48 protein-coding genes (2 of these 48 cut by a window edge) are annotated in these 57,671 nt (G+C 61.0%); 20 read left to right on the top strand and 28 right to left on the bottom strand.

Annotated elements, in window-relative coordinates:
- A protein-coding gene (locus ACQK2L_RS10165) for a PEP-CTERM sorting domain-containing protein (protein ID WP_425396846.1) crosses the window boundary here: on the top strand, window positions 1-423 show its end. The gene continues 825 nt to the left of window position 1, outside the view; the window shows 423 of its 1,248 coding nt (coding positions 826-1,248); its start codon lies off the left edge, out of view; the stop codon is at window positions 421-423.
- A gap of 102 nt (window positions 424-525) precedes the next feature.
- Here ACQK2L_RS10165 and ACQK2L_RS10160 read toward each other — a convergent pair whose 3' ends face one another.
- Entirely contained in the window at window positions 526-1,137 is a 612-nt protein-coding gene (locus ACQK2L_RS10160; RefSeq protein ID WP_425396845.1) for a tetratricopeptide repeat protein, read from the bottom strand.
- Between the two features lie 220 nt (window positions 1,138-1,357).
- Here ACQK2L_RS10160 and ACQK2L_RS10155 point away from each other — a divergent pair, with 220 nt between their 5' ends.
- Window positions 1,358-1,564 (top strand): hypothetical protein, encoded by a 207-nt coding sequence (locus ACQK2L_RS10155; RefSeq protein ID WP_425396844.1) that lies wholly within the window; start codon window positions 1,358-1,360, stop codon window positions 1,562-1,564.
- A gap of 21 nt (window positions 1,565-1,585) precedes the next feature.
- On the opposite strand, the gene ACQK2L_RS10150 is transcribed toward ACQK2L_RS10155, so the two are convergent.
- The 3 genes from ACQK2L_RS10150 to ACQK2L_RS10140 all read right to left on the bottom strand — a co-directional run bounded on the left by ACQK2L_RS10150 (window position 1,586) and on the right by ACQK2L_RS10140 (window position 3,275).
- Window positions 1,586-2,272 carry an SOS response-associated peptidase gene (locus ACQK2L_RS10150; RefSeq protein WP_425396843.1) on the bottom strand — a complete coding sequence of 229 codons (687 nt, stop codon included), beginning with the start codon at window positions 2,270-2,272 and terminating at the stop codon, window positions 1,586-1,588.
- 6 nt (window positions 2,273-2,278) lie between these two features.
- Window positions 2,279-2,563 (bottom strand): hypothetical protein, encoded by a 285-nt coding sequence (locus ACQK2L_RS10145; protein ID WP_425396842.1) that lies wholly within the window; start codon window positions 2,561-2,563, stop codon window positions 2,279-2,281.
- A 73-nt stretch (window positions 2,564-2,636) separates the two neighbouring features.
- Complete coding sequence (locus tag ACQK2L_RS10140; RefSeq protein WP_425396841.1) at window positions 2,637-3,275, bottom strand: macro domain-containing protein; 639 nt, start codon at window positions 3,273-3,275, stop codon at window positions 2,637-2,639.
- Between the two features lie 106 nt (window positions 3,276-3,381).
- Here ACQK2L_RS10140 and ACQK2L_RS10135 point away from each other — a divergent pair, with 106 nt between their 5' ends.
- Window positions 3,382-4,008, top strand: coding sequence for a hypothetical protein (locus ACQK2L_RS10135; protein ID WP_425396840.1), 627 nt, complete (start codon window positions 3,382-3,384; stop codon window positions 4,006-4,008).
- Window positions 4,009-4,013: 5 nt separating this feature from the next.
- Here the strand turns inward: ACQK2L_RS10135 and larB are convergent, their stop codons facing one another.
- From larB to ACQK2L_RS10115, 4 genes are all read right to left on the bottom strand, one after another.
- Window positions 4,014-4,706 carry a nickel pincer cofactor biosynthesis protein LarB gene (larB, locus tag ACQK2L_RS10130; protein ID WP_425396839.1) on the bottom strand — a complete coding sequence of 231 codons (693 nt, stop codon included), beginning with the start codon at window positions 4,704-4,706 and terminating at the stop codon, window positions 4,014-4,016.
- A 915-nt stretch (window positions 4,707-5,621) separates the two neighbouring features.
- Window positions 5,622-7,952 (bottom strand): VIT domain-containing protein, encoded by a 2,331-nt coding sequence (locus ACQK2L_RS10125; RefSeq protein WP_425396838.1) that lies wholly within the window; start codon window positions 7,950-7,952, stop codon window positions 5,622-5,624.
- A gap of 133 nt (window positions 7,953-8,085) precedes the next feature.
- Entirely contained in the window at window positions 8,086-10,665 is a 2,580-nt protein-coding gene (locus ACQK2L_RS10120) for a PAS domain S-box protein (protein ID WP_425396837.1), read from the bottom strand.
- 29 nt (window positions 10,666-10,694) lie between these two features.
- Window positions 10,695-11,126, bottom strand: a complete 432-nt coding sequence (locus tag ACQK2L_RS10115; RefSeq protein ID WP_425396836.1) for a response regulator — start codon at window positions 11,124-11,126, stop codon at window positions 10,695-10,697.
- Between the two features lie 472 nt (window positions 11,127-11,598).
- On the opposite strand from ACQK2L_RS10115, the gene ACQK2L_RS10110 reads away from it, so the two are divergent.
- Window positions 11,599-12,435 (top strand): hypothetical protein, encoded by an 837-nt coding sequence (locus ACQK2L_RS10110; protein WP_425396835.1) that lies wholly within the window; start codon window positions 11,599-11,601, stop codon window positions 12,433-12,435.
- 13 nt (window positions 12,436-12,448) lie between these two features.
- On the opposite strand, the gene ACQK2L_RS10105 is transcribed toward ACQK2L_RS10110, so the two are convergent.
- A complete protein-coding gene (locus tag ACQK2L_RS10105; protein ID WP_425396834.1) occupies window positions 12,449-13,267 on the bottom strand; it encodes a sensor histidine kinase in 819 nt (272 codons plus the stop codon).
- Between the two features lie 239 nt (window positions 13,268-13,506).
- Here ACQK2L_RS10105 and ACQK2L_RS10100 point away from each other — a divergent pair, with 239 nt between their 5' ends.
- Complete coding sequence (locus ACQK2L_RS10100) at window positions 13,507-13,761, top strand: hypothetical protein (RefSeq protein ID WP_425396833.1); 255 nt, start codon at window positions 13,507-13,509, stop codon at window positions 13,759-13,761.
- 244 nt (window positions 13,762-14,005) lie between these two features.
- Here ACQK2L_RS10100 and nadD read toward each other — a convergent pair whose 3' ends face one another.
- Window positions 14,006-14,614 (bottom strand): nicotinate-nucleotide adenylyltransferase, encoded by a 609-nt coding sequence (nadD, locus tag ACQK2L_RS10095; RefSeq protein WP_425396832.1) that lies wholly within the window; start codon window positions 14,612-14,614, stop codon window positions 14,006-14,008.
- A 111-nt stretch (window positions 14,615-14,725) separates the two neighbouring features.
- Between nadD and priA the strand changes: the two genes are divergently transcribed.
- The 4 genes from priA (at window position 14,726) to recG (ending at window position 22,153) form a co-directional block, all read left to right on the top strand.
- Window positions 14,726-17,017 (top strand): replication restart helicase PriA, encoded by a 2,292-nt coding sequence (priA, locus tag ACQK2L_RS10090; protein WP_425396831.1) that lies wholly within the window; start codon window positions 14,726-14,728, stop codon window positions 17,015-17,017.
- 152 nt (window positions 17,018-17,169) lie between these two features.
- Window positions 17,170-19,083 (top strand): ATP-binding protein, encoded by a 1,914-nt coding sequence (locus ACQK2L_RS10085; protein ID WP_425396830.1) that lies wholly within the window; start codon window positions 17,170-17,172, stop codon window positions 19,081-19,083.
- Between the two features lie 418 nt (window positions 19,084-19,501).
- Window positions 19,502-19,945, top strand: a complete 444-nt coding sequence (gene rnhA / locus ACQK2L_RS10080; RefSeq protein ID WP_425396829.1) for a ribonuclease HI — start codon at window positions 19,502-19,504, stop codon at window positions 19,943-19,945.
- 108 nt (window positions 19,946-20,053) lie between these two features.
- A complete protein-coding gene (gene recG / locus ACQK2L_RS10075; RefSeq protein WP_425396828.1) occupies window positions 20,054-22,153 on the top strand; it encodes an ATP-dependent DNA helicase RecG in 2,100 nt (699 codons plus the stop codon).
- A 134-nt stretch (window positions 22,154-22,287) separates the two neighbouring features.
- Here recG and ACQK2L_RS10070 read toward each other — a convergent pair whose 3' ends face one another.
- On the bottom strand, window positions 22,288-22,698 hold the full coding sequence (locus ACQK2L_RS10070) for a response regulator (RefSeq protein ID WP_425396827.1): 411 nt from the start codon (window positions 22,696-22,698) through the stop codon (window positions 22,288-22,290).
- A 284-nt stretch (window positions 22,699-22,982) separates the two neighbouring features.
- On the opposite strand from ACQK2L_RS10070, the gene ACQK2L_RS10065 reads away from it, so the two are divergent.
- The 3 genes from ACQK2L_RS10065 (at window position 22,983) to ACQK2L_RS10055 (ending at window position 29,957) form a co-directional block, all read left to right on the top strand.
- Window positions 22,983-25,244, top strand: coding sequence for an ATP-binding protein (locus tag ACQK2L_RS10065; protein WP_425396826.1), 2,262 nt, complete (start codon window positions 22,983-22,985; stop codon window positions 25,242-25,244).
- Between the two features lie 1,058 nt (window positions 25,245-26,302).
- Entirely contained in the window at window positions 26,303-28,591 is a 2,289-nt protein-coding gene (locus ACQK2L_RS10060) for a redoxin domain-containing protein (RefSeq protein ID WP_425396825.1), read from the top strand.
- A gap of 52 nt (window positions 28,592-28,643) precedes the next feature.
- On the top strand, window positions 28,644-29,957 hold the full coding sequence (locus ACQK2L_RS10055) for an alpha-amylase family glycosyl hydrolase (RefSeq protein ID WP_425396824.1): 1,314 nt from the start codon (window positions 28,644-28,646) through the stop codon (window positions 29,955-29,957).
- A 41-nt stretch (window positions 29,958-29,998) separates the two neighbouring features.
- Here ACQK2L_RS10055 and ACQK2L_RS10050 read toward each other — a convergent pair whose 3' ends face one another.
- The 6 genes from ACQK2L_RS10050 to ACQK2L_RS10025 all read right to left on the bottom strand — a co-directional run bounded on the left by ACQK2L_RS10050 (window position 29,999) and on the right by ACQK2L_RS10025 (window position 37,692).
- Window positions 29,999-31,126: a hypothetical protein gene (locus ACQK2L_RS10050; protein WP_425396823.1), complete on the bottom strand. Its 1,128-nt coding sequence runs from the start codon at window positions 31,124-31,126 to the stop codon at window positions 29,999-30,001.
- 269 nt (window positions 31,127-31,395) lie between these two features.
- Entirely contained in the window at window positions 31,396-32,085 is a 690-nt protein-coding gene (locus ACQK2L_RS10045) for a Uma2 family endonuclease (protein ID WP_425396822.1), read from the bottom strand.
- Window positions 32,086-32,162: 77 nt separating this feature from the next.
- On the bottom strand, window positions 32,163-33,569 hold the full coding sequence (locus ACQK2L_RS10040) for a carboxypeptidase regulatory-like domain-containing protein (protein WP_425396821.1): 1,407 nt from the start codon (window positions 33,567-33,569) through the stop codon (window positions 32,163-32,165).
- A 150-nt stretch (window positions 33,570-33,719) separates the two neighbouring features.
- Window positions 33,720-33,992, bottom strand: a complete 273-nt coding sequence (locus ACQK2L_RS10035; RefSeq protein ID WP_425396820.1) for a hypothetical protein — start codon at window positions 33,990-33,992, stop codon at window positions 33,720-33,722.
- A gap of 290 nt (window positions 33,993-34,282) precedes the next feature.
- The gene (locus ACQK2L_RS10030) at window positions 34,283-37,078 is read right to left on the bottom strand and encodes a vWA domain-containing protein (protein WP_425396819.1); all 2,796 of its coding nucleotides are present in this window, start codon (window positions 37,076-37,078) and stop codon (window positions 34,283-34,285) included.
- A gap of 86 nt (window positions 37,079-37,164) precedes the next feature.
- On the bottom strand, window positions 37,165-37,692 hold the full coding sequence (locus ACQK2L_RS10025) for an RNA polymerase sigma factor (protein WP_425396818.1): 528 nt from the start codon (window positions 37,690-37,692) through the stop codon (window positions 37,165-37,167).
- 283 nt (window positions 37,693-37,975) lie between these two features.
- Here ACQK2L_RS10025 and ACQK2L_RS10020 point away from each other — a divergent pair, with 283 nt between their 5' ends.
- The 4 genes from ACQK2L_RS10020 to ACQK2L_RS10005 are packed head-to-tail and all read left to right on the top strand — an operon-like array spanning window position 37,976 to window position 40,563.
- The gene (locus tag ACQK2L_RS10020; RefSeq protein ID WP_425396817.1) at window positions 37,976-38,446 is read left to right on the top strand and encodes a hypothetical protein; all 471 of its coding nucleotides are present in this window, start codon (window positions 37,976-37,978) and stop codon (window positions 38,444-38,446) included.
- A 40-nt stretch (window positions 38,447-38,486) separates the two neighbouring features.
- On the top strand, window positions 38,487-38,900 hold the full coding sequence (locus ACQK2L_RS10015; protein ID WP_425396816.1) for a TadE/TadG family type IV pilus assembly protein: 414 nt from the start codon (window positions 38,487-38,489) through the stop codon (window positions 38,898-38,900).
- 40 nt (window positions 38,901-38,940) lie between these two features.
- Window positions 38,941-39,981, top strand: coding sequence for a vWA domain-containing protein (locus ACQK2L_RS10010; RefSeq protein WP_425396815.1), 1,041 nt, complete (start codon window positions 38,941-38,943; stop codon window positions 39,979-39,981).
- A 54-nt stretch (window positions 39,982-40,035) separates the two neighbouring features.
- Window positions 40,036-40,563 carry a TadE/TadG family type IV pilus assembly protein gene (locus ACQK2L_RS10005; RefSeq protein WP_425396814.1) on the top strand — a complete coding sequence of 176 codons (528 nt, stop codon included), beginning with the start codon at window positions 40,036-40,038 and terminating at the stop codon, window positions 40,561-40,563.
- Between the two features lie 48 nt (window positions 40,564-40,611).
- On the opposite strand, the gene mqnE is transcribed toward ACQK2L_RS10005, so the two are convergent.
- The gene (mqnE, locus tag ACQK2L_RS10000; protein WP_425396813.1) at window positions 40,612-41,757 is read right to left on the bottom strand and encodes an aminofutalosine synthase MqnE; all 1,146 of its coding nucleotides are present in this window, start codon (window positions 41,755-41,757) and stop codon (window positions 40,612-40,614) included.
- A 246-nt stretch (window positions 41,758-42,003) separates the two neighbouring features.
- On the opposite strand from mqnE, the gene ACQK2L_RS09995 reads away from it, so the two are divergent.
- Complete coding sequence (locus ACQK2L_RS09995) at window positions 42,004-43,395, top strand: thermonuclease family protein (protein WP_425396812.1); 1,392 nt, start codon at window positions 42,004-42,006, stop codon at window positions 43,393-43,395.
- A gap of 4 nt (window positions 43,396-43,399) precedes the next feature.
- On the opposite strand, the gene ACQK2L_RS09990 is transcribed toward ACQK2L_RS09995, so the two are convergent.
- The 3 genes from ACQK2L_RS09990 to ubiE all read right to left on the bottom strand — a co-directional run bounded on the left by ACQK2L_RS09990 (window position 43,400) and on the right by ubiE (window position 46,113).
- Entirely contained in the window at window positions 43,400-44,434 is a 1,035-nt protein-coding gene (locus tag ACQK2L_RS09990) for a UbiA-like polyprenyltransferase (RefSeq protein WP_425396811.1), read from the bottom strand.
- A gap of 225 nt (window positions 44,435-44,659) precedes the next feature.
- A complete protein-coding gene (locus tag ACQK2L_RS09985; RefSeq protein ID WP_425396810.1) occupies window positions 44,660-45,340 on the bottom strand; it encodes a UbiX family flavin prenyltransferase in 681 nt (226 codons plus the stop codon).
- Window positions 45,337-46,113 (bottom strand): bifunctional demethylmenaquinone methyltransferase/2-methoxy-6-polyprenyl-1,4-benzoquinol methylase UbiE, encoded by a 777-nt coding sequence (gene ubiE / locus ACQK2L_RS09980; protein ID WP_425396809.1) that lies wholly within the window; start codon window positions 46,111-46,113, stop codon window positions 45,337-45,339. Before ubiE ends, ACQK2L_RS09985 begins: the two co-directional genes overlap by 4 nt.
- A gap of 130 nt (window positions 46,114-46,243) precedes the next feature.
- Here ubiE and ACQK2L_RS09975 point away from each other — a divergent pair, with 130 nt between their 5' ends.
- Together ACQK2L_RS09975 and ACQK2L_RS09970 are read left to right on the top strand one after the other, a co-directional pair.
- Window positions 46,244-46,999 carry a 2-phosphosulfolactate phosphatase gene (locus ACQK2L_RS09975; protein ID WP_425396808.1) on the top strand — a complete coding sequence of 252 codons (756 nt, stop codon included), beginning with the start codon at window positions 46,244-46,246 and terminating at the stop codon, window positions 46,997-46,999.
- Window positions 47,000-47,163: 164 nt separating this feature from the next.
- Entirely contained in the window at window positions 47,164-48,786 is a 1,623-nt protein-coding gene (locus ACQK2L_RS09970; protein ID WP_425397432.1) for a glycine--tRNA ligase, read from the top strand.
- Window positions 48,787-48,925: 139 nt separating this feature from the next.
- On the opposite strand, the gene ACQK2L_RS09965 is transcribed toward ACQK2L_RS09970, so the two are convergent.
- Both ACQK2L_RS09965 and ACQK2L_RS09960 read right to left on the bottom strand, forming a co-directional pair.
- Window positions 48,926-50,362: a PQQ-dependent sugar dehydrogenase gene (locus tag ACQK2L_RS09965; RefSeq protein ID WP_425396807.1), complete on the bottom strand. Its 1,437-nt coding sequence runs from the start codon at window positions 50,360-50,362 to the stop codon at window positions 48,926-48,928.
- Between the two features lie 156 nt (window positions 50,363-50,518).
- Window positions 50,519-51,457 (bottom strand): DUF1559 domain-containing protein, encoded by a 939-nt coding sequence (locus tag ACQK2L_RS09960; RefSeq protein WP_425396806.1) that lies wholly within the window; start codon window positions 51,455-51,457, stop codon window positions 50,519-50,521.
- 209 nt (window positions 51,458-51,666) lie between these two features.
- Here ACQK2L_RS09960 and ACQK2L_RS09955 point away from each other — a divergent pair, with 209 nt between their 5' ends.
- Window positions 51,667-52,698, top strand: coding sequence for a tetratricopeptide repeat protein (locus ACQK2L_RS09955; RefSeq protein ID WP_425396805.1), 1,032 nt, complete (start codon window positions 51,667-51,669; stop codon window positions 52,696-52,698).
- A 93-nt stretch (window positions 52,699-52,791) separates the two neighbouring features.
- On the opposite strand, the gene ACQK2L_RS09950 is transcribed toward ACQK2L_RS09955, so the two are convergent.
- From ACQK2L_RS09950 to ACQK2L_RS09930, 5 genes are all read right to left on the bottom strand, one after another.
- Complete coding sequence (locus ACQK2L_RS09950; protein ID WP_425396804.1) at window positions 52,792-53,538, bottom strand: hypothetical protein; 747 nt, start codon at window positions 53,536-53,538, stop codon at window positions 52,792-52,794.
- Window positions 53,539-53,649: 111 nt separating this feature from the next.
- The gene (locus ACQK2L_RS09945) at window positions 53,650-55,617 is read right to left on the bottom strand and encodes a cytochrome b N-terminal domain-containing protein (protein ID WP_425396803.1); all 1,968 of its coding nucleotides are present in this window, start codon (window positions 55,615-55,617) and stop codon (window positions 53,650-53,652) included.
- Window positions 55,618-55,656: 39 nt separating this feature from the next.
- On the bottom strand, window positions 55,657-56,235 hold the full coding sequence (locus tag ACQK2L_RS09940; protein ID WP_425396802.1) for a ubiquinol-cytochrome c reductase iron-sulfur subunit: 579 nt from the start codon (window positions 56,233-56,235) through the stop codon (window positions 55,657-55,659).
- Between the two features lie 66 nt (window positions 56,236-56,301).
- The gene (locus ACQK2L_RS09935; protein ID WP_425396801.1) at window positions 56,302-57,291 is read right to left on the bottom strand and encodes a DHH family phosphoesterase; all 990 of its coding nucleotides are present in this window, start codon (window positions 57,289-57,291) and stop codon (window positions 56,302-56,304) included.
- Window positions 57,291-57,671, bottom strand: the end of a protein-coding gene (locus ACQK2L_RS09930) for a bifunctional riboflavin kinase/FAD synthetase (RefSeq protein ID WP_425396800.1). Its footprint extends 579 nt past the window's final position; only the last 381 of its 960 coding nucleotides appear in the window; the start codon falls outside the window, past its right edge; its stop codon occupies window positions 57,291-57,293. Before ACQK2L_RS09930 ends, ACQK2L_RS09935 begins: the two co-directional genes overlap by 1 nt.

Raw genomic sequence — 57,671 nt, 5'->3', positions numbered from 1 at the left:
CCTGATGGGGAAATCATGGAGCTGGTGAATCTCGACGCACTGATGGTGCAAGACCGGTTTGGCGATCCCGATCGATTCGACGACGGCCCCGACGGCCCTGGCGATGAGATCATCTTCAGCATCCGCCAGATCCCCAACCCGGCCGACCCGGACGGCTTCTACGCAACCGGTAGCGAGCTGTTCGTACTGAACGCCAGCATGCCGCCTTCGTACCTTGCTCATGGTGGTCACTTGTGGGATCACGGTTACTCGCTCGCTGTATTCGGCGGTGACTTTGGCCCCAACCAGCAGCGATTCGCCTACGACATCAACGCCATCGAAGCGGTAGGCGAGTTCGCCGTGCCCGAGCCGGGAACCTTCGTGATGATCGGCTCCGCGCTGGTCGGCCTGGCGCTGGTGCGTCGCAAGAAGTTACTCAACTAGTGAACTAGGCTGGGGGAGAATCGGCCGCCGCGCTCGCCTTGGGTGAGCGCGGCGGTTTCGTTTCGTTAGGTAGTAAAACAACATGGGTCATGGTGTTCTGAGTCATGAGGAACGATCCAAGAGAGCGCGGTATTTGGCTGCGAGCTCGGACTGACCCGATCCTTCGTAACAGGCTGCCAATTCGGCAATGATGCCGTTCGCCGAGGACTCGTTGTCTACAGCCAATTGGAACATGTCCGCTGCCTCAGCAAATCGACCTTCATCACGCAAGATGTAACCGAGGTCTTCGGCGATGAAGGTCTTGCGAGACGCAACTTCAAGGCCACGTTGGAGAATCTCAATTCCCAATTCGGGCATCGTACGTGAGTAGAAGAGGTCATAGACTCCGAAGCAATCGATGGGGACAGCACAAATTATCTCGCCAGAAAACTCGTGATGATAACCTTTCTCGAGACGGCCTTCGCGCACAAAGTAAGCGTGGTCGCTGATGCGTTCGGGAAGGCAAATGTCGATGTAGCAATCGTCAACCTTGCCAGGTAGCACTCGCTTTGCCTTGACGACGAAGAAGTGACTTACCTCCGACTCTTCTAACAGCGGTGCATCGATTGGCTCGAGGTACCAATCGTCTTCGTTGTCTTCCTCCGACTCCAGTCCCTCGAATCGCCCAAAAATTGGAATTCGCGGGTTGCTTAGTAGGACATCGATCAATCGCATTTTATCACTCACAAGTAGATGTAACCGCTATCTACCTGCCGGGTCGCTGACTGCTTCGGGTTCATGTCTTTTCTTGTTAAAGGCGTCAACTCTTCCCGGCACGACGTTTGCTCTTACCGAGTGCGAAAAGTGCGGTGTTTGGCAATCAGGCGACATATCGAGCGTTAACTCCAGTCTCCCGTGCGTAACCGCTCACCCGTTGTTACAAGGAGGCGCAACCATGGCCCAGTTCGATGTAGTGGAGTTGGAGTTGGAACACCTCGCTCGCAAGAAACACTGCATTCTGCATCGCGGGCCAACGGGCACGTGCGGCGACCAGGTCAGCTACTTCGTTTGCGACCAAAACGACCTGCTGCTATACCCCACAACGCTGGAACTACACGGCGCTTCGGCCGACGAAGCGCGCGAGTGGCTGCTGCCCAGGTAAAATGGTGGGATTAGGAAGCGACTACGAATCCTCGTCCATGGGTTCCAGGCACTCTGCGCCCTCGTTGCCCACTTTGTTTACATAGCGACTCACTTTCGTGGTGGTGAATTCCAGATCGCTCGGCCCCAACAGCGACTTGAGGTGCTCGGCGTCTTCAAACTCCGGGTCGAGCCACAGGTCGATCTCTTCGGCATCGCAAGCGGCGATCGAAGGCATGCGGTCGTGAATCTCGGCCAGTTGCTCGTTGGCCGAAGTGGTGATGATCGTGCAAGTTTCCAGCGGCTCGTCGAGCGGCTCGCCCGGCGGACCTTTCCACGACTCCCACAAACCAAAGAACAGCATCGGCTCGCCGCCGGCCAACTGAATGTAGTGCGGCTGCTTGTCGCCCTTGGGCCCGGTCCACTCGTAGTAGCCATCGGCGAACACCATGCACCGCCGACGCTTAAACGCCGCGCGAAAGGCCGGCTTCTCGGCCACCGACTCGCTGCGCGCGTTGATCGTGCTGTACGCGATCTTGGTGTCCTTCGCCCACGAAGGAATCAGCCCCCACCGCACGGCCGCCGCCTCGCGACCATCGCTCCCATGCCGCAAGATGCCCACCGTGCTGGTCGGCGCGACGTTGTAACGAACGCCCAACGTGTCGAGAAACCCGCGCAGGTCCACCCAGTAGTTATCCGTCGCCGGGCCGAGTACGTAACGTCCACACATGGGAAACTAAGCTCCTTCGCCAATCGTATATCTCGTGTAGGTGTCGTCGGTGAACTGCCAAACGATGATGCGGTCGCGAGTCCCTTCCAGCAGATCACTAAACCACGCCACCTCCTCCTCCCAAAGACCTTCGTCCCAGTCAGCAATACTTAACTCGTAGAACCCGCGGAATGGCCGCTCGGTTGGTAAGTTCTCCAAGCGATGAATCGCTTGCTCGCGGCGGTCCTCATCGCGTATCCGAAGCGCGATCATCACCAGGCCGTCGGTTGTTTGTTCTCCGGGAATGCTCATGTTCGCTTGAGTGAGTTGACTATTTTCAAGAATTAAACGGCTGCGTCGCTGCCGCCAGCAGGCGGCAACGATCTCAATCGCCCTGCAGATCGCGCAAATCGTTGGTGTACAGTTTCTGGTGCCGCACTTGTGCGTCGGTCCAGGAGGATGGAAAACTCGTGTCTTCGTGAACAACGTGTTCGATGGCCGCGCGCACCTGATGGGCGCAGGTGTCGAAACTCACGCGGCCAACGCCGGTGCCCAGGCCGGGAAACGCCACAGACTTGATCGCGTCCGACGCCTTCTCGCCCGCCAAACTGCCGGATGGAATGGTTCCGTGCTTGATCAACAGCAGTGCAGCACGAGCCGCCAGGTAAGGGTTCACGGAATCCGAAAGCACCATCGGCACTCGCATTGTCGGTGCAGCAATCACGAATGGGATGTCCGAGTTATCGGTGTCGACCACTTCGGCCGCACCCACCAGCAGTTCGCCACGATGTCTCTCTTGAATCAACTGCTGCAGACGCTTTTGCACATGCCAGCCGAAGTGTGCGCTGTAGAGATAATCGATGCCGCCATCCATGAACCCAAAACTGTTCGCCGGACTCACCACCGCGTCGACCTGCAGGTCAAGGATCGAGGCACGATGAATAGTAACACCTGGCAGCGAGCCACAATGCCGCTGCCAGGCATCCCCGAGGCGAGTCTCCACGGCTGAGAGGATGATGTTCATTGGTGTCCCTATTTTGAACTTCGTAGTCTTACTTTGCTCGCTTCAAGCTAACTATGTAGAATGGACCACTCAGCGACATCGACCACTTCCTTCACAGGACGCGCCTTTGACAGCACAACATTCCGACATTCTCATCAACGACAGTGATGTCGAATTAAGTTTCCTGCGTCCGTACTTTGTTTGTAGCGCAAGCGGCGAGGGCGGCGATGCGTCGGCGTTTCCGGTTAAACCCATCATTCCCGAATCCAATTTTCTCTCCACCAATCTCTGGCGCGGATACGTGGCGACCATGCGGCTTCACCGCGATGGGCGTCTGGAGCTGGTGAAGTACGACTATCCCTATGCAGTCGAAGGAACGCCCCCTCAGCTCTGCAATGCATTGTTTACAGGTGACTTCTCGATCACTTTCCGCCCGTTCTTTTATGGTCCTGATACAACGATTCCCTTTCTCAATGGTTATATAGTTCGAGATCGAGAAAAGTGGCAAGTCGATGATCAGACGCTCTCCGGTGTGGTGGAGTCGGTCTTCTCCGATCGCACAACCAACGAACCGCATGGGCTGCTGGTCGATATCGCAGGCCGATCATTTGTCCCACGATCGCAGATTCCACTAGAGTTTCGAGACCGCTTGGATGATCTCATCGGGCAAACACTAAGGTTCTCGATCTTGGCAATAAAGAAAGGAAACTTCATTCTAAAGGTCGAAGGGTTTGAGGATCACGACACGGGGTGACGCCCTCATTTCGCCCGGCGGGCGATCAATCCCGCCACGTACCCTGCCTTGAAACCCGCGTCGATGTTCACCACGGTCACGTTGGCCGCGCAGCTGTTGAGCATCGACAACAGGGCGCTGAGGCCGCCGAAGTTGGCTCCGTAGCCGACGCTCGTCGGCACGGCGACCACGGGGGCGGCCAGGTAACCGCCTACCACGCTGGGCAGCGCGCCTTCCATGCCGGCTACGACCACCACCGCGTCGGCCGACGCGAACTCCGCCAACCGGCTCGGCAGCCGGTGAGGGCCGGCGACGCCGACGTCGTGCACCATGGTGGTTCGCACGCCCATCCAACCGAGCGTCTCGTTGGCTTCCTCGGCCACCGGCAGGTCGCTGGTGCCTGCGGTGATCACGGCCACCTCGCCCACCAGTTGGCGCTCGCCTGGCTGGTCGATCCGCAGGGTCCGCGCGGTCACGTTGTAGCGCGCGTCCGGCAGCGCGGCGAGCAGCTCCTCGGCTTGCTCTTCGCTCACGCGCGTGGCCAGCACGTGCTCACCACGCGCGAGCAATTCCTTCGCAATGGCCGTCACGGCCGACGCGGTCTTGCCGGCCGAGTAGATCACTTCGGGAAATCCACACCGCGCGCTACGCTCCGTGTCGAGTGAGACCGCGTGGCGTTCGAGAGGGTTCGGTTTCTGGTCGTCAGGTGTTGTAGTCATGCTGCGAGTTTACCGGTCCCGGTGGCCGACAGTAAACTGCCGCCGCGGGTAAGTCTGTTCGGGACGATGCAATGGCCAAGTCCTGGGGTTCTTGCGTGGACCATCACGGACCGCGTGGCGATCCGGCTATTCTGGACGCGGTCCGCGAACGTGTTCCGAGAACTTGGGTTTTGGTCCAACTTCGGTTTTGCCCCGTTCGTTTTGCCCCAACATTCAATCCATTGGCCCAAAACCCCAAGTGCATTGTCCCTACGCTTCATTGCAAACCTCTGTTTTTATCGATTCATTTGGCTCCGCGTGGGGTTTTGGTCCACCGCGTTGTTCCCCGCATGTTTTGCGTTGGCCCAAAACTCCGATGGTGGTCGGTCGCTCCGACGACGCGTAAGTCGTCGGCTACTGGAGAATATAAACGTGCGTACAGTATTCGCCGCAACTCGTTTATACCATGGGGAGTGTAAGAAAAGGAGTCGCACGAGCGGAGAAACCCTGAGTTTTTGGAGGCCCCATTCAGCGTGCCTGGGGACGAACTCCGCGATCACCCAGCCACAACTTCTTAAGAGGAGGCAACAGAGAGTGAAGATACACTGCCCGGTCGGGTGCCACTGGCGTCATATACCAGTCCACGTTCGTGTGCAGCCGCGTAGCGGCGACCGCGCATAGCCTGGGACGTTAGTCCCAGGTGCACAGTCCAACATCGCCTTAGCCGCGGAGCGGCGGCAGCGAAGGACAACGAGCAAACGAAGTCGGGCGCTCCGCTGAGGCAATCCACGCAAGCAATGGTTGGCCGCAAAGTCCTTAGACCTGCCAAGTCCGCTACCGCCGCTCCGCGGCTCACGGCGTTGCGTCCCAACAGTTTCCTGGGACTGACGTCCCAGGCTATGCGCTATCGCCGCTCCGCGGCTGAGGATCTTGTCACTACCACTCGTAAACTTTGCCATCCAGCCTAACCACCACCGGGTCGTCGATGGCCAGGTACTGGTTGACGTGGTTGCCGTGGCGGGCGACCAGGTCGAAGTACTCGCGGCTGAAGCGTTCGACTTTGTTGGTGCTTTGCTGCTCCTTGTCGGTCACCGTCGAATCGACCCAGCGGCTGTTTTGACGGAAGAACGTCTTGCGGCCGCACTGCATGATGTTTGTGGCCACTTCGCAGCGAGCGTTCTGGGCGTCGAACCATACCGCGTTGCCGATGGCGAGTCCCTGTTGCACGCGAGCGGCCTCTTCGACTGGCATTTCGAGCGCTTCGTCCACGGCGTTGCCGCCGCGGGCGCCGCCCAAGCCACTGAGCGAGAAACTATCAGCCTGCGGGGCGTTCTTGAAGTTCGCTTTCGCGGCCCGCTGGCGGAAGGCGTAGCGGCCATCGGTTTGGGCCAGCGCTTCGCCGCTGGCCCTGCTGCTCAAGCGGACGTTGCGGGCCAGGTCGGTCGGTGCAGCCGAGGTTTCGTCGGCCAGGAAGCTGGTGTACTGCGTAAGGATGCCGTGTTTGGTGGCGAGCGTCACGAGTTCTTCGAGCAGCTCGTCGTTCTTGCCGTTCAGGTCGATCTCGTCGATGATCTCACCCACTCGACGGGCGGCCCACAGTTTGGCTATGAACGAGTTTGTGTCGTCCGAACTGCTCTCGGTCAGCTTCGCCGGGAAGTCGAACGTCTGCTCGTGGCCGCCGACCGCGCCGGTGAGCTTCACCTTGGCGTCGCCCGCCTTGTCGTAGCGGCCAACAATCACCGCCTGGTCGCCAGCGAACAAGTCGAACGCTCCTGCGGGATAGGTGCGAGTGACGATCGGGCCATCGGACACCTGCGCACCTTCGACGTCGAATGCCACTTTCACGTCGGTCAGCACCGGCGTGCCGATGCGGCGGTACAGGCGGCTGACCGAGGCTTCGATGTCCTGATCGGGACGCACGTACTCGCTTTGACCGAAGTTGGAACTCACCAGCCGGTCGAGCAAACGGCTATTGACGTCGTAGCCGACGCCAAAGCTGAAGAGCCGCGCCCGCACGTGGTTGGCGTTGGTGGAGGTTTGCACGATCTTGGCTTCGTTGGTCTCGCCAGCGGTGGGGATGCCATCGCTGAGGAACACCACGTACGACGGCCGGCTCGAGTCGGATAGCATGCCGAGCGATCGTTCGAGCGCGCCGGCGATATTGGTGCTGCCGCCGGCGTATAGCGCGGCGACGAAGCCGAGGGCTTCCTCGCGGGTGGTGTTGTTAAACTTCTCGAGTTCGGGGCGGAAAGTCTCCACTTCGCTGTCGTAGGCCACGATGTTAAACGTGTCGCCTTCGCGCAGGTTGTTCAGCACGAACTCCATGGCGCCCTTGGCTTGCTCCATCTTCTCGCCCGACATGCTGCCGGAGCGATCGACCACAAACACCACGGTTTTTGGGGGCGGGTCTTGGTGCTGAGCTTTGATGTCGGGGCTGGCCAATAGCAGGAAGTAGCCCGCGTCGCTGGAGTCGGGTCGGTAGCTCACCACGCTGGCGGCCAAGCCTTCGGCTGTGGCGTCGTAGAACAAGCGGAAGTCGGCCGAGGGGATTTCGTTCTTCGATTCGTACGTGACCACTGCGCGGCGGTCGCCGTTGCGTTTGATGTCGACCGCGTGCGAAGCGGAGTAGATGTTCTTGATCGGCTGACTGCTATCGATCGCCACTGAAACCTTGAGCGAGTCGAGCGTGCCGCTGGTGTAGCGGGCGGTTCGCAGCGGCAGCAGGAAGTCGGTGAGCCCCTGCGACTGCCGGCACACCTGCGTGTAGTGCAAGTTGACCGTGCGTTTCGCGCCCGCGGGGACCGGGAACACGCTGGTCTTCACCATGCCGGTGCCGAGCCACTCCAACAGGGCCGGGTCCTGATTCTTGCGAACGATCGCCTCGTAGATCTTGCGGGCTTCGTCGGCGGGCAGCACTTTGCCTTCGAACTCCTTGCCGTCGACCATCAGCGTCAGTTCGTCGACCGCGCTGTCGTACGGCAGCGGGAATACGAAGCAAACTTCCATCTGCCGGCTGCCAGTGTTCTGGAAGGTCTGGCTGATGCCGACCTGGGCAATCTGGTCCTTGAGGCTCACGTGCACGTCGATCGACTCGACCTTGTAGCTCGTCGGCGGCGCGGGGCGAGGTTGGATGATCGGGCGGGGCAGCGGCACCACGCGGCGACTATCGACGTCGACCAACAAGCCCTGGGCGGCGGTGAGGCCGGCCAGCGAGGCGATGAATAAAGTGGCGAATGCTCGAATGGAGAAGATGGGGAGACTGCGCATGGCGCCATCCTTCTGGATTTGGGCCTACTTAGACGGGGCGGACCGGCAGAACTGGCCGCAACTATTTGCATACCAGATAGACGCGCCGCCGGGGAGGAAAGTTCCCACGCCCGGCAAGAGAATCGCCGCAGATTTAGACTTCCAACCGAGGCTCTACCGCGCCCGGCTGAGGAACCAGCGCGGAAATGTCGCAGGTCTGCTCTTCCTCGTCGTCGTGCTGGCCGGGCAGCCAGACGGTGATGGAGGTTCCCTGTCCGACTTCCGACTCGATATGGATGCGCCCGGCGTGCTTCAGCACCACCACGTCGTAGCAGATAGCGAGCCCCTGCCCAGTGCCCTTGCCGACCTCTTTGGTGGTGAAAAAGGGATCGAAGGCGCGGCGTTTGACTTGTGGGGGCATTCCACAGCCGGTGTCGCGGATGCGGAGCATCACTCCCTCCGACTCCCACCAGGTGGCCACTTCGATGGTGCCGAGTTCGTCGTTCATCTGCTTCTCGATTTGGTCGGTAATCGCATCGGCGGCGTTCACCAGCAGATTGAGCAGCACCTGATTCATGTGGTTGGAGAGCAGCGGTATGCAGGGCAGCGTCTCGTCGAGCCCCATTTCGAGGCTGGCACAGTACTTCCAGCGATTTCTCGAAACCATCACTGCGCTGCGGACCATCTCGTTCAGGTCGACCCAGGTTTTCTCCGACGAACCGGGATGCGCCATGGTCTTCATCGCGCGCACCACCTCGACCACTCGATTGGCCGCTTCAGCCGACTCGACGATGGCTTCGAGCGTATCCTGACGAAGCGTTGGATAGTTGTACTCCACTTCGAGCTGCTCCAACGCCTCTTTGCGCTCTTCCCAGCTCATGGCCGGACGGCATAGCGAGTCGCGGTAACCATCCGTGACCTCGAACAGGTTGACGCACACTTCGCTCAGGTACTCGACGTTGCTCACCACGCATTGCATAGGCGTGTTGATCTCGTGGGCCACGCCGGCGGCGAGTTGGCCAATCGACTCGAGCTTCTGCGCTTGGGCCAGCTGTTGTTCGAGCTTCATGCGATCGGTAAGATCGGCCACGAAGGCGACGTACACATCGCGCCCCTCGAATCGAGAGCGGTGCAGGTTTACGTTCACTTGGTAAATGCTGCCGTCCCTGCGGCGGTGCGTTGTGTCGAACACCAGCTTGTCGAGGCTTCCGTTGTCGAGCGGCTCGCACTTCGCGCGGAACGTCTCTTCCGCCGAGTCGGGCTGGAACTGCCAGATGTGCATGCCAATCAGATTCTCGCGCGAGTAGCCCAACTGCTTGCTACAGCCCGAATTGGCCTGCAGCAGGCAGAGCGTTTCGGTGTCGATCAGGTAGATCTCGTCGGGAGCTTCCTGCAGGATCTCAGCCAGCGCTCGGGCGCGGCGTTCGGCGATCACCCGATCGGTGATGTCGCTCTGGATGGCGATGAAACCATTCAACTGACCGGTGTCGTCATACCGAGGTTGGATCTCCAAATCGACCCAAAACTCTTCGCCATTTTTACGACGGCTGAGCACCTCGCCATGGAATGCTTCCCCGCCAGTCACCGCCTGTTGAATCATCGCGACGGCTTGTGTATTGGTATTGGGACTTCGCAAGAAGTCTCCGGGCACCATCCCCCGCACTTCTTCCAGTTGGTAGCCGCACAAACGACGGAAACCTTCGTTGGCCCAGAGGACACGGTGCTGCTCGTCGGTAATCAGCACTCCGTTGGTGGTTCGCTCGGCCACCATGGCCAGTCGACGGATCTCTTCGGTCATGCCTTCGGACAGCGCCTTGGCTTGCTGTAACGCCAGACTTTGCCCGTGCAACAGGTAGGCGATGAGCAAGGTGACGATGCAGCCGGCGGCAATCAGCGCCCAGGCGAGATCGCGCGAGGCGTGGTCGAAGGAGTCCGTCGCGTTGACGATCACCGTCCACTCGCGCCCTCCCACCTGCAACGGTGCGGTCACGCAGTAGGGTCCGTCGAGGCTGTGCACGGGGGCCGTGCTGCCGAACAACTGATTCTTCACCAGCGGAGGACCGTCGTACAAACGGAAGTTCACATCGTCGCTGATCGATGCAGGAATGTCGGCGAATACCTTGTTGGCAACCAGCACCATGCCGATCCAACCGCGAAGCGAGTCAATATTGTGCGTTGGGGCGTCGTTCTCGCTGGCAGACGAGTAGACAGGAAGCAGCGACAGGAATCCCTTGACGGTCTCGCCGCGCGTGGCGATGTCCATCTGCTCCGACAGCTCTGCCTCGCCGGTCTTCGCAGCCAGCTCGGCTGCCTGCCGCACATGGGGAAGATCGCCGATAGACCGACCTGCCCACGCCCCGTTTCCGTCCGGCGCGTAGAAACTGCGAACGATCATGCGATCCGCGCCACGATCATTGGACAGGTCGCGACGTTCCTGCGGTACTTGCTCGATGAAGCCGATGCCCAGCACGCCTGGAAAGTCCTTGGCCGATGTCCAAAGCTGGGCGGCCGAATCGAACTCGTCGTTCGTCACCACTTCGCTCGATTGGTACAGGCATCGCAAGCTTTGCAGCCCGTACTGATACGTGTGCATACGTTGCACAATTTCGCCACGGACGGTCTCGGTCAATTCCCGAAACCGTACGTGGTCGAGTCGCTCGGCCGTGCGGAACTCGCGCCAGGCACCCAGTCCGGTGGCGACAACCCCCAACGCCAGCACGAACAACGTGAGCATTGAGTATTTCGATCGTATTGCCGACAGTTTCAACACTCGTACTCCGTTGTAGGTTGAACGTCGCCAGCCAATACTTGCTGCGAGGCAGACTCTGTATAGGCAGCGCAAGCCGCTTCGATGGCCGTCCGCAAGACCTGCATGGTGCAGGGCTTCCTCAGGATTTCGCGGACACCACTAAACTGCGCGTCGGTCGGCGGGTCTTCGTCCGACTCTTGATTGCCGGTCAGCACCAGATACTGCGTGTCTGGCCACTTGCGTTGCGCTTGCTCGATGAATTCGGCGCCAGACATTCCGGGCATACGAAGATCCGATAGCACGACAGCAAAACAGTGTTGTTCCATGACCTCGAGCGCCATCTTGCCGTCATACGCTACGTGCACGTCGTAATCGCGCCGAATGTGACGCAATAGCGCACGAACAACGGATTGGTCGTCATCGACTAGTAGTATCCGATCGCCCATCGCGGACTGCCCCTGCCAAAATTCTCTTTCCGCCTCGTTGATGAGGGGGGATGTCCGAGTGTCAAATATTCGGACTCCCGTAGCAAAACTAGCGTGTGGACCGGCGCCGGGAGGAGGGACGGCGAAAGTATGCGGGCAATGTGACAGCCACGCGGCGTCCCAATCGCTACGTCCCACCCTCGCTCGGTTGCACCAGGTATGTTCTCCGGAATGTTCCGATTGAGCATGCCTGAAAGGTGCGGTAGTTGGCACCTTTGATGGGAGAAGGGGTTCGCGGGAAACCAGTAACTAGGGCCTCCCAATTCCCGAATTTTGGGGTGCTAGCAGGTAGCGAACGGCCTTGCAGCGTTGGGCCGAATCGTGGAGGATGCCCCGCCATTTGCCAGAGATAGAGGCATAAAAGCGCGGCATCCTTGCCGCTTGCGCTCTCCTCCGTGAACCTTTTGCCCCCAAGTCGGCGACCGACCTATTGATGCCTAGTTCGAAAGAGTCCGCCGGAATTATTCTCGCACTGGCCGCGATGGTCGGCTGCCAGGGGTTTGCGCCTCCGGCCACACCGGTGGCCATCGACGCGCCGCCGGTGTATGTCGAACAGACGGGGCCGGTGTTCGCGCCGCCTGGCGTGATCGCCTCGCCCACTCCGGGTGGTGTGCCTACTTTCCCCGATCCCCTGGCCGCCACGCCGGCGTTCGTTCCGCCAGGTGTGGAAGACACCAGCGGCGCTTTGGCTCCGCAGGTGGGATTGCCCATCGCCGAAACCGAAACACCCGCGCTGCCCAATCCGCTCAAAGTGCCGGTGAGCAATCACGACTTTGCGTGGGACCAGATCGTCGACGTGGTAAGCGACTACTTTCCCATTGGCTTCGAGCAGCGCGTTCACATCGATCAGCAAGTGTGGACCGAGGGACGTGTCGAGACACCCTATCAGGTGGGCGCCACGATGTTCGAACCGTACCGCCTCGACAGCGTTGGCGCGTTCAATCGCTGGCAGAGCACCCTGCAGACCATTCGCCGTCGGGCTGTGATTCGCGTGGTGCCCGAGCCCGACGGCTACGTGATCGACATCCGCGTCGATCGCGAATTGGAAGACTTGCCCAAGCCGGAAGAAGCCACCGCAGGTGCAGCCACGCTGCGCAACGACAGCTCCCTGCCGTCGGGCGCACGCAGCGAGGTGAGCCGCACCGAGTGGTCGCCGCTGTGGATTCCACTGGGTCGCGACGTGGCGCTGGAGCAAAAGATGCTCGCCGAGATGCGCGACCGCCTTGCGCTCACGCCATCGGTGCCGATGACCATCTCGCCGGTTCAATAGAGCGAGTGCTCGCTCACGCCCCCAGCGTCACCACCGGCTGCGTGGTGGGGTTCGTGGCGGCTTCAGACGCGACCGGCAGCTTAAGCGTAAACGCGGTGCCGCGCCCCACGGTGCTGGCGACGCGAATCCGCCCGCCGTGCGACTCGATGATTTCGCGGCACGCACTCAGCCCTAGCCCCGCACCGCCCTTGCCGGTCTCGTCGGGACCCTTCTTGGTGCTGAAGCCCTGGTCGAATATCTTCGGCAGTTGATCGGCCGGAATGCCGCTGCCGGTGTCGCGCACGGTGAGTTCGATGAAGTCGCTCGATGTTTCGTGGGCCAGCGTGAGAATCACCTGCCCCCCCTGCGGCATGGCCTGCCGGGCGTTGGTCAGCAGGTTGAGCAGTACCTGCTGAATCTGGTTGCCGACGACCATCGCTTTGGGTACTTCGGCGAAGTTCCGCTCCACCGACACGCGGTACTTCATCAGTTCGCGTTCCAACAGCACCAGCGTTTCGTCCACTAATTCCTGCAAGCTCGTCGGGGCGGGGTCGGTGCTGCGATTGCGCGCCAGGCCCAACACGCTGTTGGTGATCTTGTTGGCTCGTTCGGCAGCGCCGAGAATCTTCTGCAGCGCCTTAGTGCGAGTGGCATCGTCGGTGTGGCGGAGCCCCATCTTGGCGTAGTTCAAGATGGTGGTCAGGACGTTGTTGAATTCATGGGTAGTGGTGCTAGCAAGCTCGCCCAGCGCAGCCATGCTCTGCGACTCGCGAAGTTGCTGCTTGGCCATTTGCAACTGTTGTTCGAGGTCGGAAGTGCTGTGCAACTCGCCGCCTTGCATTGGATTCTCCATGCGAACTGGAATGTGCTCGTTAAAGTCCCGTCCGACAGTCAGAGTCTTCCCAGGTTGCCTCGCCACGGACAGCCTGCCGATCTTCTCCGACAAACAGGGCTTAACTAATTACTACGCCAACAGTTAGAGTCCTCACTGAAACCTATCGTCGGATTCGCGTGGGCAACTCAAGCACAACGGCATAGAATGCCGCCACCCGCTGAAACGCCCTACTTTTCACCACTGCCAGAGACACACCTATGACCAGCGGACAGCTATTCGACGAGGCGATCGCCATCGCCAAGCAGCAAGGTTTCGAAATCCGCTACGAACACCTCGGCGGCAGCGGCACCGGCTACTGCCAGGTAGGCGAGCAACGCTGGCTGGTGGTCGACGTTGCGCAACCAGTGGAGGAACAACTCGAACAACTGGCGACTGCTATCGCTTCGGAGCCGACGCCTGAAGGGTTGGAGATGAGTTGCGAGCTGCGGGACTTGATTGATGGGGCTAAGTAACGCCCCGTGAACCAGGCATAGTCCAAGCATGCCTAGCCCCGGTGTTTACGCCGGGGTTTCTATCCGTTGACTCACAAGGAATACGCTCACCACTCGCCGGCGTGTGACCGAGACCGCAACCAAGCCGCGTCTAACCACACAGCAAATCGCGGCCATTGCGGTCTCGGTATCGCTCCAACCTGTGGAAAGTCTACTCCTCGACCGCGAGTGTGGCGAACGCAAGAACCCGGCGTAAACGCCGGGCCTAAGTACGATACAAACCGTGCGACTCGATGTACTTCCACACGGCCGGCGGCAACAAAGCGCTGGCGTCGTCTCCGGCGGCGATCGTCGCGCGGATCGAGCTACTCGAGATCGGCATTTCGCGCATGGTGACTTGGGCGGCGCGGACCTCTTCAACTCGCTCCCGAGTACAAACCGATAGCAGCGCGTCGAAGTCCGGCGCCGGCTCGCCGGCTCGCGCCACGACCAGCGGTGTGGCGAGTTGGCAGATCGCGGCTGGCTCGCGCCAGGTGGGGAAGTCGTGCAGCGCGTCGGCGCCCATCATGAAGTACAGTTGGGCCTCTGGATGCTCAGCGTGTAGCGCGCTGAGTGTGTCGACCGTGTAGCTGAGTCCACCGCGGTCGATTTCCACGCGGCAAATCTGCCACGAGGGTTCGTCGGCGATGGCCAGTTCGATCATCGCCAGCCGATCGTCGTCGCTCGCCACGGGGCCACGCTGCTTGAACGGCTGCGTGGCGGCCGGCAAGAACCACACCTGGTCGAGCCCCGCCGACTGCTGGCACGACCGCGCAAGTTCCAAATGCCCGAGGTGCACGGGGTCGAAACTTCCGCCAAAGAGTCCAAGTCGCATCGTGGAAGTTGGGGCCGAAGGGGGCTGGGGACAGGGGGCTCGGGACTGGTATGGTAACAAGACCACCGCCCGATCGCCACGCGCACCGCGATCGTCCCTACAATACATGCAATGTCCAACCGCCAGCAAAACCTATTCGACACCGAGCCCCCGCAGTGGGAACTCGACGAAGTGGAGCACCGCCGCGTCGCGCGGGTGGTGCTCTCCACAGGCCCGGCGGGTGAGTTCGACTATCTGTTGCCCGAGGAGTTTGCCAACGAGCAGAAGCCCGAGGTCCTGGCCCAAGCGGGACGCCGTGTGCGGGTGCCGCTCGGGCGTGGCAATCGCCCGGTGGTGGGCTACTGCGTGGAAGTCGCCACGACGAACGTCGGCACTCGCAAGCTGAAGCCGATCTCGGCGGTGCTCGACACCGCGCCGCTGCTCTCTTCGCGAATGCTCGAACTCGGCCGGTGGATCGCCGAGTACTATCTCGCGCCGCTCGGACAGGTGCTCGAAGGCATCCTGCCGGCCGGGGTCCGCGGCAAGGCGGGCACGCGCGAGACGACGCTGTTCTCGGTGCCCACCAAGGTGGCCGCCCGCATCACGCGACTCGACCTGCCGGAGAAACAAGCCCACGCGCTGAAGATCCTGGCGGCCAGTAGCAAACCGCTGGCGATGAACCAGTGGATGGCCCGCGCCGAGTGCACCGCGGGACCGCTGAACGCGTTGCGGAAAAAAGAACTCGTCGAGTCGCGCGTCGAACGCATCGACACCGACCCGCTACTGGAACAGCCAGTCGCCCGCCGCGAGCCGTTGGAACTCAACCCGGCTCAAGCCGCCGCGCTCGAGACGATTGCCACCGCGCTCGATCGCCGCGAGCAGTCGACGCTGCTGTTGCACGGCGTGACCGGCAGCGGCAAGACCGAGGTTTACATTCAAGCCATCGAGAAGGTCGTGAGCTTCAGGCGGCAGGCCATTGTGCTGGTGCCCGAGATCAGCCTCACACCACAGACGGTGGGCCGCTTTCGCGAGCGGTTCGACCACGTGGCCGTGTTGCATAGTCACCAGAGTGACGTGGAACGCCATCGCCAGTGGAAGCGCATCGCGTCGGGCGAGGTGCAAGTGGTGGTCGGCGCGCGAAGCGCCATCTTTGCTCCCACACCGCATCTCGGTTTGGTGGTGATCGACGAGGAGCACGAGACTTCGTTCAAGCAGGACACCGCACCGCGCTACCACGCCCGTGAGGTAGCGCTCCAGCGAACGCGAATGGACAACGTGCCGCTGGTGCTGGGTAGCGCCACTCCGTCGCTCGAAGCGTGGCACGCCGCTGGGCGGGGCGACTACCAGTTGGTTTCGCTGCCCGATCGGGTGTCGAACCTGCCGCTGCCGGTGGTTCGGGCGGTCGACCTTCGCGACGAAGAACATCGCAAGTGGGGCCGCGGCGCCATCTCCCGCCCACTGCACCAGGCGATGACCGCCGCGTTGGCCGATGGCGGGCAGGTGATTCTGCTCTTGAATCGCCGTGGCTTCTCGACACACGTGCAATGCCCCTCGTGTGGCTTCGCGTTGAAATGCGAGTCGTGCGACGTGTCGATGGTGTACCACCGCCAGGCAAACCACGTGGTGTGCCACTGGTGCGACCGCGTGGAGCCACCGCCCACGCACTGCCCCGAGTGCAAAGACGCAAACATTCGCTACGGCGGTTTCGGCACGCAGAAGCTTGAAGCCGAAGTTCGCTCTCGATTCCCCGACGCCCGCGTCCTTCGGATGGATACCGATAGCATGCGCCGCCCCGGCAGTCACGAGCAGGCGCTCGACTCGTTCCGCCATGGTGAAGTCGACGTGCTGCTCGGCACGCAGATGATCGCCAAGGGACTCGACTTCCCCAACGTCACGCTGGTGGGCGTGGTGAATGCCGATACGTCGCTGCATTTCCCCGACTTCCGCGCTGCTGAGCGAACGTTCCACCTGGTGACGCAAGTCGCAGGCCGCACCGGACGCGGCACCCGCGGCGGGCGCGTGCTGGTGCAGACTCTTTCGCCCGACCACCCTGCCCTCGTCGCGGCCATGCAGCACAACTACACCGCGTTCGCCGCCAGCGAACTGCCCGAGCGCGAAATGCTGAGCTATCCCCCGTTCGGGCGCATGGCCCGCGTGGTGATCCGCGGACCAAACGACCAGGTGACGTTGGCCGTGGCCGACGAGCTGGCCGGCAAGATGCGCGCCGCGTGCGAACGGGCGCGCGTCATCGGCCCCGCCCCCTGCACCATTTCGAAGCTCCGCGAGCTGTACCGCTTTCACGTGCTGGTGATCGCCCCCGACGTGGCCACGCTGCACCAAGCCGCCGAGCCGCTGGCCGGCAAACTGAAGCTGCCCGAAGACGTCCAGTGGATCGTGGACATCGACCCGGTAGACATGATGTGACGCGGAGGAGGATTCCGGGGTCGGGGATCAGGGAGAATGCGCTGTAACCACGGCGGCAATGACATTGGCTGCTGCCCCGCTGTTGCTCTACAATAAAGTGTACGAATGCTAGCACTCCCTGACCCCGGGCCCCTCGATCCTCACTCCTCCCGTTGTCCTACTCCACCTTCAAACGCGTGTTCGGCGAGTCGAGCCTCGAGCGGAAGTGCCGCTGGTGGTTTGGGGTGTCGTTGGGGTTGTTGATCTTCCTCAGCTTCTACTTCTATGGCGCGTACGCCAAGAAACTAATCTACAAGCAGAACGAAGAACTCGGCAAGCAACTGGTCCGCACCGCCTACGCCGAGGTACACCGCGACGTCGAAATGAAGATGAAGAACCGCGATGCGAGCGACGAGAACGCCGCGCGGGAAAGCATCGCGACCATCGAAAGCGGACCTGCAGACGACAGCGAATCGTCGGCCGACAAGGACGAAGACGATCTGCTCAAGGAGATGATGGGAGAGCGGTTACGGTATGGCACGGCGTCCCGCGCGGAGGCCATTCTGCCGCCCAACAAGTACAACCTCAACCAGCCGCAAGGCGACACCGAAGAAGCGCTGTTTGCCCAGTACCAGCAATTCCATCTCTCGCCTGACCAGTTGAAAGACGAATCGCATCTCGATGCCTCGATGGACATCGATACCGACAGCTTCCTTCCCGAAGGCGCCGAACCATATGATCGCGTGGCGTTGGTGGATGGGAAGAAGATGTACCAGTACTACTATCCCCTCTATGCCCGGGCGTCATGCGTCGACTGCCACAAGTACATGCCCGAGGAGTGGGCTCGCAGGAACCTGAAAGAGGGCGAGCTGCTGGCGATCATGCGGATTTCGTTCGACCATGGTCCCACGGCCAACAAGCTGGCTCGCGGCGAAGCTATCTTGTGGACCGCGGCCATCGTGACAGGTTTCCTCTCGATGCTCATGTTGTGGGCAGTGGTGCGGTACGTGATCGTCAAACCGGTGCAGCACCTGCGCGACGTATCGAACGCGGTGCGCGAAGGCGACGTCGATCAGCGGGCCGAGATCTACACGGGCGACGAGTTCGAAGAGCTGGCCGCCGCATTTAACCGGATGGTTCGCCAGCTGTTGCGGCAGCGCGACGAGCTCACCGAAGTAAACAGCGAGCTGGACGGCAAGCTGGACGAGCTGGCCCAGGCCAACATGCGGCTGTACGAAATGAACCGCATCAAGAGCGACTTCCTGGCCACGATGAGCCACGAGCTGCGCACACCGCTCAACAGCATCCTCGGTTTCAGCGACGTGCTGCACGACATCGACTCGCTGAACGACAAGCAAAAGCGGTACGTTGGCAACATCCGCCGCAGCGGATCGCTGCTGCTCGAGATGATCAACGACATTCTCGACCTCGCCAAAATGGAGAGTGGGCGGATGGACATCCGGCCGAGCGAATTCCGCATCGAGTCGATCGTCGACGCCCTGTGCGACATGGCCCGCCCGCTGGCCGAGAGCAAGAACATCGACATCGAGTGCACGTTCGAGCCAAACATGCCTCCGGTGGAGCAAGATCAGGCGAAGGTGCAGCAGATCCTGAATAACCTGCTGTCGAACGCGATCAAGTTCACCCCCGAGGGTGGGCGGATCACGATCAACGCCTCGAAAGACGATACCGGCATGCTATGCGTCGAGGTGGACGACACCGGCATCGGCATCAACGAAGCCGACCAACAGTTGGTGTTCGAGAAGTTCCGCCAAGGCGGCGCAGCCCTGCCCGGCGGCGACGCGATGACCCGCGAGTACTCCGGCACCGGGCTCGGCTTGTCGATTGTCCGCGAGTTGTGCCGACTGCTGGGCGGCGAAGTGACCCTGAGCAGCGTGGTCGGCAAGGGAAGCACGTTCACCGTGACGCTGCCGTGGAAGATCGAGCCAACGAGCGACCTCGACCAGCAACTCAAGGAACAAGTGGCCGCCCTGCACCGCCCCCACGTCGGCGACTATATGACCCCGACCAAGGGCGACGACGACGGGGCGAAAGCCGACCCACCGGCGCATAAGGATGCGGGGTAGGTGCTGATGGGGAGCGAACCCGTGCCTCCAAATCCATTTGAGCCTCCACAAACCACGTCGAACGCGCTCGAGAAGCATCCAACGACGACGGCCTTATCGATCTGGGCGTATATCGCACGGGGGACAGGACTGGGAGCCCTACTTGGCGGAGTCGCGGGCGTGATCGCAAGCGCAATCATCGCGTCCTTTTTAGACTGGACAGACACGGAACCCCTGCGCTTCGTCTTCCCATTTCTATTCTTGACTGTAGTCGCTATTGCTGCCGGCGCAATTGTGGCTGCCATCATGTTTACAATCACTGCCTTTACCCGGAGAAAATGAGCAGGGTGCATGAAACGCATCAACTTCGTTATGCTATGCGTTTCGAGTGGGTTGATGCCCGCCCTCCCCCTGACCCCCGACCCCTGACCCCTCCTAAATGATTCACCTCTACACCGACGGCGGATGCTCTGGAAACCCTGGCCCTGGCGGCTGGGCGTTTCTGATGCGCCATTTGCCGACCGGCAAGGAACTTGAGAAGTCTGGCGCCGAGCGCGATACCACCAACAACCGCATGGAACTGACCGCGGTGGTCGAAGGGCTCTCGACGCTCAAGCGGCCCAGTGAGGTCGAGCTGTTTACCGATAGCGTGTACGTCGGCAAAGGCATGAGCGAGTGGATGCCCAAGTGGAAAGCCAATGGCTGGCGGCGGCGCGAGGGCAAGAAATGGGCCGAGGTGAAGAACGTCGACCTGTGGCAGAAGCTCGACGCCCTGTTGGCCGACCACCAGGTGACCTACACCCGCGTCGCCGGGCATAGCGGGCACCCGGAAAACGACCGCGTCGACGAACTGGCCGTCGCGGCGTACCAGAAATACCTATAGGTGCCCTCCCGGCGTCGGTGCTTGTGAATGACCAAGGACGAATTCACAATGACCAATAGAGAATAGTCGCTCATTGGTCATTGTCCCTTCGTCCTTGGTCATTCCCTGTTGTCCACTCCCGCCGAAATCCTCGCCACGCCCATCGTCGAAGCGGCCAACGTCCGCCCGCCGCAGGAGCGTCAACTAGCGCGGCTCGGGCTGCGCACGGTACGGGACCTGCTGTTCAACTTTCCCCGCGACTACGAGGACCTCTCCGATCTGCGCCCCGTCGCTGAGTTGGAAGAGGACGTCCTGCAAACCGTGCGCGGCACTGTCGAGGAGGTCGATAGCCGCGGCACGGGCTTCGGCAAAAGCCGCGTCGGCGTGCTGGTGAGCGACCGCGGATTACTGCTCCGCGCCACGTGGTTCAATCAACCGTTCATGCGCGACAAGTTCAAAGTCGGGCAGCGGGTGCAGTTCTCGGCGAAGCCGAAGATGCGCGGCGGCCGCTGGGAGATGACGCACCCGCACACCGTGTGGCTGGGAGATGAGTTTGCCGAGGCCGATCAGCAAACCTCCGAGCCCAGCGACCTGCAACCGACCTACCCGCTGACCGAAGGACTCAGCCAGTTCCACATGCGGCGGATCGCTGGCGAGGTCGTGCCCAAGTTCGCCGACGTGCCCGACGAGGTGTTCTCGCCCGAACTGCTGGCCGAGTACGACCTGCTATCTATCGGCGAAGCGTTGCGTTCGATTCATCTGCCGGAGAACTTCGAGCAAGTGAACGCTGCGCGGCGGCGGTTTATTTTCCAGGAACTGTTCATCCTGCAACTGGCGCTCGCCGCGCGCCGGCATCAACAGCGCGTGAACTTCCTCGCCCCGGCGCTCGAAGCCACTGCGCAGATCGACGCACGGATCACGCGACTGCTGCCGTACGAATTCACGCCCGGCCAGCGGTCGGCCGTCGACGAGATCGCCCAGGACATGGCCGCCACTTCGCCGATGAACCGCTTGTTGCAGGGCGACGTGGGCAGCGGCAAGACGCTGGTGGCCGTGTACGCGCTGCTGGTGTGCGTGGCCCACGGGCATCAGGCGGCGCTCATGGCGCCGACGGAAATCCTCGCCCGGCAACACGCCCACACACTCGAGCGCTTGCTCGTACAGAGCAGAGTTCGTTATCGATTGCTGGTCGGCGGCTTGAAGGCTTCCGAGCGGCAAGAAGTGTTGCGCGAGATGGCCGAGGGCGAGATCGACCTGGTGATCGGCACGCACGCCCTGCTCGAAGAGAAGGTTCAGTTCAAGAATCTCGGGCTGGTGGTGATCGACGAGCAGCACAAGTTTGGCGTCGAGCAGCGGGCCGCGCTGCGGCGGGGCGATCGCTCGCCGCACTACCTGGTGATGACCGCCACGCCGATCCCGCGGACGATGAGCATGACGCAGTTCGGCGACCTCGACGTCTCGACGCTCCGCGACATGCCACCCGGCCGCCAGCCGGTCACCAGCTACGTGGTCGGCCCCGGCGAACGCGACAGGTGGTGGCACTTCGCCCGCAACAAGCTCCGCGAAGGTCGCCAGGCGTTTGTGGTGACTCCGCTGGTCGAAGAGTCTGAAAACGTCGCAGCCGCCAGCGTCGACCAGGCGTTCGAGAACCTCACCAGCGGCGAGCTGGCTGACTTTCGCGTTGATATCCTGCACGGCCGCATGACCGCCATGGAGAAGGACGACGCCATGGAGCGTTTCCGCCGCGGAGAGACGCAAGTGCTGGTGGCCACCACGGTGATCGAGGTGGGCGTCGACGTGCCGAACGCGTCGCTGATGATCATCGCCTCGCCCGAGCGGTTCGGCATCGCCCAACTTCATCAACTCCGCGGGCGCGTGGGCCGCGGGTCGCACCCTGGATTCTGCGCGGTGCTGGTGGATGAGGACCTCGGCGACACCGGCAGAGAGCGGATGCAGAAGTTCGCCGCCACGAGCAGCGGCTTCGAACTGGCCGAACTCGACTTCCAACTCCGCGGCCCCGGCGACCTGTTCGGCACCCAGCAACACGGACTGCCGCCGCTGGTGATCGCCGACCTGGTTCGCGACGCCGAAGTGCTGGAACAAGCCCGCGACTCCGCGATGGCGCTATTCTCGACCGACCCCGGCCTGGCAAGCGCCGAACACGCGAAGCTCCGCAGCCAAATGCTCCGCCGGTACGGCGCGGCGCTCGATTTGTCGGACGTGGGATAGTGGCCGCTCGCTCCGCGCTCCGAGTGCGCACACCCACGCCGCCAAGTTTTTCGACATACACGGGCTTTGCCGCGCAAGTCAACACATAGCTTCGTTGCGTCGGCGTGTCATGCCCACGCAATGCCCATCATCCATTAATGCGCCTGCGCCGCTTGGATTGCAGAATCCGATGTTTGTTCGCTGGCGCGTCCTCGATATGCTTCGCAGATAGCGTTTCTGACTTGGTCAATTGTACTTGGCTTGGAGAGCACCCTACTGACCATCTCACGGTGTTCCGCTTCTTGATCCCGCAGACCCACGTTACCAGAGAGCACAACAAAAGCAGTTTCGGGCCACATGCGACTCGCGATCCCTATGAACTCCCAGCCGGTCATTCGTGGCATATCGAGATCCGTAACCACAACGTCTATTTCTGACTGTTCCATCGTTGCGAGTGCTTCGGGGCCACTGTATGCCAATCGCACATCGAACTCATTTGCAATGCGTCGGCTAATCGCCTTGACTACATTTGGGATATCATCCACAAGCAATACGCGAATCTTCATTATTAGGCCCCTAAATAAAGTGCAAGATCCTCAGTTAAAACAATAGCTTGTCTCTAAAGGGGGGCAAGCTTCGGCAAGAGCTCGCCACACAATTGAAACGGAGCAGGAATTGCCAGTGCGGTCGTGGACGATTGCTGTCCCGCACAATCTGCAAACGAATGCTAACCCCACCACCGTGTGGCAAGTGACGCGAAACTGTGAGTCAAATCGGAGAGCATGCGACGTAGACTTACCCAAAGAGCTACTCGCTGCTCGATCGTTTTGGCAGTGCAGGTTGTGGGGCAATGAATATTCACACCAAGATACTCTTTCCGATTGCGATAGTGACTTCGGTCTTGGTTGTCGGTGCCTACTGTGTGCTGATCCATTTACGCAAGAGTGAACTGGACGAACTGCTGCATGGGAAGATTACCGAAAAGATGCTTGCAATTGACAGTAGCACACAAGCTACTGCACAGCACTGCCTGTCGCATGCAGCAGTATTCAGTCAGAACCCAGCCGTTCGTCGCGCCTATCGGACAGCTCACCAAGGTGACATGTCCGCCAATCAGGATCCTTACACCGCCGAGGCCCGTGAGTTGTTAAGAAAGGAACTAAAACCGTCGGTAGAAGGGTTTTCCAAGTGGGTCGGCGATGATTATCGCCTGCACTTTCACCTACCTAGCGGCAGAAGTCTCCTCCGAGTCTGGCGACCCGATCAGGACAATTGCGACGACATCGCATCGTTCCGCCGGACGGTAGTCCAGATCAACAAATACCCCGACAAACCCATTACAGGAATCGAGGTAGGACGTGCTGGATTTGTGATTCGCGGCTTGGTTCCCATCGAAGATTCTTCCGGGCAACATCTGGGATCGGTGGAGGTGCTCGCCCCCTATCTTCCATTGGTCAACGCTGTCGCCTGGAACGAAAAGGAAGAGATATTCCTTTACATGCGGGAGGACTTGCTGAGTATTGCGACAGGTCTCTGCGATTCAATCGCCCATCCGCGAATCGGTAACTGGGTGCAGGTGGCCGCCACAGATAAGCGACTTGCAGAAGAAATACTTACGGACAGGATGTTCGAAAGTGGACGTGCGGGGCTTCATGTAGAAGATAGTGGACATTATCGCATCGCTACCTACCCGATCTTCGACTATCAGCATCAAGAGATCGGTCGCATCGTCATATCCTACGACCTTGCCGTTAGAAGGGCGTATCTAGATGCGGCACAGTGGATATTTGGTGTCGGGGGCGTCGTTGTGCTGCTGATCATGACTCTGACTGGATATCGTATTTCCTTAGTGATGGAGAAGGTGATGGCCGAGGCGCAAAAGGCAGAGTCACTTGCTACGATCATCTCCGAGGCTCCCTTCGCAATACAGCTCATTCGCCAGTCAGACTTGCGCGTCATCGATGTTAACGAAGGTGCGAGTGAAGCCCTAGGCTACTCACGTGATGAATTGCTGTCGATGACGCCACTAGACTACGATCGCGAGTTCTCTGCGGATCAGATTAGAAAGTTGATCGAACCGTTAGTCACGGGACGAGTTGATCAACTGAAGTTCCAAACTGTCCATCAACGCAAATCGGGAGACACGTTTCCGGTAGAAGTTGATGTTCATACCACGACCTATCAGGGAGAGCTGATCTACCTATGCTTCATCACCGACTTGACAGACATCAAGAAACTGGAACAGCAGGTGACGCACGCAGAGAAGATGCAGTCGATTGGACAGCTGTCTGCTGGGATCGCCCATGAAATCAATACACCGATGCAGTATGTGCAAGACAATGTCGAATACGTAGGCGAATCGGTAGCCCAGATGTGTGCAGTGGTCAGTCAATACGAATCACTCCTCAGGAGCCAGAAACCAATCCCTTGGCATGAACGCCGCACCGAGATTGACAATGCGATTGCGGACTTCCATTTCGACTCCATTCGAACACAGGTTGAAGAAGCCATTGACGAATGCCGCGAGGGTATTCAGTGCACGGTAGACATCATCCAAGCAATGAGAACCTTCTCGCATCCCGGTCAGAAAGGTCGTGAGGCAGTCGACCTTAATCACGCATTACAGTCGGTACTTACCATTTCGCGAAATCGTTGGAAGCGTTCAGCAAGTGTTGAGCTTGAGCTGGACGACACTATGCCGCAGGTTCCGGTGTTCGCGTCTGAAATCAACCAAGTTCTGTTGAACCTGGTTGTCAACGCCGCAGACGCCATCATCGAGAGACATGGTGAGTATGGCAACGGAAAGATTCGGATCCGCACACGCCGAGAAGGTGACATGGTGATGATTGAAGTTGAGGATAACGGTTCTGGTATCCCCGACTCCATTCAACGGCGAATATTCGACCCGTTCTTCACGACCAAGGAGATAGGTAAGGGTACAGGGCAAGGATTGTCAATCGCCTACAATGTAATTGTAAATCTGCACGGTGGCACGATTCGCGTAAAATCGGAAGAGCAAGTCGGCTCTGTGTTCACCGTTCGCCTTCCGTATGAGCTAATCGAGGAAGATAGTTATGCTAAGCATCACATCGACCCACTGAGGGTGAGCTGAAGCGTAAGGCGAACCGCGAACAGCGTATCGACCGTTGCAAAATTCCTGCGGTGTATTTGCTGATTCTCATGCACTTGCAGCGCCCCGCCAAGCGACCGCGCCGCCACTTGTGCCCGCTCGCTAGCATCACGGCCATCCGGCCATTTAACTCTAGCTCTGTGCTATCCCCGCTGTTAAGGTCGCCCCGCGCGCCATCCTCCCCGTCGTACCTGTCCATGCGAAGGCAAAGCTTGAGGATGACAAGACGAAGCAACCCGATCAACTTCTCCCGCTGTTTGGAGCTGCTCTTCTCTTGAAGCGCAAACCCACAAATGCACCCAGCGCCATGGCGATAGGAAGATATAGGGGCATTGGCAGCACGAGCAGCACACCGCCGATGGGAACGCCACTTCCACTCTGGTTCGAAGCGTGCAGAAGCAATCCGTAAGGTATCGCAACGGCCAGAACTCCGACGACGCATGCGCCCACCACGGCGGCCAAAGGCACACGCTTTAGAAGCGAGACACACGCCAAGACGAGGAACGGAGCCGCTACGAATAGGCTCCAGATGTCCCAACTGATCCTGGCCATCGATTGCGCGTTGAGTGACAACCAAGAGCCAACAAAGGCCAGGGCCACAAAGAGGCAAATACGTACCATGGTCAAGTGTTGTTCTTATTGCGGCATGGGTCCCAATTTCGAACTCCGCGAAGCTCGCCATTCGTCCACAAGCAAGAGCATCGTGCGTTTCCGCACGCCACCTGTACTCGCGATGCACGAATTCGATGTAGCGAGCAGGCTCAGAGCCACCGATGTGAATCGATGCACACCGCGTGCCGATCTCGCCAAGGCCTCATGAAGGTACTGGAACATCTTCGTTCGGCGCAACTTTAGCCTCTCGCCAGAGTCCACCCAGCACGAATATCCTGCGGAGCATTCGCCGTTTCTCATGCACTAGATGGCGTTTTACTAAACGGCCCGCCGGTTAACTAGCTTTACGGTGCTCCGCCTATTAAACTCTAGCTCTGTGCTTTCCCCTCCCACGGTCCCGCCCGCCTGCCTTCCTTCGGTACCTATCCATGCGAAGTCACTCGCTGCTGAATTGTGTTCTCTTGCTCAGCCTGGCTTCGGCCCCATGCACCGTGCGGGCCGATGAGACCGACGACGAGCTGCTCGCCGGGCATTCGCATCAGGGGGAGGCGTTTAACGAGGGCCCTCGTCAGGCGGCCTACTTGATGCATGGCACCGGCGATGTCGACTTCCCGGTGACCACCACTTCCGAAGAGGCGCAGGCGTTCTTCAATCAGGGCGTCGGGCAACTGCACGGCTACTGGTATTTTGAGGCCGAGCGTTCGTTTCGGCAGGCGGCCAAGATCGATCCGGATTGCGGCATGGCTTACTGGGGTATGGCCCAGGCGAACGTGAAGAATGAAGAGCGCGCCCGCGGCTTCATCGAGCGAGCTTACGAGCTGCGCGACAAAGTCACCGACGCCGAGCGATTGCACATCGAAGCCTACCACCGCTTCCTGAACGAACAAAACAAGAAGAAAGACAAAGACCGCCGCCTGCGCTACGTCAAGGACCTGGAGCAGATCGTCTTCAAGCACCCCGAGCAGCTCGAAGCGCGGGCGTTGATCGGCAACTTCTTTCACCTGCACTACCGCGCCGGCGTGAAGCCGACCAGCGCGCAGGCGTACGAAGACATGATGCAAGTCGTGCTGGCCCAGCAGCCTATGCACCCGCTGCATCACTTTCGCATTCACCTGTGGGACGACGTGAACCAGCCGGAGCGGGGGCTCGACGCGGCCGCCAGGTGCGGGCCGTCGGCGCCGACCATCGCTCACATGTGGCACATGCCGGCGCACATCTTTTCGAAGCTGCATCGCTACCACGACGCCGCCTGGCAGCAGGAAGCCTCCGCGCGGGTCGATCACCAGCACATGATGCGCGACCGGGTGCTGCCCGACCAGATTCATAACTACGCTCACAACAACGAGTGGCTGTGCCGGAACCTGATGAACGTGGGCCGCGTACACGACGCCCACGCGCTGGCCGCCAACATGGTTTCGCTGCCGCGGCATCCCAAGGTGAACGTTCCCAGCATCGGCAACAGCAGCAGCGGGTACGGACGCAAGCGGCTGACCGAGGTGCTCACGCGGTTTGAGATGTGGGACGAAATGGTCGCCGCGTTGCAATCGGCCGATTTCGACCGTGGCGAAACGCCCGACGACGAGAGCGAATACCTGTACGCATTAGGCACTGCGCAGGCTAATGCGAGCGACCACGAAGCGGCCGCCGAGACGCTTGCCGAACTCGAAGGACTGATCGACGAGCTCCGCCAGAGTAACGGCGAACCGAGCAACACCGACGGCGAGCAGTCAAAGGGCGAAGAGAAGAAGTCGAAGCGGGACCGGGCGAAGGCCGAGCGGAGCATCAAGGCCAGCGAAGAACGTGCGGCCGAGATTCTCGGGCTGCTGCTCCTGGCCGACGGCGACACCGAAACGGCGCTTGCCGAGCTGGAGAAGGCGAAGAAGATGGACCGCTTTCAGCTGGCGGTCGCCTACACGCGGGCGGGCGAGAACGAAAAGGCGCACAAGATCGCGGAGTCGTTCGTCAAGCAAGAGCCTCACCAAGTGCTGCCCGCAGCCCGCGCAGCCTACTTGTTCGAAGCGTGTGGTGAACACGAAAAGGCGGAGCAGACATTCGACAAGCTCCGCCACCTTGCAGCCGAGGCCGACCTCGACGCCCCGCTGCTCGCGCGGCTCGCTCCGCTTGCCGAACGACTCGAGCTGCCCGCCGACTGGCGAATCGCCCGCACGCCGGCTGATGACTTGGGCGAGCGCCCTGAACTTGCAACTTTGGGACCGTTCCGCTGGAGCCCCATACCGGCGACCGAGTGGTCGCTCGCCGATCACCAGGGCGCGACCTATAAGCAATCCGACTTCGCTGGCCGCCCGGTGGTGGTGATCTTCTACCTCGGCCACGGCTGCCTGCACTGCGTCGAGCAGTTGCACGCATTCGCCAAAGACGCTGAGCGATTCGAGAGCTTGGGCATCGACCTGATTGGCATCAGCAGCGAGTCGGCGGATCAACTGCAACAAGCGGTCAACGACTTCGGCACGAGCGGCAAGTCGATCCCCTTCCCGCTGGTCTGCGATCCACAACAGAAAACCTTCCGCACCTACCGCTGCTACGACGACTTCGAGGACGCCCCGCTACACGGCACGTTCCTCATCGACAGGCAGGGACAAGTCCGCTGGCACGACATCAGCTACGAGCCGTTCACCGATGTCGACTTTCTGCTCACCGAGTCGCAACGCCTACTGGGCCAAGCCCCGGCATCGCCCGAGAGGTTGTCGCAGCGGTGATTGGTTGACTTCAAAGGCATGACTTAGCGTCGACCTCCCACAAAGCCACTTCATGACACGCAACGACATCTGGTATCACCTCTACCCGCTGGGCTTTTTGGGCGCGGAGGATCGGAATCCGGCGCCTGGTGCGGCGGAAGGGCCTGTCAGTGGTCGGTTGCGGGATTTGGTGGGATGGTTGGATTATTTTGTCGAGCTCGGCGTCACTGCGGTGCTGCTGGGTCCCGTGTTTGAATCGGAGTCGCACGGCTACGACATCGTCGATCAACGCCGCATCGATCGCCGTCTGGGCGACGAAGCGGACCTCGCGCACTTCGTCGACGAGTGTCACAAACGTTCTCTCCAGGTCGGGCTCGATGTCGTGTTTCACCACGTTGGCCGCGCTCACCCAAATTTTGTCGACGTGCTGGAGCGGGGGCGTGAGTCGGACCGGTGCGACTGGTTTCATATCGACTTCGACAAGCCGGGTTACGACGGGTTCAGCTACGAGAATTTCGAAGGCCATGGCGGGTTGGTGAAACTCAACCACTCGAACAGTCAGGTGCTCGACTGGGCGGTAGAGGTTGCTCAGCATTGGATCGACCGCGGCGTCGACGCGTTTCGCTTGGACGCGGCTTACGCCATTCCGTCCGATTTTCTGGCGGCGTTCTCCGATCGGGTGCGCGCGGCGAAGCCCGAAGTGATGCTCGTTGGCGAGATGATCCATGGCGACTACAGCGCGATGGTCCGCGCGTCGCGGCTGACGACCGCCACGCAGTACGAACTATGGAAAGCCATCTGGAGTTCGTTGAACGATCGCAACTTCTACGAGCTGGCCCATGCACTGGAGCGCCACGTCGAGTTCTGCCAGTACTTTCTGCCTTGGAACTTCGTCGGCAACCACGACACGACCCGCATCGCCACAAAGCTCACCGATCAGCGCCATTTGCCACACGCGATGGCCGTGCTGTTTGCGATTCCTGGCATCCCGGCCGTTTACGCGGGCGATGAGCAAGGCGCCGAAGGCACCAAATACGACCGCGAGGGCGGCGACGCGGAGATTCGCCAGCCGCTGCCGCACGGGCCCAGTGGTTTTTCCGCCGACGATCTCCCCCTCTGGCAATTGCACCGCGAGTTGATCGCCATGCGCCGCGCCCGACCGTGGCTCGTCGACGGAGAGCTCAAGGTAACGCACCTCGACAACCGCGCGCTGACGCTCGAAGTCCGTTCCGAGTCAGCCAAGCTGGTCACAGCGCTCAACACGGATGATGAGCCGGTCGCGTGCAACATCCCGCCGGGGCTCACACCGGTGGCGGGATACGCAACCACCAATCCAGGCGCGACGGAGTTGCCCCCGCACGAATGGGGCATCTGGTCGTCGGGGTGAGTGGGACCAGCTTCCGGGTCGCGCCCAACTTTGATGTGGCCTCAAACGCTACAACTGGCGACCCTAGTCGCGACTCGGCGTCCGCAGAGGCTTAGCAGCAGAATCGTCATCAGGAGGCTGCTGGGTTCTGGCACTCCGACGCCAGTTGTGGCGGTCACGACAGGCTGGCCATCGATGCAGTCGCCGCCGCCTTCGCCCGACTGAGCTTCGATGGCGCCGAGACTGTCGAAACTACCATCGGGGTTGTAAAGAATCTCGATGCGCCCCGCGCCGCCGCACCCTCCGAGATTGGTTGGCACGCTGCCGTGGCCTCCATTGGCTTGAATCAGGGTGTCTTGGTCGATGGATACGTCGAATGCGTGCAGTAAGATTCCTCCGCCACTGCCTCCACCAGCGCCGGCGAACCCGAGGCTGCCGCTGCCCCCATTGGCCAGTATCGACGCTCCTTCGAACTCAAGCGAAGTGAGTGCGCCGATCTCAACAGCGCCGCCCCCGGCTCCGCCGCCTCCGCCTAGTCGTTCGTTGCCTCGTCCGCCGCCGCCTCCACCTCCGCTGCCAGCGAAGAGGAGTTCGCTCAGCGGATCGCCATAAGGCGAGCCGCCGGGCCGGAATGTGACCGCGGCACCACCTTGTCCGCCCATCGTGCCGAATCCTGCTCCCGAGCCCGAGCCAACACCGCTGACCGAAGCACTGTTGGAACCCACGACGCCGTGCCCAGGACCGACGCCATCTTGACCGGAACTGAAGGGACCGCCGTTGCCTCCTCTGCCACCTCCGGCAACTCCAAGGCCACCAATGCCGGTGACGACATTCTGAATCGCGTCGATTCCGTCGGAGCCACTTACGTCGATGGTTCCCGACAGCGTTGCCGAGCCTCGAAACAATATCGCTAGAGCATTGTTGCCGATGACGGAAATCGTGTCTCCGCTTGCCAGCATGCTATCGCCATCGAATACGAATACGGCAATGTCCGGCGCGCCGCCTCCCTGAGGATGCAAGAGTCCGCCCGCGATGCCATCGAAGGTAAGCGAATCGGTGTTGATCTGAAAGTCGCCCGTGGGAAGAGCACCAAGCGAGTTGAAGTCACTTGGGTTCAACGGAGCACCAAGGCACCGATCGCCGTGTTGCATACAAACAATCACCACAGCCACTGCTATCAAGATTCGCATCGTACCCGGCTCTTGTTCTGAGGGAGCGTCCACGTGCCGGCAGCAGCTTGGCCGATTGCAGGCACATAGTGGTCAATTGGTTGTACGGCGTCACAGCGGACACATTGTAGTCTGATCCGATCCCCGCCACCACGAGTTTCTCGCGGATCGGCCAACTGGGTCCTCGAAACACTTGAAACAAGGGACCTATGCCCTCACATCAGCCAACGATAAGGCGTCAGAGGACGAGAGCTTGGAGAACATCGCTCAATCTGCGTCGGCTCTGTAACTCATCCCCGCGATTGAGACGCCCTGTCGAACAGGTCTCCCAGTCGCAACTGGAACCCGGGCAGCACTTCGCCACCGTCGAGGATGCCCTGCTCGTCGATTTCCGTTCGTTGGTTGCGAGCCGTGTAGACGTATGCAGTCTTTGTCTTGGGATAAATATACCAAACTAGCCGTACACCTGCGTGGAAGTACTCGTCGAGCTTCAATTCCATTTCCCGGTCGGTGTTGCCAGCTGAAATAATCTCCACGGCCAAATCGGGCGCAACTTCATAGACTGCTCTATCGGGTAACTTCCCACCAGGGAAACGGTCCCAGCGGATGAACGAGACATCCGGAATGCGCATCTTCGCCGGCAGAAGCTGCAAAGTTCCTTGTTCGCCAAGCACGATCCCCGGAGAATCCTTCTCAACGTGGCTCATGAGGATATGCCCTAGCATCATGGCGACTAACGACTCATAGGAACCCATCGGCTTCTCCACCAGTACACCGTCCACCACTTCGCAGATCGCTCCATCTCGAGCCCCTAACCGCAGTGCATCTTCCAAAGTAGCCAATCCTGGTGGCGGGTACATGCGGATGCGCTCGAGCGGTACATCTCCGAGGTGATGCTGCAAATCTGCGAGCGACCAACTCGAAGGCAAAGCGGGTGCGGGAATAGCGACCGTGGTGGTTGTGGGTGAGGTCGTCGACATGAGAATTCACTGCAACGGATTGGAATCTGTTTTCATTATCCCTCAGTTTGGGAGAGATGGCAATGCAAATCCAAAACTCACTCCGTCACAATAATCGTCTTGGTAATCTCCTCCCCGCCCTTCAGGTCCAGCAGCATTGGTTCGGACTTTTCGTCTTCCGAGTGGGGGTTTGGGTGGCCCCACATTTTGTAGCGGCCGGGGGGGACGTTCTTGAAGACGTGTTGGTTCTTCTCGTCGATCCTGGCCGAGCCGCCCCAGGAGCCGACCTTGTTGCCGCCCTCGGGTTCGATGGCCACCATGTACTGCTCCGGCACCTCGGTGGATTCGAACAACACGATGACCGTAATGTTGGACGATCGGAGCATTTCCAGATGGACGTCTTCACTCGGCACGGTAACGTCCAGTCCGAGTCCGGGGCGGCAATAGCCGTCCTTGTGAATGTAGATCGACGCGGTGCCGCGGGGCACGTTGGCGATGCGGAACTCGCCTGACTCGTTGGTGGTGGTCTCAGGCTTTCCGGCGGTGCGGTACGACTCCCCCTCGGCTACCGCCACGTTCGACAGGCGGACGTGGACGTCCTGCAGGGGATCGCCGCTCTTTGTAGTGACACGCCCAGTGACGTCGCCACCTTCGACAAGGTTGGAGTCTAGCCGTTGCCACCGCGGCTGCGCAGATGGTCGGGCGTAGCCCATGATCCGCGGCACGTAGCCTTCGGCGCGGCCAACCAACTGGTAACTGCCCTCCGGCGTGTTCTTGATCACCCACTTGCCGGCCTCGTCCGTCTCCACGGTCTTCACGGTCGTGTACTCGTAGCCGCCCGTCTTCTTGGCTACGTATCGCACGAGATCCACTTGCCCTGCGAGCGGCTTGCCCGACTCCTTGGCGGTCAGCTGGCCTTCGACCACGTGGCCATCGTCCGTGGTGAAGCCATGCGCCGATAGTCGACTGTCGACGACCTTCACGCCCTCGGGAAGTTTCACCTGGTCCCACACGATGTTGCCGCCAGTGTAGATGGTAAGCACGGTGGGCGGACCAATTTCGCGGTCGGCCGGGTCGGTGGGATTCAGATCGGCTCGCATGCCGGAGAGTTGCTTCCAGTTGGGCTCGCTCCAGACCATCAGTTGCCAGTCGATTCGCGCGCGTTTCTCCTTGTCGGCCTCACGGTTGGGATTGAGCCAAAAGCTGTGCCCGACACCATCTTCGACGACGATGCGTTTGTTGTCGTTGCGGATGTCCTTGAAGATGTCGAGCACTTCGTTGAGCGCGGCCGTGTCGCCGCGATACTCGCCATGGAACTGCCCGCCGCCAAACGGAGGCCCCTCCCAGTAGGCAACCCGCTCACGAACATTGAACGCCACGTCAGCACCCACCGGCCAGCCGGCGTTTTCCACGGGTTCGTCGCCGTCGCTGCCCATGATCAAGGCCAGCGAGGGCGCTGCTATGGTGAGCAGAACGAAAGTGGCAGCCAGCGATTTGATGCGCATGAGTGTTGACCCCTGGAAGAAACGGTCCCGCCGCTGCGAGGGAGTATACCACGCCCCAGACGACGGGCTATAGACTAAAGACGAAGCGGCGCGGTCGAGAGTTCCAAAGAATCTGTCACTCTCTGTGTGGTGGCTACTGAGGATTGGAGTTCAGAAGTCCCAGCCACGCAGGGCTGTCACTCGCAGTGCGTCATGCAGCATCAACTTGCGTCGAAGTTCTTGCCGCAGATCCTTGTTCACAACCAGGAGGCGAACGAAACGATCGACCTCCTGCTCATCGAGAGTACCATCCAGATAGGCCCAACAGAGTTGCTCCATCGTGTCCGGTTCGGAATTGGGATGGTCGTCGGCCATTTTCGCACAGCGGGCTTCAGATTCCTCTCCTGGCTGTGTAATGATCGCCAGGAGGGTCGAGTTTTGCATTTCCGCTAGTAACTCGTCAGCCGCTGTGAGAGCTTGGCAGAATTCTGAGAAGTCTTGAGAAAAAGATAGCATGCGACCGGAGCGGTTGAGGGGGATTGGAGAATGACGGAGGAGAGAATCTGTCAGATGAAGTGTTGGCTACTACAACAAACGCCTTGCTCGCAAGCGCGCTTCATTGCGCCTCTTTGTGGCAATACTCGGTCTAATTGCGGACGCTGGGCCTAAGACGGGCGTGGCGTTTGGCCGTGGGAGATATCGTGTGCGACTCCACGGCCCTAACGCTTGCGCGATCATTGGTCACTGGGTGCTTCGACATCGTCTTCAGCCGGTGCATCTTCAGCCGATGGATTGTCTGCTTCCGCTTCCGGTTCCACTGCTGGCTCCGGATCTGCTTCCGTCTCTGGCGGAATCGGCGGTGGCATGACTTGCTTCGCCTTGCGGACCAACTCGACGAACTCGGCGCGGTCGCCTTCGGGGTCGTCGCCCTTGGTGCTATCGGCAATTTCGATCACCGCGTCGTAGTTGGCGTTGCCCTTGTACTGCGAGTTGCGAAGCAGCATGCCGAAACTGGCGACCGCGGCAGCGAACTGCATGTCGGTCGACGCCTGGCCGAAGCTGTGACCGCTATCGGTCACCGGCCACTCGAGCTTGCTGCTGGTATCCTCGTCCGGTTGCTTGTAACGCATCTTGAGTGTCAGCAGTTCGTCGGTCTCGGCCGCGTCGGTCAGGCCCGAGGGGTGTTGGTACTTCAGCTCGTCGACGTCGGGCTCCTGGAAAGCTTCGCCCGTGGGCACGATCTCGTACAAGCAGGTCACCGTGTGGCCAGCGCCGATCTCGCCCGCGTCTTTGGTGTCGTCGTTGAAGTCCTCGGTCTTCAGCATGCGATTCTCGTAGCCGAGCAAGCGGTAGCCGAGCACCTTCGCCGGATTGAACTCCACTTGGATCTTCACGTCCTTGGCGATGGTGACCAGCATGCCGGTCATGCCTTGGACAAAAATTCGCTCGGCTTCGCGCTCGTCGTCGGCGTAGTAGTAGTTGCCGTTGCCGATGCCGGTGATCTTCTCCATCATCGCATCGTTCAAATTGCCGCGTCCAAAACCGATGCAGGAGAGGAACACTTTGGTGTCTTTGGCCTTCTGCTCGACCATGCGCTCCAGCTCGGCCGTGTTGGTAACGCCGACGTTGAAGTCGCCGTCGGTGCAGAGGATCACGCGGTTGGTGCCGCCGGTGATGAAGTTGTCTTCGGCAATCTGATAGGCGAGCTGGATGCCCGCCCCGCCGGCGGTCGAGCCGCCCGCCTGCAAGTGCTCTAGCGCCGCGAGAATCGTCTCCTGCTCGGTGCCCGGGGTGCTAGGCAGGGCGAGGCCTTCGCTCGAGGCGTACACCACGATGGCCACGCGGTCGTTCTCGCCGAGCTTCTCCGCGAGCTTCTTTAGCCCGTGCTTCACCAGTGGCAGCTTCTCGGGGTTGTTCATCGAGCCGGAGACGTCGACCAGGAACACCAGGTTCGACAGCGGTCGTTTTTCGGCCGCGATCTCGCGACCCTTGATGCCAACGCGAACCAACCGATGCCCCGGCTGCCACGGACAGGCGGCCGTCTCAACGTGCGCAGCGAAGGGAACACTTTCCTCCCCTCCTCCGCTTGCGGGGGAGGGGGTGGGGGCTGGCGGCTCGTAGTCGTAGTCAAAATAGTTCACCAATTCTTCCAACCGCACCGCGTCGGGCGGCGGGACCTGGCCATTCACCAGCATCTGGCGGACGTTGGCGTAGCTGGCCGTGTCGACGTCGATCGAAAACGTGCTTACCGCCTCTTCGCCGATAGCCGCGATGAACCGGTTCTCGTGAATCCGCTCGTACTGATCGCCCGGCGCGCCGGGGCCGAGCCCTTCGCCGTCGGGGCTGCCGTGCCACTCGGCGTTCGGATTAAGCAAACCTGGCTCGCCAATGTTGTTGTCACGCGGCCACCGCCGCCCATTAGCACCTGCATAGCCCCAGGTAGGGCGCTCGGTTGCCAGGTCCGCCCAAACATTAGAATCCGGGTAAACAATGGGAGGTTCTGAGGGCTGCGGGATGCCTGCCAGTTCGACGTCATAGGAATCGAAACTTTTATTGCGCGAGGGTTCCTCGACGCCGCCAGCGAACTCAGTAACTCCAGCATCGGCGTTCACACCGAAGCGCACTTTATGGTCCGGCACCGCGGCCGTTTCGTCGCGGGGACCACGGGTTATCGAGTACTTACGTGTCGCAGCCTCCATTGAGTATTCCTGCTCCACACCGCGACCACGCCCGAGACCGTCCATAGCGGCGGCCTCTTTGGCGAGTTGGACCTCCGCCTCTGGAGCAAAGAACTGGACGTCGTCCTGCATGTAGTAGCCGGAACGCAAGCGGCCGCTACCGATCGCCGCTGCCTCCTCCCCACCGCTGCTACGATCGGCAGCTTGCCCCTGGCCGGCGTCTTGCTGGGCCTCGTCGTACAGGGCGATGGGCTCGTCTTTCGCCTGCCAGCTCAGCGAATCGGCAGCCGGTGGCGGAACCTGCCCGCCGCCCTGCTGGCCCTCGCCGCTGGTGCCCAGCGTGTTAAGGTTCACGCCGTTCAAATTGCCTTGCGCGGAACGATCACCGCCGGATTCTATTTCCACCGTCGATGCGAGGATATCGAGCGAATCGTTGAAATCCTCGTTGGCTTGCCCGCCATCCCTTACGATGACTCCGTAGTCATCCTTCGCAGCGTTGCGTTCAAGACCTTCAACGGACGACTTTCCGGCAGCGCGCGGCTCATTGGCAGCCTGATTGGCAGCTAGCGCGTATTCGTCGCTGGTGCGCGACGCCAACAGCGCGGCGATCAGCCCACAGTTCACCAGCACGCTGGCCGCGAGCACCCAACTGCGAACGTTCCATGAACGCGATACGGTGGTGGTCGCCATCGTTACGTCTCCTGTCGTGGACGGATCGGCCTCGGTAGCGGCCGAGAGAATCTGCGCCGAAAGGTCGGGCGGCGACTCGCCACCCAGACGCTCCTCGAGCGCTCGAGCGACTAATTGATCGCGCCACTGGTCGGTGTTCGGGTTTTGGGGTTCTTGGGACATAGTTACTCACAACAAATATCAGCCCTCGACGGAAGTCGTGGGGCAGCGCAAACCCTCGACCTGCGTCGCGGGCTAAGGAACACTCGTCACTGGCTAGTCAGCTTCCGCTCGATGCAGTCGCGCAAGGCGTCGCGTGTGCGGCGGAGCAAGGTTTTTACGCCTTCGGGTTTCAGGTCCAAGCGGCTCGCGATTTCTTCGCGGCTCAAGCGGTCGGTGTATTGCAGATTGATCGCCTGGCGGGCGCGGCCGTCGATGTGCTCCAGGCAGCCGTCCAGGGCTTCGAGGTACGGATCGCCCGGCCCGTCGCCCATGGTCTCGGCCCACACTTGTTCGGCCGACTCCAACTCCACCTCGCTGGGCTGCCGGCTCTGTTTGCGGCGAAGCATCAGCAATCGGCGGCGGGCGGTAGTGCGGAGGTAACCGGCCGTCTGTCGGTCGGACTCGTGGACAAAGTCGGACCGAAAAACGGCGAGAAACGTCTCCTGCACCAAGTCGTCCGCCTCGGTGGCCGTGGCCCCCAAGTATCGGACGTACCGCCAGATGGTGGCCTGATGGTGGGAGACCAACAGGGCCATTTGGTCGCTTACGGCAGGTGGTGGAAGGGGCACGCTCACGGCGGTCATGCTACCAAAGTGCCGATCGAGGGCCGAAAGGGGTCTGGAAAAACTCCGATTCTTCCAGGGTGGCGGTGGGCTCGTCCCTCGCCGCGCTGACCCTTCGCTTTGTTGCTGTTCCCTTTCGGGAATTCTCCATCCCGTGCCGCGGCCGCAGAATCGTCACACCCCACATGGGGGTAACCCGCCAGTTTCTCAGTTTCGGCCGTCAATTGGGTATCTCCGACATACGCTTGAACAACGGTTTTCGCCCGAAATCCCGAAACTCCGCAGGTCCAGAGCCATGGCCCAGCCCAAGAAGCGCAAACGCATCTACGTCGATCAACATGTCCAAGGCGGCATTGTCTTGCGACTGGTGTTGTTGTGGGTAGCGTCCACCGCAGTGGCCGTGGGCGTGTGGTTCGTGATGCAGTTCTTCGCCGACCCGACGCAGGGATTTGCGTTTTACCTGGACGGGGCGGGCAATACGCTGCTGCCGCTGGTGTTGGCCTTTGGCGTGACGCTGCCGATCGCGGTGCTGCAGTTGCTGCGGTTCACGCATCGATTCGCTGGCCCCGTGGTGCGGCTGCGGCGAATGATGAAGGACCTGGCCGATGGCCAAGACGTGCCGACCTTGAATTTTCGCCCCAACGACTACTGGCTCGACCTGGCCGACGAATACAACCGCGTCGCCGAGGCTCTGAAGCAGTCGCGCAGTCGTGTGACCGAACTGGAAAAACAACTAGAGCAGCAGCAAGAAACCGTCTCGGTTTAGCTGCTCGCTCGTTTGAATCACTGCCCGTTGTATGTCTGGAATGATGTCCCCTACGAAACGTCGCCCCCGCCACTCGCGCCACGGCACCGCCACAGTGGAACTGGCCGTATGCCTGCCCATGCTGGCGCTGTTGGTTTTTGGTTCGATTCAGGCAAGCAACCTGATTTACCTGAAGCACGCCCTGACGTCGGCCGCCTACGAAGGCACGCTGGAGCTGGCCCGCGCCGATGCCACGCCCGATTCGGTCGAGTTGCGCGTCGAGCAGGTTCTCTCGATGCACGACATCGACAAAGCGACCGTCGACATCTCTCCCAGCGGCGGGACGTTCAACAACCTGTCGGCCGGCAGCCCGGTGAGCATCCGCGTAAGTGCCGATGTCGCGCCGAATCTGTCGTTGATCAACTGGTTCCCCTGCCCCGACACACTGGAGTACACCGCGGTGGGACCCAAGTAGCCAAATCCGCTATCGTTTTTTCTAGCTGCGCCATTTGATTATGCAATTCAATCGCTCACCACAGCGTGGTTCCATTCAACGACGTCGCCGCGGCGCTATCCTGCCAATGGTGGCGGTGCTGCTGCCGATATTGATCCTGATGCTCGGCTTCTCGGTCGACCTGGCGTTCATGCAGGCGACACGCGCCGAGCTGCGCACCGCGACCGACGTAGCCGCCCGGGCCGCCGCCATCACACTGGCGGAGACCGAAAACAAGCGCGACGCCAAGGACGCCGCGGTTGCCATGGCTCGGCTGAACAAAGTGGCCAACAAGCCGTTGAGGCTCCGCCGCCGAGACATACTGATTGGTCGCTCCGAGCGCAACGGCGCCGGGCAGTGGGTGTTCGTCGAAGGCGACAAGCCGTGGAACTCGGTCCAGGTGACCGGCGATCGTCGCAGCACTTCGCGTGGCGGCGCGGTCTCGCTGTTCTTCAGCTCCCTTTACGGGGGCAAGGAGTTCGAACCCACGGTCACCTCGATCTCCACGTTCATGAACGTAGATGTCTGCCTGGTGCTTGACCGCTCGGGCTCGATGAAGGGGCAGAAGCTCAAGGACCTGCAAAACGCGGTCAGTGTGTTCCTATACGAACTCGACCAAACGACGTCCGACGAGCAAGTGGCCCTGGCCAGCTACTCGTCCAACGCGTCGCTCGACCTGAACCTTTCGACCGACTACGGACCGATCCGGAAGAAGGTCGGCAAGTACAAGGCCGATGGATTCACGGCCATCGGCGAGGCGCTCGAGAAAGGCATCGACGGCGTCACCGGCGCGAACCATCGCAAACTTTCGGCACCGATTATCGTGCTGATGACCGACGGCAATCACAACCGCGGCATTGAGCCGATCGTCCCTGCCAGAACGGCCGCTGCGCAGGACATCGTGGTGCACACCATCACGTTTGGCAACGACGCCGACCTGACGCGGATGAAAGCCGTGGCCAAAGAGACCGCCGGCACCCACTACCACGCTTCCAACGGGGCTCAGTTAGTCGAAGTGTTCCGCACCATCGCCAGAACCCTGCCCACACAGCTCACCCAATAGTTGTGCAGAGTGGCCCCGGGACAACAACCTCTTCATTACATCGCACGCTCACTTATGCTCAACCACCGACTCCAACTTCGATCGAAAGACACTCGCCGTGGCGCCGCGACGGTTGAGTTTGCACTCACGCTGCCGTTGCTGTTGTTGTTGGTGTTTGCGGGCATTGAATTCAGCCGCGCCAATGTGCTGATCAACACCGCCAAAGTGGCCGCCGCCGAAGGTGCGCGGCGCGGCATTGTGTTGGGAACCACCGCTGCCGACGTGAAGGCGGCCGTCGACCGCGAACTGTCGATGGTCGGCATTGCTCACGCCGATGTGGTGGTCGAACCGGCGATCGTAACCGACGACACCAAGGTGGTTACCGTGGGGCTGAGTGTGCCGCTCGACGCCCGCAACGGGTACGTCACTCCGCGGTTCTTCCTGGGCGAATACGTGTGGAAGATCACCGCCATCCCTCGCGAAGCTAAAAACGACGCCAACATGGACAGCCTGCTGGCAAGCTCGTTCGATCTGGTGGAAAAGAAGCTGCAGGCCAAGGTTGCAGCCGACGCGAAGGGCACAGACAAGGATGACGATGACTGAGCCCTGAATGGCCCGGCTCGCTCGCAAGCATCGCCAACCGAGAAAGCCCTACACGTTCGCCACAATCTGCTGCCCGGTCTGCCAGGCGTCGCCATCGCGTTCGATGCGGCGGTACAGCGTATCGCGCTCGATCGGTTCGCGGCCCGCTTCGCGGATGAGGTGCTGAATCTCGTCGACCGACATGATCTCCGGCGTCTTCGCGCCGGCGTCGTGGTAGATCAGCTCGTGCCGCACCGTGCCGTCCAGATCGTCCGCGCCGTAGGCGAGCGCCACCTGCGCGGTGCCGACGCCGAGCATGATCCAGTACGCTTTGATGTGCGGGATGTTGTCGAGCATCAACCGGCTGATGGCCATCACGCGCAGGTCCATCAGACTCGACGGCTTCTTGATGTTCCGCTCGGCGCCGAGCTTGGTGTTATCGGGATGAAACGCCAGCGGAATGAACGTCTGGAACCCGCCGGTCTCGTCCTGTAGTTCGCGCAGTCGAATGAGGTGATCGATGCGGTGGTACGGCTGCTCGATGTGGCCGTACAGCATGGTGCAGTTGCTCTTTAGGCCCAACTCGTGGGCAGTGCGATGCGTCTCGAACCACCGGCGGCTGTCGGCTTTGTGCTCGCAAATGTGGTTGCGCACCTCGGGATGAAAGATCTCGGCCCCACCGCCCGGCAGGCTGCCGAGGCCCACCTCGAGCATGTCTTCGAGCACCCATCGGATGTCTTTCTTGGTGAGCCGGCAGAACCAGTCGATCTCGACCGGCGTCCACGCCTTGAGGTGCAGCGTAGGGTAGGCTTCGTGCAACACTTCGAGCACCCGGCGATACCAATCGTACTTCGCCTGATGGTGCAGCCCGCCGACGATATGCATCTCGGTGCAGCCGTTGTCCATCGCCTCGCGCCCGCGGGCGAGCACCTGCTCGTCGTTCATCCAGTACCCCTTCGCCTGCCGCAAGTCGCTGCGGAACGCACAAAACGTGCAGCGATAGACGCAGATGTTGGTGGGGTTCAGGTGCGTGTTGATGTTGTAGTAGGCCGCGTTGCCATTCTTCCGCTCGCGCACCAGGTTCGCGAGCTCGCCAATCTCCGGCAGCGGCGCCTCGGGCGACTCAAGCAGTAGTCCATCCTCGGCCGTGAGCCGCTCACCGGCTTCGACTTTCTCGCGAATGGGTTTCAGAATGGGGGAAGTGGTTTGGAGCATGGGTTCTCGTTATTGACGCGATTCACGTAGGGTGGGTCAAACGGCTCTCAGGCCGCGCAGACCCACCGTGCCATGATAGGACACACAAGCGAACGCCCGATCCGTCGCGACGCCTTCCTAGTATAGCGCAAACGGGGGTAGTTCGACCACGGGCAGGCAGGCGGCCCGCCGCCCTGAATTTGTCTGGCGGTGGCCCGTCCCCTAGAATGGAAGCGTCTTTCATTTCTGTTCGAGGGGAGGGAACGGATGCGACGAAAATGCCGCATAATCTCTGTGGCGATTGGCTGGTCACTGACAATTTCCGTGGCAGGCCAACCGATTGCCGAGGACGACCTGCTACCCGCCGAGCAGGTTACAGTCGCCCGGGTGACCACCGGTGACTCTTTTTACGTCCGCACGTCGCGCGGCGGTTATCGTATCCGCTTGTTGGGTGTAGCCGCACCGCGCAAGTTGTTCGACGAGCCTAACTTCAAAGAGTCGAAGCAAGCGCTGCAGAGTCTGCTCGCCGGACGGGAACTGCGGGTCCGGTTGCGCGAGACGACCGAGAACGAAACCGGACCAAGGGTTGGTTTGGCCTGGCTGGGCGACGACCTAGTGAATCGTTCGGTCGTCGCATCTGGCTACGCGTGGTACCAGCCCGCCGAGTTCGCATCGCCCGACATGCAAACCGCCTTCGATGAAGCCAAGCAGGCCAAACGCGCGCTGTGGGGCAAGCAGGATCCCCCTGTTCCCCCATGGAAGTCGGAAGCCATTATCGAGCAGCTGCGAGTTCATAGCGACTCGAGTATTTCGGCACGCGAGGTTTGGAAGTTCCACCAGGAATACGAGAAGCAGTACGTCGATGCGATGGCGCTGCTGGAGAAAGTTCGAGCCTATCACGATCCGCAGGGACAACGCGATAAGCTGCGCCAGGGACAAGTACACATAAGGTGCACGGCTAGCATTCCAAATACCAACCCAGTTCAGAACGTCGACATGATCGACGCCCAGTTCGCCTGGGTGCTACCCGACCGATTCTACGGGAAGGGAGAGCTGAGGTTCTTCGAGCAGCAGGAATTCGAAATCGCACTCAGCCATGGCGCGGGATGGCTCTCCGTTGACGGGAACCTGAATGGCATGCCGGACGCCGCCAAAGGCGCTGATGGGATGGAGATTCGTTCGGTACTTCTCCCTGTCCATAGCCTGGCGGCAGTATTCGCCCCCAGCAGCCTCGCCAAATTGGGCGAGTCCACTCAGGACCCGCTTGGACTGCGATTCTATGCCCATCTTCACGACACCAAATCGAACACCGACTTCCTGATCGTCCGCCCGTTGGTGCTCGGCGACGACGACATTCCTTTCCCCCTACTAAGAGCAAAATACATCGCCCTGGCTTTCGATCCCCAAACGGGGCGGCAAGTAGGCCTAGCGCCCGTCCGGCGATTTTCGAAGCGCGAAAAACTGCTGGGCTTTCTCCCTCCGCATGCGACGAGTGTCCTACGCATCAGCGAAGAGCAAACGGTTGCAGGCATGAAGCTACCAAAGACAATCGATGTGATGGGTGGAAAAGTCCAATTGGCCGATTGGGTATTGGGATCCGTGAAAGACGAAAAGGTCTTCAACAAGCCCCAACCCGCAGCGCCGGTGGGAAATGAGTGACGCTCTACACCACTAGCAAATCCACGCACGTCACCACGAGCAGTCCGATGCTGATCACGGCGTTTACGTGGAAGAAGGCGAGGTTCACACGGTCGAGGTCGTCGGGCTTCACCAGGCGGTGCTCGTACACCAACAGCCCGGCTACGGCCACCACGCCCACATAGTATAGCGCACCGAGGGGGGGATAGACCACCGGCAATAGCGCCAATAGCAGCACCGTAACCGCGTGGCACCCGGCCGCCAAACGCAAAGCGCCGGGCACACCGAGCCGTACCGGCACGCTGTGCAGCTTCGCCTGGCGGTCGAACTCGAAATCCTGGCAGGCGTACAGGATATCGAACCCCGAGACCCACGCCAGCACCGCCCCGCCGAGCACCATCGGCGGCAGCAGATCGAGCGGATATTGCATCACGTCCTCGCCCCGAATGGCAATCCACGCTGCGATCGGACTCAAGGCAAGCGACGCTCCGAGCCAGAAATGGGCCAGCGACGTAAACCGCTTGGTCAGGCTGTACCCACAAAGGATCAGCAGCACCGGCACGCTGAGGTACAGTGGCAATTTGTTTGGCAGGAACAGGAGCGTCGACGCGATAAATGCCAAGCTGCAAGCGATGGTGAACGCGGTGACTTGCGCTACGCTCAAGATGCCGGCGGGGATGTGCCTGCCCGCGGTTCGCGGATTCTCGGCGTCGATCTTGCGATCCACGAGCCGATTGAACGCCATCGCGGCGCTGCGTGCGAAAACCATGCACAGGAGGATGCCGAGGACTTCCTGCCAGTGGATGCTATGCAGGAAACACGCGAAATAGTAGCCACGCTCCGTGGTAGGCGGCTCGTTCCAGAATGGCAAGACAATACCGTGGTTGCCGAAACTGACAACAGACGGCCCTTCCCTCAACATCTCTGAAGGCGGATCGACGCGAAAATCGATCCCGGTTAGCCACCAAGCCATCACCGCACTCATCAGCGCAAAGGGCAACGCAAACAGCGTGTGGCTGAAGCGGATGAGGGACAGGAGGTGGTTGATGGTTCTTAGCAAATCAATCTATGTCACGCAGAGAGCGTAGGATGGGTCAAGCGAGTCTCAGCTCGCGCGGACCCATCATGTTTCTCAATGCCCAATGGCAAAGTACTCAACGACCAATCGCCTGTGCGTCATGCATTGGTCGTTTCGTGTTTCGTAATTGCACCGCGATGGGTCTGCGCGAGCTGAGACTCGCTGGACCCATCCTACATCCTTCTCTCCATACGGAGTATGGAGGTACTATTCCGTTCCCCAGCGGTCGACGAGGCCGTTGTCGATGCCCAGTTGATCCAGAATGCGGGATACGACGAAGTCGACCAGGTCCTTGACCGACTCGACGCCCTGATAGAACCCAGGCGAGGCAGGCAGCACCACCGCGCCGGCTTCGGTGGCGCGGCGCATGTTGTCGATCGCCGGCAGCGACAGTGGTGTCTCGCGCGGCACGAGCACCAGCTTGCGACGTTCTTTCAGGTGTACCTCCGCCGCGCGCTGGATCAGATTGCCAGCCACACCTCCCGCGACCGCGCTGAGCGTGGTGCCCGAGCACGGGCAAACGACCATGCCACCGGTGAGAAACGATCCGCTCGCCACCGAGCACATGTAGTCCTGGTAGTGGTGGTAGTGCAGCTTGCCGCGGCGGACGATGCCGCTACCGAGCACGTTGCTGTCGCCGGTGGAGACCTCGGTGATCTCGGCCAGCGTGTTGCCGCCGCTCGAGCGCCCCGCGCCCAGCAGCAGCGAGTCGGGCGTGAAGTCGCCGAGGTCGACGTGCAGGTCGAGTTCCTGCCGAATCACCTCGCGACCCGAGGGACTGATCGACAGGTGCACATCCCGCCCGGCGGTGAGCAGCACTTCCACCAGCCGCACGGCGTACGCCGCTCCACTCGCCCCGGTGATTCCAACAACGATCGGCCTGTTCACGCTTTGGTTCCCTGACCCCCGAACCCTAAATCCTGAATCCTCTTTTCCCCTACATACAGTGTAGCGATGCCGAAGGTCATCGGGTAGAAACGCACGTTCTCCAGGCCGGCGGCCTCCATTCGCTCGGTGAGTTGCTCGTACTGCAGGAACTCGCCGACGCTCTCGGGCAAGTACTCGTAGGCGGCTGAGTTGTTGCGCATGACGAACTGCCCAATCCGCGGCAGCACGTTGCGGAAGTACCAGCCGTACAGCGCCTTCATCGGCTGACGGCGGGGCGTGGTGAACTCCAGCACGGCCACCTTGCCGCCCGGCTTCGCCACGCGGGTCATCTCCGCCAAACCGCGGTCGGTGTCCGACACGTTTCGCAACCCGAAGGCCACCGAGACGATTTGAAACTCGTTGTCACCCGCGGGCAGGTTCTCGGTGTCGCCTTCGACGAACGCGATTCGACCGCTGGAGCCACGCCGCGCGCTCTTCACTTCGCCCAGCTCGAGCATCTCGTGGCAAAAGTCGGCCGCCACGATGGGCACTTTCCCGCGCGCTCCCTTGTCGAACGCAATCGCCAAGTCGCCTGTGCCGGTGCAGACATCGAGAATCGGCCCGGCATCGGCTTGCGGTTTGAGCTTTCGCACGGTTCGCCACCGCCAGTAGCGGTCGACGTTCATGCTCAGCAGGTGATTCAGAAAGTCGTACCGCGGCGCAATCTCGCCGAACATCCGCTGGACGCGTGTGGAAGACTTGTCGACGGTGTGTTCAGCACTTGCAAGCGACATCTGGCGAGCCGGAAGCGTCAGCGCCCGGAGGATTGACCGTGGTTTTCAACAAACTCCGGGCGCTTACGCTTCCGGCTCTCTTGGGTTCCAATAGAACAAAATTGCCTCCATTTTCCTACGGTCCACCGCGATGCCCGAACTGCACGTCCACTACCTGCCGCATTTTGTCCGCGAACACGATTTGGCCGACGCCACGGTGGTGGTGATCGACCAACTGCGGGCGTCCAGCACCGTGTGCCACGCGCTGGCCGCGGGCGCGCAGGACGTGGTGCCGTTTTTAGAGGTCGACGCGGTGCTGGCGGCGGCCGGCGAGTACGAGCGCGACCAGGTGCTCCTGGGCGGCGAGCGGGGCGGCGAGCGGATCGACACGTTCGACCTGGGCAACTCGCCCAGTGAGTACACGGCCGACGTGGTGTTCGGCAAGCGAGTGCTGTTCACCACCACCAACGGCACGCGGGCCATCAACCACGCTCGATTGGCGTCGCGCGTGTTGATGGGCGCTGCGGCCAACCTGACCGCGATGTGCGAAGCGGTGGCAAGCGACAAGATGGTGCACCTGCTGTGCGCGGGCACCAACGGCCACGTGTCGCGCGACGACCTGCTGGTCGCCGGCGCGATCGCGCATCAGCTTTCCCAGGGGGAGCAGTTCCGACTGAACGAAGGCGCCCAAGCCACCCGCGGCGAGTGGCAGGAACTATTGAGCGCCGCACGCGCCAGCGGCCGCTCGTCGAGTGAACAGCTAGCAATCGAACTGCGCGACACCCCCGGCGGCAAGAACCTGCTGGCGATCGACCACGACGAAGACCTGGTAGCTTGCGCGCAAATCGACTCCAAGCCGGTCGTGCCCGAACTTGATCGGGACGCGGGGTGTCTGAGGTTGTTATAGGGAGCGCACCGGTGCGAAACGTGTCATCCTTCAGTCGCTTAGGCTCCCTCAGAATGACATACAACCGCAATCGCTGCCCCTCGCCGCATTCTCGCGATAGCGGTAGAATGCGTGTTTTAGCCAGCTAATCGTCGTCGCCCCGAGTCGAGGCTTCCCAAATGGATATGGAAAAAATCGTATCGCTCTGCCGTCGCCGCGGATTCTTGTTCCAGTCGAGCGAGATCTACGGCGGTTTGAATGGATTCTGGGACTACGGGCCGTTGGGCGTGGAGTTGAAGCGGAACGTCAAGGAAGCGTGGTGGCGCGACATGGTCACGCAGCACGACGACCTCGACGTGCTGCCGGGAGCGCCGAGCACTTACGAGATGTGCGGACTCGACTGCACGATCATCATGCACCCGCAGGTGTGGAAGTGCTCGGGACACTTCGACTTATTTGTGGATAAAAAAGTTGATTGTCGAGAATCGAAGGGGCGTTATCGAGCCGATCACCTTGAATGTTTCCCTATTCACAAGGGTGAATTCGATACTCCTGAAGATAGACTTGGTTACGTATCATTCACCGATCCCGGTGACATTCTAGAAAAACTGGATTCCAGCACTTATCACAAAAAGCTCCAGAAGATATTCGGAACGAAAGAGCTTCGAGTAAGTCTCTCATCTGTGACCTACGAATCACTTCCACCAGAAGAACAAGCTAGAGTACTTGGACCGGATGCTAAAGAACCCGGCACGCTCACCGAGCCACGTGACTTCAATCTGATGTTCCCCACCACCATTGGAGCATTGGCCGGTGAAGAAGGACGCGCGTTCCTGCGTCCCGAAACCGCGCAGGGCATCTTCGTGAACTTCAAGAACGTGCTCGATAGCTCGCGGGTGCGGATCCCGTTTGGAATCGCGCAAGTTGGAAAGAGCTTCCGCAACGAGATTACGCCGCGGAACTTCACGTTCCGTTCGCGCGAGTTCGAGCAGATGGAAATCGAGTTCTTCTGCCACCCCAAGACCTCGAAGGAGTGGTACCAGTACTGGCGCGACCGCCGCTTCAAGTGGTACATCGACCACGGCCTGGCCGAAGGACGGTTGCAACTGCGCGATCACGATCCCGACGAACTTAGCCATTACTCGACCGGCACGGCCGACATCGAGTACGCCTTCCCATTCCTGGCCGAAGGAGAGTTTGGCGAGCTGGAGGGAATTGCGCACCGTGGCGACTTCGACCTCCGCAGCCACATGGAGGGAAAGCTCGACCCCAAGAGTTGTCCGCTGGAAGTGGAGATGGGCGAGGACGGAAAACCCAAATACAAGGGATCGGGGCGCGACCTGACCTACCGCGACGACCTGACCAACGAGCGGTTTACGCCGCACGTGATCGAACCTTCGGCCGGAGCCGATCGGGCGACGCTGGCGTTCATCTGCGAAGCGTTCACCGAGGACGAAGCGCCCGACGACAAGGGCAAAATGCAAACCCGTACGGTGATGAAGCTCCACCCGCGGCTCGCACCGATCAAAGCAGCCGTGCTGCCGCTGGTGAAGAAAGACGGCATGCCCGAAGTGGCGAAGGACCTGTACCGCGCACTAAAGGCGAAGTTCCCCGTGTTCTACGACGAAAAGGGCGCCGTGGGACGCCGCTACCGCCGCCAGGACGAAGCCGGGACTCCGTACTGCATCACCATCGACGGCGACACTTTGACCGACAAGACAGTCACGCTGCGCGACCGCGACTCGCTGGAACAAATCCGCGTGAAGCTGGACGACGTGGTGAGCGAGATTGAGTCGCGCGTAGGGTAAGAAGGAATTCGACGCGGATGCGCGCGGATTGTAGCGGGTGCACGCGGATTCTCCATACATAGCCCGCGGCGGAAGCCGCGGGTTCGTTCGATTCTTAGCACCAGCAGGAACCCTCGACTTCCGTCGAGGGCTGTGCACCCTATTGTCGAATCGCGCGGCCTTGGTTGGTGAGTTTCAGCACCACGTCGGGTTTGTTCAGTAGCACGTAGACTGCGCCGCTGGGGTCGCATTGCACGTCGCGTACCCGGCCGGCGTTCTTGAGGATCAGTTCCTGGTGGATCACTCCGTTGTCGGAAAGCACCAGGCGGCGGAGTTCTTCGTGACCCAATCCGCCGACCAGCAGGTTGTTTTGCCAGCGGGGGAATTCGTCGCCGGTGCAGAACCGCGTGCCGCACACCGCGATCGACGGTACCCAGTACAGCACGGGCTGTTCCGTGCCGGGTAGCGTGAGGTCCTCGCTAATGATGGTGCCGTTGTAGTCGATGCCGTAGGTGGTCTTGGGCCAGCCGTAGTTCGCGCCCTTTTTGATGATGTTCACCTCGTCGCCACCCATGGGGCCGTGTTCGGTCTCCCAAATGATGCCGGTCTCTGGATGCACGGCGAGGCCCTGTGGGTTGCGGTTGCCGTAAGTGAACACGCTCTTCATCCCTTCGCTACCATCGGCGTAAGGATTGTCCTCCGGAATGCTACCATCGGGCCAAATGCGATGGATTTTGCCGTTCGGCCGCCGCGGGTCTTGCGCCTGCTCGCCGACGCCGCGGTCGCCCACGGCGATCAATAAATGCCCATCGTGGTCGAATGCCAAACGGCACCCGTAGTGATGCCGGGTTTCTGAGTAGCTGAAGTCGGGCGCTTTGAACACGTCCTCTTGATCCACCCATTTGTGATCGCGAATCTTGCCGCGGACCACGCGGGTCATGGTCTTCGTGTCGCGGTCGTCGGAGCCATCGAGCGAGTCGGCGTAAGAAAGATAGACCCAACCGTTCTCCTGGTAGTTGGGGTCGAGTGCAATGTCCATGTAGCCGCCCTGGTTCTGGGCCACCGCGGCGGGCGTGCCCTCAATTGGGTCGGGGTGCAGCTGGCCACCCGTCACCACGCGAAGCCGTCCGGGGCGTTCGGTAATCAGAGCCGTGTTGTCGTCGGTGAACACGATGCTCCAAGGAATCTCGAGTCCTTCGGAGATCCACTGCTCCACGCCCACATCGTAGTGCCGCGTAAGCAACTTCTCGGGAATCGGCGGGCGCTCGACGCCGGCGCGGTCCTGGGCGTCGTTGATAAATGCAATGACCGACCTGATCTGGCGATCGGACAACACGTCCTGGTAATCCGGCATGCCAACCGACGAAATGCCGAACTTGATGTTCCGCGTCAGGCTGCCGCCCCCTGAACCAAACTGCCAGACACCGTCGACCATGCTCTGGGTGTTGCCGCCGGTGAGGTCCTTGCCGTGGCACTGGGCACAACGCTGCATGTAGATTTGGGCGCCCTCCTGCACTGCCTCGCCGGAGGGAGGCTGCGCGATGGACGCTGTGGAGAGCGACAAGAGAACGATGAAGGTGGGGAGGTATTTGGTCATCGAGTGGGATTCTCGCGTAGGTGGTTCTTGGTAGGTCAATGCGGAAGGAAGTAGGGAAGCTCTGCGCAACGTCTTGCCCCTCCCCGCACCAAATGCAGGTGCGACCCTCCCGCAAACGGGAGGTTGGAGAGTGGATTGGGTCGCTTGTTTGTATGGTTACTCCACCAATAGTCCGTCGGCGCGGTGGCCTTGACGGCGGTGGATCTCGGGGTCGATGTCGTACGCTACCAACTGCACCGCGCCGTCGGCGTAGGCAAAGTAGCAACCCGCCTGATGGGCGCTGCCGAACTGCTTGTGCCCGGCCTCCTCCCCATCGGGCGCTACGGGCAAGTCGAGCGACGTGTAGCGGGCGGTATCGTTGCCGTGGCCGAGGAAGGCGTGCTGGTCGTCGCCCCAATCGTAGCCGCCAATCAGGCAACGCTTCTCGCCCACCAAATAGGTCAGCGACGTGCCGTCGGTGATTCTCGCAATCCGCACTTCGCTCCGCGGATAAAACACTCCGGTGGCGTCGGCCGTATTTTTCCAGTCGTAGTTTCCGTTCACCGCGTCGTCCAAAGTCTCTGGGCCCAGATCGCCGATCACCAGGTCGCCGGCGTTGGCCCCGTAATCGGTCTTGAACACCGACTCGGCCGGCTCTGCGTTGCGAACCTCATGCGAACCGCCGTAGGGGTAGAGACCCAGCGCGCGGCGGCTTGGGCAGTTGAGCGAGGCAACCGGCGTCGAGGCCACTTCGGCGCCTAGTTCGCGTTTGGCTTGGTCCGACGCGCCGCGACCTAACTTCTGCAGCGTGGTTTGCTCCATGTACGGCAAAATGGAGAACGCCCAACCGCCAGGCTGACGGCGATCGGAACCGCGATCGGGGTCGCCGGTCCACACGTACCCCCAACCACCAGATGGAAAGTGCCCCAGGGCGCTGTGGTGCGAGTGCATCGCGATGCCCACCTGGCGAAGGTTGTTCTGGCAAGTCCCGCGCCGCGCCGCCTCGCGCGCCGCCTGCACCGCGGGCAACAACAACGCGACGAGGATGCCGATGATGGCGATCACCACCAGCAATTCGACGAGTGTGAAGCCACGCGAAGGGCGGAGTCTAGGCATGCTGTCTATGTGGCGCGGTACAGGAAGGATTTGAGGCGGGAGTGGCGCGACTTTTCGCGAGCGGTGCAGTATAAACCACGCGGTCGCGCGATACCACAAGTACGCGGCGCCCCTTGGAAGACGAGATTCCATTTGCTGAATCCCGCATTATTGCAATAATTACAAGCAGTGGCGACTCGATGGAGTGCATTTCGCAGGGGAGTCTGCAGATGAGACGTTTTCCGTTGGCGTTGATTGTCAGTTGCGCAGCGATTGCCTTGGGCAGCATGCCAGAGTGCAACGCGCAGATTATCCGCACCGCGCCGGATATCAAAACACCGCGGAACTACCAGCCCGGCACCGGGGTGGATCGCAACGGCATCCTCTCGCGCCCATCGAACCGGCGGACCACGCATTACTACGCTCCCGGCGGCGGGTACTACTATGGTTGGTACCCCGGCGGCACCTACTACTACGGCGGCTCGTATTACTTTGCCGACGGCTACCTGTGTCCGTACTGTGGCGGGCGTTGGTGCAACGGGCGATGTCGCATCGGATACTATCCCATGATCGTGGGTGACGCCGGCGCACTGTTCGGGCCGCGGGCCGCACAGGAATTCCTGGGCGTGGGTGGCAACAACCAAAACGCCGGTGTAGTCAACCGCAATCCCATCCGCATCGCCGCTGCTCAAGCGCCAGTGGCGCCACCGAGGATTAGCAACCCCACGGCCAGAGCCAGGGCGTGGAAGTTCGTCGAGCACGGCGATCGCTACTTCCAACGTGGCAACTACCGGAAGGCGGCCGAGCGGTATCGCAAGGCGGAGTCGCAAGCGTCGGACATCGCTGATATCTACTTCCGACAAGGCTTCGCCGAGATGGGCGCAGGGCGGTACGCCGAAGCGGTGGTGGCCATGCAAGAAGGACTGGCGCTCAAGCCCGACTGGCCCGACTCTGGCTTTGTGCTCGAAGAACTCTATCCCACGGCCGAAGCGAAGCGCGAGGTGTTTCGGGAGTTGCACCGCTACGTTGCGGAGCACCCCAACAACGCCGACGCACTGTACATGCTGGCCGTGATGCAGTACTTCGATGGCCAGACCGAGGCGGCCGAATTGCGGTTCCGTCGCGTGGTCGAACTAGTTGGCGTGGCCAACCACGCGCGGGCGTTCTTGCCATTGGAACCGGCCGAAGCGCCGGCACCGCCGCCGAAAGATCCGCCGAACGATCCAAACGCAGCTGCGGCGGATGCGATGCTCGAGCAGTAAACTTGATAGTCGCCGTTCGCTCCGCGAACGAGTGCCCCATATTATTGAGGCGCGTTGCGCTCTAAACCTCGTTCGCGGAGCGAACGGGCACGATTAGATGTCTTGATGCAAACGTGTGGCAAGGTGATCGATCTGGCCTTTCAGATTGGCAAGCAGCAGCGCGGGGCTGGCGCCGCGGGCCAGCTCGCCATAGAAGCCGCTTGGTCCGCCTGGGCGTTGGGCAATGATGGCTTCGGCGGTGCGGCCGACTTCGGCCAGTTCGTGTTGCATCTCGACTACGCGGCGAGCGGCCGCGCGGCTGGCGTTCCACAGGCTGGTGAGCACGCGGACGAGTCCGCCGATCAACACCGCTTGCCCGGCAAGCGTTACGCCAACGCCCCATTGCCAGAAGCGGGGCTCCTCGCCAAACATGCCCATGCCCACCAGCGTCACCCCGCCAGCAGCAAGCCCCAACCCTAACACCAGGGCGAGCCAAGCCACGATCTGCATGCGACGGTCGCCCGCGCGTCGCGCTCGGGCGGCACGAGAGTAGTCAACGGTCGGTTTGCGTTGCTTGGTCGACTCGCTACCCGCCGGCAGCGCGAGCGTGTCGACCCAATGCAGCGTGGCCTCGCCGGTGTCGGAGTTGCTGCTTACCTTGAGCGGTGTGCGAAGCGAGCGGCCAATGTGACGCAGCCGCCGATCGGTCGACCACTCTTCGCTGGTGGTCGTTTCGCTAGCTTCGTGCTTTAGGGCTTCGGCCTTGCGACTGGCTGGCCGTCCGCAACGACTGCACTCGGCCGGCACCCCAGTCCCGGCGGTGATAGCAGGTACGTCTTGGCCGCAATGCTGGCACCACATGGTCGCGCAATCCTTAATCCTGTCGAGAACGAGCGATAGTCTCGTTACTTGCATCGACAGCGGCGGCGCGAAACTTTGACGATTTTGCGGATTAGAGAAAAGCCGATACGGCTACTCATCGCTGTCCGAAGCATCCGATTCGTCGTCGCCCTCTGCTTCCTCTGCCTCAGCGCCGGCTTCCGGTTCGGGCGAATCGGGCTCTTCCGACGCTTGCGCGACGGGCCAGTCGCGGCGCATCCAGCGGACGATCAGCGAGATATTCTCCTCAGATAATGTGTTGAGGTCCGGATTGTCCGGATGCGTGGCGAAGCCCGGCATCAGGCGATCGACCTCGTCGTAGTTGTCCTCGGAGTAATAGAACCGTTCGGTCTGCGGGTTGCGAATGAACTCGGTAAGCCACTCTTCGGAGGCGTAGCCGGTGAGGTCCGGTCCCGCGCCGACTTCCTCTTCGCCCAGCGAATGGCAATCGATGCAAGAGAACTCGTTAATTACCAGTTCCATGCCTTGCTCAATCTGCTCAGAGTCCTTCGCGTCCATCTCGCGCTGGTAGGGCAACTCGGCGAGCGACGAAATGGCCCAGGCGGCAGCCTTCACCTTCATCTGGAACGCTTTCTTCTCGTCGTCTGGCAGGTCGGCCAGCTCATCACCAATGGAGGTCTTCACCCAATCGACCATATCCCCTTCGGCGAAGATCGTATGCTCGAAATAGTTGGGCCCTGCAATTTGATCGGGGTTGAGCATTCCTTCCATCCACCGGCGGCTGCCAAAGCCGTACAGGTTCGGCGCGGTCGGTTCTTCGACGTGCACGGTAAGCAATGGGTCGTAGTCACTAGCCAGCTTCCTCGGTGTTGGATCGTGGTGGCTGTGGCAACTCGCGCAGTGCTGTTTGAACAATCGCCTGCCGGCGATCATCGGATCGTGCCGCGTCTGATCGCGCGCGCCCGCTACCGGGACACCCATCGACGCCAGTTCCACGGCCCGCTCGGCCTCGGCCTGAGCGAGCCGGAGATCGGCCTTGTAGTGCTGCGACTTCTCGGTCTTGCCGTTGTAGTCCTCGTAGAACGAAATCGCCGACAGGCTAATGATGCCCACCATCACGGCCAGCACGAACAACGTGTTGAACCGTCGGCCCAGGTTCCACTTGCCGATAAATGGCATCAGCACCATCACCAGCATGATTAGGCCGGGGATCACTTGCGAGGCAATGAACATGCCGCTCGCGCCTTGGAAGTACTTCAGCAGTTGGAACAAAAAGCGGAAGTACCACTCGGGACGGGCGGTGTTGAATTCGACTGTGGCGTCGCTCGGTGGGCCAAGTTCCGCGGGGCGCAGCATGGTGATGGTCCACACCGTGCCGATCACCGCCAGGCAGGCCACTCCATCGCGCAGCGCCTGATCAGGCCAGTACGGCGCGGAGGACTTTTCGGAATCCTCCTCGTCCGGTGTGTAACCATGGCGTCGGCCGACGGCCGCGTGCAATACCACCAGCAGCAACAGAATGCCCGGCAGCACGCCGGCGTGCAGGGCGAAGAACCGCGTGAGCGTGTGATGGCCGAACTCGCTGCCGCCCACGGCGATCGACTTCATGTCGTCGCCCACGCCTGGCGTCACGCCGGCAATGTTGGTGGCCACTTGCGACGCCTGAAAGCCGCGCTGGTCCCACGGCAACAGGTAGCCAGTCTGCCCGAGCCCAAACAGCACGATCATCATCGCCAGGCCGATCCAATAGGTTACTTCGCGCGGCGCGCGGTACGCACCGTAGATCACCACTTGCATCAGATGAATGGCAATCAGCACCATCACGGCCGACGACATGTAGTGATGAATGCCACGCAGCATCGAGCCGCCAGTCATCTCGTGTTCGATGTAGTACACGCTCTCCCAAGCGGTTTGCGTGCTGGGGCTGTAGTGCATCCACAGGAACAGGCCGGTGATGAACTGCACCACCACGGCGAACAACAGCGCGGTGCCCCAGATGTAACGCCACTTTGCCCCGCCGGGCACGCGTTGATAGAACACGGAATGAACCGCCCCGCGGAAGCCCGTCCGATTATCCAGCCAGTTGAGTATCGATTGCATGATGAACCGCGTGCATTTGTTTTCAGTAACCGCCCATCGCTAGATCGCTTCTCGCTCGGCGATGCCGCCTTTGAAGCGTTTGTAGTTCACCAGCACATCGCCGGTTTGCTTGTCGACCTTCACCTCCATCGGGTCGAGGTCGCGTGGGCTGACGCTGTTCTTGTCCAGGCGCTTGCCGGCGACGTCGAACACCGCGTTGTGGCATGGGCAGACAATGTCTTCCGCTTTCGCATCGTAGCTAACGATGCAGCCCAGGTGGGGACACGTGACGCTCAGCGCCACGGGCGTTTCGTTCTCGCTGGTGCGTCTTAACAGCACCGGGCGTTCGGACTGTGGCTCGTATAAGTTCCACTTGTCGGTCGGCTTGGGATCGACCACCGCAAACTGGCGCGGCACGCCGTCGGGCGGAATCTGATCGATCGATGCGACGCGAATCCAGTTGCCATCGTCGCTGGCAGCGCCGGAGCCTCTGCGTTTCTTGAGCACCGGATCGAGCAGCACGGCAACGCCAGCGGCCGTTGGCGCGAGCAGCGCCCCGATGCCCAACAGCGCGGCCAGCAGTTTGGTGCCAAACGATCGTCGGGGTTCGTTGGCTTGTGTGGTAGTATCTTCACTCATGGTTGTGCTCGCCTTCTATAATACTCACCGCACGGCGGTCGACATTTTTATGGACGAAGATTCATTTTACCCTATTTTATTGCACAGCTCCGCTACAACCAACTCTCGGGTTTTTTCTACCGATTCTGCGACGCGAAGCCCGGCAGCCGCACGATGGCCGCCACCGCCGAACACTTCGGCCACCGCTCGAACGTCCGCGTCGTTGCGACTTCGCAGGCTAACCTTGGTCAACTTGTTTTCCAGGGCCACGAACAGCGCTGCGACCTCGACGCCGGCGATGGTGAGCAGCCGATTGACGACATCTTCGCTGTCGCTCGGCTCCGAGCCGGTCGATGCAAAGTCGTCCAAAGTCGCCGCCGCGTGCGCCACGCGGCCGCCCGGCTCGATCCGAATATCCTGCAAGATGCATCCATGTAGAAGTACGCGTGCCAGCGAGTTCTGTTCGTACAACAGGCTGAAGATCCCCGCCGGCGAGGCACCGGCGGCCACCAGTTTTTCCACCGCTGCGTAGGTGATCGATCCCACCGAGTTGAATCGAAACCAACCCGTGTCGGTCGCGATCGCAGCGAACAACATAGTGGCCATCTCTTCGTTCAGAGAGACGCCCAGCGCTTCGATCGCTTCGAGCACCAAGCGGCCGTTCGCTTCGGCCGAGTCGTCTTTGAACACCACCGCATCCATGTCGTCGCCGCCCACGTGGTGATCGATCACTACCTTCTTGGCGGTCGACTCGCGCAGCACGTCGCCCATCGGCCCGACCTGCTGCCAGGCGCTGGTATCGAGCACCATCATCACGTCGACGTCGTTGGCCAGTAGCGCGGTGGGTAGAACGTGTTCGCCCAACACTTCGATCTTGTTATGCCGATCCATGAACGCGATGTGCGGCGGCACTGCGTCGGCGTTGACGACTCGCACCGTCTTGCCGAGCGACTCGAGCGCGGCGGCCATGGCCAGTTCGCTCCCCAGCGCGTCGCAGTCGGGGCGTTGATGGGTGGTGAGCACGAACGACTGGTGCTCGCCCACCAAGTCAACAAACGGTCGCCAGGCGATGGCCATCAAGTTCTCCCTACGGTTCGGCCGATGCTCGAAAGGTAGTCCGAAGCCCTCTGGCCCGCGACCGCCACGTCGGCTTTGAGTTGTTTGGTGAGTGCATCGGCGGAGTCGAACGCGCGCGTGTCGCGCAGTCGCTCGAGAAGATCAACTTCCAGAATCTGGCCGTACAGTGTCTCGTCGGTGCCAATCAGGTGCACCTCCACTTTGGTCGCCAGATCGCCGAACGTGGGATTGGGTCCCAGGTTCAGCGCGGCGGGCCATGCCCGATTGCCAAGCCACGCGGCTCCGGCGTACACGCCGTGGGCCGGTAGCAACGTGTCGACCCCTTCGAGGTTGGCGGTGGGGAACCCGAGGTCGGTGCCCCGCCCTGCCCCGTGAGTCAC

The organism is Aeoliella sp., from assembly GCF_965227375.1.
In the GTDB taxonomy this organism is placed as follows: Bacteria; Planctomycetota; Planctomycetia; order Pirellulales; family Lacipirellulaceae; genus Aeoliella.
This window is presented reverse-complemented; position numbering and strand designations above follow the sequence as displayed.

Coding starts and splice junctions, on each gene's coding strand:
- ACQK2L_RS09995 (WP_425396812.1), top strand. CDS start 42,004: ATGCGACGAAAATGCCGCATAATCTCTGTGGCGATTGGCTGGTCACTG.
- ACQK2L_RS10145 (WP_425396842.1), bottom strand. CDS start 2,563: ATGAGCATTCCCGGAGAACAAACAACCGACGGCCTGGTGATGATCGCG.
- ACQK2L_RS10060 (WP_425396825.1), top strand. CDS start 26,303: ATGCGAAGTCACTCGCTGCTGAATTGTGTTCTCTTGCTCAGCCTGGCT.
- ACQK2L_RS10050 (WP_425396823.1), bottom strand. CDS start 31,126: ATGCGAATCTTGATAGCAGTGGCTGTGGTGATTGTTTGTATGCAACAC.
- ACQK2L_RS09960 (WP_425396806.1), bottom strand. CDS start 51,457: ATGCCTAGACTCCGCCCTTCGCGTGGCTTCACACTCGTCGAATTGCTG.
- ACQK2L_RS10035 (WP_425396820.1), bottom strand. CDS start 33,992: ATGCAAAACTCGACCCTCCTGGCGATCATTACACAGCCAGGAGAGGAA.
- ACQK2L_RS10100 (WP_425396833.1), top strand. CDS start 13,507: ATGACCAGCGGACAGCTATTCGACGAGGCGATCGCCATCGCCAAGCAG.
- ACQK2L_RS10150 (WP_425396843.1), bottom strand. CDS start 2,272: ATGTGTGGACGTTACGTACTCGGCCCGGCGACGGATAACTACTGGGTG.
- ACQK2L_RS09965 (WP_425396807.1), bottom strand. CDS start 50,362: ATGACCAAATACCTCCCCACCTTCATCGTTCTCTTGTCGCTCTCCACA.
- ACQK2L_RS09935 (WP_425396801.1), bottom strand. CDS start 57,291: ATGGCCATCGCCTGGCGACCGTTTGTTGACTTGGTGGGCGAGCACCAG.
- ACQK2L_RS10030 (WP_425396819.1), bottom strand. CDS start 37,078: ATGTCCCAAGAACCCCAAAACCCGAACACCGACCAGTGGCGCGATCAA.
- ACQK2L_RS09955 (WP_425396805.1), top strand. CDS start 51,667: ATGAGACGTTTTCCGTTGGCGTTGATTGTCAGTTGCGCAGCGATTGCC.
- ACQK2L_RS10140 (WP_425396841.1), bottom strand. CDS start 3,275: ATGAACATCATCCTCTCAGCCGTGGAGACTCGCCTCGGGGATGCCTGG.
- ACQK2L_RS10070 (WP_425396827.1), bottom strand. CDS start 22,698: ATGAAGATTCGCGTATTGCTTGTGGATGATATCCCAAATGTAGTCAAG.
- ACQK2L_RS09970 (WP_425397432.1), top strand. CDS start 47,164: ATGGAAAAAATCGTATCGCTCTGCCGTCGCCGCGGATTCTTGTTCCAG.
- ACQK2L_RS10005 (WP_425396814.1), top strand. CDS start 40,036: ATGCTCAACCACCGACTCCAACTTCGATCGAAAGACACTCGCCGTGGC.
- ACQK2L_RS09945 (WP_425396803.1), bottom strand. CDS start 55,617: ATGCAATCGATACTCAACTGGCTGGATAATCGGACGGGCTTCCGCGGG.
- ACQK2L_RS10020 (WP_425396817.1), top strand. CDS start 37,976: ATGGCCCAGCCCAAGAAGCGCAAACGCATCTACGTCGATCAACATGTC.
- ACQK2L_RS10045 (WP_425396822.1), bottom strand. CDS start 32,085: ATGTCGACGACCTCACCCACAACCACCACGGTCGCTATTCCCGCACCC.
- ACQK2L_RS10120 (WP_425396837.1), bottom strand. CDS start 10,665: ATGCTCACGTTGTTCGTGCTGGCGTTGGGGGTTGTCGCCACCGGACTG.
- ACQK2L_RS10160 (WP_425396845.1), bottom strand. CDS start 1,137: ATGCGATTGATCGATGTCCTACTAAGCAACCCGCGAATTCCAATTTTT.
- ACQK2L_RS10055 (WP_425396824.1), top strand. CDS start 28,644: ATGACACGCAACGACATCTGGTATCACCTCTACCCGCTGGGCTTTTTG.
- priA (WP_425396831.1), top strand. CDS start 14,726: ATGTCCAACCGCCAGCAAAACCTATTCGACACCGAGCCCCCGCAGTGG.
- nadD (WP_425396832.1), bottom strand. CDS start 14,614: ATGCGACTTGGACTCTTTGGCGGAAGTTTCGACCCCGTGCACCTCGGG.
- ACQK2L_RS09950 (WP_425396804.1), bottom strand. CDS start 53,538: ATGTGGTGCCAGCATTGCGGCCAAGACGTACCTGCTATCACCGCCGGG.
- rnhA (WP_425396829.1), top strand. CDS start 19,502: ATGATTCACCTCTACACCGACGGCGGATGCTCTGGAAACCCTGGCCCT.
- ACQK2L_RS09940 (WP_425396802.1), bottom strand. CDS start 56,235: ATGAGTGAAGATACTACCACACAAGCCAACGAACCCCGACGATCGTTT.
- ACQK2L_RS10110 (WP_425396835.1), top strand. CDS start 11,599: ATGCCTAGTTCGAAAGAGTCCGCCGGAATTATTCTCGCACTGGCCGCG.
- mqnE (WP_425396813.1), bottom strand. CDS start 41,757: ATGCTCCAAACCACTTCCCCCATTCTGAAACCCATTCGCGAGAAAGTC.
- ACQK2L_RS10115 (WP_425396836.1), bottom strand. CDS start 11,126: ATGGGCGATCGGATACTACTAGTCGATGACGACCAATCCGTTGTTCGT.
- ACQK2L_RS10105 (WP_425396834.1), bottom strand. CDS start 13,267: ATGGAGAATCCAATGCAAGGCGGCGAGTTGCACAGCACTTCCGACCTC.
- ACQK2L_RS10010 (WP_425396815.1), top strand. CDS start 38,941: ATGCAATTCAATCGCTCACCACAGCGTGGTTCCATTCAACGACGTCGC.
- ubiE (WP_425396809.1), bottom strand. CDS start 46,113: ATGTCGCTTGCAAGTGCTGAACACACCGTCGACAAGTCTTCCACACGC.
- ACQK2L_RS10065 (WP_425396826.1), top strand. CDS start 22,983: ATGAATATTCACACCAAGATACTCTTTCCGATTGCGATAGTGACTTCG.
- ACQK2L_RS10155 (WP_425396844.1), top strand. CDS start 1,358: ATGGCCCAGTTCGATGTAGTGGAGTTGGAGTTGGAACACCTCGCTCGC.
- larB (WP_425396839.1), bottom strand. CDS start 4,706: ATGACTACAACACCTGACGACCAGAAACCGAACCCTCTCGAACGCCAC.
- ACQK2L_RS10015 (WP_425396816.1), top strand. CDS start 38,487: ATGATGTCCCCTACGAAACGTCGCCCCCGCCACTCGCGCCACGGCACC.
- ACQK2L_RS10040 (WP_425396821.1), bottom strand. CDS start 33,569: ATGCGCATCAAATCGCTGGCTGCCACTTTCGTTCTGCTCACCATAGCA.
- ACQK2L_RS10125 (WP_425396838.1), bottom strand. CDS start 7,952: ATGCGCAGTCTCCCCATCTTCTCCATTCGAGCATTCGCCACTTTATTC.
- ACQK2L_RS09975 (WP_425396808.1), top strand. CDS start 46,244: ATGCCCGAACTGCACGTCCACTACCTGCCGCATTTTGTCCGCGAACAC.